Origin of the sequence: Kocuria sp., assembly GCF_030530945.1 — a bacterium.
Classification (GTDB): Bacteria; Actinomycetota; Actinomycetes; order Actinomycetales; family Micrococcaceae; genus Kocuria.
In genome coordinates, this window is the sequence record NZ_JAUMTZ010000005.1 from 56,676 (window position 1) to 97,673 (window position 40,998).

Consider the following 40,998-nt stretch of genomic DNA (forward strand, 5'->3'; position numbering starts at 1 on the left):
GGGTGTCGTCCTGGTGGTCGCCGGGGACATCTTCCACGCCCCCACGGCCGCCTCCGTGAGCAACCTGTGGAACCAGGGCTTCGCACCCCAGGGCGTGCTGGTGCTCGTGGTCGTGATGACAGGCGTGGTGTTCTCCTTCTCCGCCATCGAGATCGTGGGCGTCTCCGCGGGTGAGGCCAAGGACCCGGAGAAGTCCATGCCCAAGGCCATCAACTCCGTGGTGCTGCGCATCGCCATCTTCTACATCGGCTCCATCCTGGTGCTGTCCATGCTGCTGCCCACGGACCAGTACTCCGGGGAGCAGTCCCCGTTCGTGACCGCCCTGTCCTCCCTGAACATCCCGGCGCTCGCGGGCATCATGAACTTCGTGGTGCTCACCGCGGCGGTATCCGGCGTGAACGCCACCCTGTACGCGTGCGTGCGCCTGCTGCGGAACCTGGCCGCCCACGGCCAGGCCCCCGAGGTGATGTCCAAGGTCTCGGACCGCGGTGTGCCCTCCGGCGCGCTGGTCTGCATCTTCGGCTTCGACCTGCTGGGCATCGTGCTGATCTACGCCCTGGGGGCGTCCGACGCGTTCGAGGTGGTGCTCAGCGCCTGCTCGGTGTTCGTGCTCTTCGGGTGGATCTCGATCTTCGTGTCCCACCTGGGCTACCGCCGCCAGGTCTCCCGCGGGCTCCTCCCGGGCGTGCACTTCAAGATGCCCGGTGCGCCCGTGACCAACTGGGTGTGCCTGGTGTTCCTCACGGCGCTGACCCTCTACATCATGTTCGACTTCTCCAACCCGCACTGGTACTACAGCCTGCTGGCCGGCGTGCTGATCCTCGTGGCCACCAACATCGGCTACGAGGTCTCCAGGCGGCACGTGGCGAAGAACGGCCTGCCCGAGCTCACGACCTCCGGCGAGGAGGACCAGGCGGCGGAGACCCCGCAGACCGGGGCGCGCTGAGCGGCGTCGTCCACGGGTGCTCGGGCACGCGGCGCCCCGGCGGCGGCGCCACGCCACGCTCCGGCACGGTCCCCGGAGGTGGCCGCTGCCACTAAGGTGGACCACCGAACGAATCCGTGCGAGCGATGATGGAGAACGCCGTGGACACCGTGAACAACCTGCCGTCCGCCACCGTGGACGAGATCCCCGAGGGCGCTCCCGTGCTGGACGTGCGCGAGCAGGACGAGTGGGACGCCGGGCACATCGAGGGCGCCCAGCACCTGCCGCTGTCGCAGCTGGAGGCGCGCTCCGAGGAGGTCCCGCTGGACCAGGACGTGTACGTGATCTGCCGCTCCGGCGGCCGCTCCCTGCGCGCCACCGCGTACCTCGCGCAGTACGGCTACGACCCCGTGAACGTGCTGGGCGGCATGGGCGCGTGGGCGGACGCCGGCAAGCCCATCGTCTCCGAGACGGGCGAGGCGGCGCGCGTCCTGTGAACGCCGCTGTCTCAGGCGTGGCCCCGGGTCCTGCGGATACCGGGGCACGCCCCCGGCCGGGCCCCGGTCAGGGGCCGGGGGGGCCCTACACGGCGGGGGGCCCGCTGCGGGGGCCGGGGGGCGCGGGGCCCACGCCCCCGTCGGTACGCCTTTCTGGGACCGGAGGGCACATTCACGGAGGCTGCCCTGCTGCGGGTCACGGGGGCCGACGCCGCCGTGCGCACCCCCATGGGCTCGGTGCCCGCCGCTCTGGCCGCCGTCCGTGAGGACCGCGCGGACGCCGCCGTGGTGCCCATCGAGAACTCGGTGGAGGGCGGGGTGACCGCCACCCTGGACGATGTCTCCTTCGGTGCCGAGCTGCGGATCCTGCGCGAGATCGTGGTGCCCATCCGCTTCCTGCTCGTGGCCCCGGAGGGCACCGGTCTGGCGGACGTGCGCACGGTGTCCACCCACACGGTCGCGTGGGCGCAGATCCGCCGCTGGACCGAGGAGAACCTCCCCGGCGTGGGATACGTCCCCGCACCCTCCACGGCGGCGGCCGCGGTGGCCATGCTCGACGGCGCCGGGGGAGTGAGCACCGCGGGCCTCGGCTACGACGCCGCCGTGTGCTCCCCCGCGGTGGCCGAGCAGCACCCGGAGCTGCACGTGCTGGCGGACGACATCGGGGACAACAGGCAGGCCGTCACGCGCTTCGTGCTCGTGGCCCGCCCCGAGGCCCCCACACCCGCGCGCACCGGAGCGGACAAGACCTCGCTCGTGGTCCCCCTGTGGGAGGACCGCCCCGGTGCGCTGCTGGACATCCTGGAGCAGTTCGCCACCCGGGGGGTCAACCTCACCCGGATCGAGTCCCGCCCCACCAAGACCCACCTGGGCCACTACTTCTTCTCCGTGGACATCGACGGGCACATCCAGGACGACCGTGTGGCAGACGCCCTCATGGGCGTGCGCCGGATCTGTCCCCGCACCCGGTTCCTCGGCTCATACCCCCGCGCGGACGAGCGCGTGGTACCCGTGGCGTCGCAGCACAGCGACGCCGCGTTCATCCAGGCCCGTTCGTGGGTCGACAACCTGAAAGGACAGTGACGTCCATGGAGATCGAGGGCTGGAGCCAGACGCTCACAGCGGGCCCCCTGCTGCTCATCGCAGCGGCGGCCATTGCGGTGCTGCTGGTGCTCATCATCAAACTGCGGGTCCACGCGTTCCTGGCCCTGATCATCATCTCGGCCCTCACAGCCTTCGCCACGGGCATCCCCACCGACCAGGTGGTGCCCGTGATGCTCGACGGGTTCGGGAAGACCCTGGCCAGCGTGGCCCTGCTCGTGGGCCTCGGCGCCATGCTCGGGCGGCTGCTCGAAACCTCCGGCGGCGCGCAGGTGCTCGCGGACCGGCTGATCCGCGCGTTCGGGGAGAAGCGGGCGCCCCTGGCGCTCGGCGTGGCCTCGCTGCTGTTCGGCTTCCCCATCTTCTTCGACGCCGGCCTGGTGGTCATGCTGCCCGTGGTCTTCTCGGTCGCACGCCGGCTCGGCGGCAGCGTGCTCACGTACGCCCTGCCGGCCGTGGGCGCCTTCTCCGTGATGCACGTGTTCCTCCCGCCCCACCCGGGACCGGTCACCGCCGCCACGTTCTTCGAGGCGAACGTGGGCTACATCATCCTGGTGGGCCTGATCTGCGCGATCCCCGCGTGGTACGTCTCCTCCTACCTGTTCGGCAAGATCGCCGGGCGCCGCATCAACCTCCCCGTGCCCAGCATCCTGGGCCGCGCGGAGGACGTCTCCAACCCGCCGAAGGTGGGCACCGTGGTGGCCATGCTGCTGCTGCCCATGGTGCTGATCTTCCTCAACACCGGCCTGGGCACCCTCGCCAAGTCCGGCGCGGTCTCCGAGGACACCGCGTCCCAAACCTGGTACCAGCTGCTGCGGGCACTCGGTGAGACCCCGATCGCGCTGACGGTCACCCTGGTCATCGCGGCCCTCACCATCGGCCGCGCGCGCGGTCTGAGCGGCAGCGCCATCGAGAAGACCTTCGAGTCCGCCCTCGGCCCCGTGTGCTCGGTCATCCTGATCACCGGTGCCGGTGGCATGTTCGGCGGGGTGCTGCGCACCTCGGGGATCGGCGACGCCCTGGAGAACGTGCTCTCGGACCTGGGGATCCCCGTGATCCTCGCGGGCTTCCTGATCGCCGCCGTGATGCGCGTGGCCCAGGGCTCCGCCACCGTGGCCCTGACCACCGCAGCCGGTCTCGTGGCCCCGGCCGTGCTGGCCGGGAACTACAACGCGGTGCAGCTCGCCGCGATGGTCGTGGCCGTGGCCGCGGGCTCCGTGGTGCTCTCCCACGTGAACGACTCCGGGTTCTGGCTCGTGGGCCGCTTCCTGGACATGGACGTGCGCACCACGTTCAAGACCTGGACCGTGCTGGAGACCATCATCGGCGTGGTGGGCTTCGCGCTCGCCGCCGTCATCTTCGGGCTCGCCGGCGCGTTCTGAGCCACCCGGCTCCCCGACCGGGGGCGCACACCGAACGGCCCGGGTCCCCTGCGCGGGGACCCGGGCCGTTCGCGGTGCGCGGGGCGTGTCAGTCGGCCTGGGAGGGCGGCACCCGCACCTTGAGCGAACGGTGGTCCACGGTGGACTCGAACGCGCTGATGCTGCCCAGCGGGTCCCCGTCCACCTCGCACTCGATGGGCTCGTGGAACTCCACCCGCACGGTCTTGCCGCTGTAGTAGTCGATCACGGGCAGCTCGTGGCGGTGGCGGAAGACGACCTTGCCCACCATCCCGAGCCAGCCCACCACGGAACGCGGCGTCATGACCACGAGGTCCAGGAAGCCGTCGTCCAGCCGGGCCTTGGGGACCAGGACCACGCCGGCGGTGAGCTCACCGCAGTTGCAGACCATCACGGAGCGCACCTGCCGGGCGGTCCAGGGCCCGCCGTCCACGCTGAACCGGGCCCAGCGCGGGCCGTTGAACAGGTGCCGCAGCCCGGCCTCGCCGTACGCGACCCAGCCCACCAGGTCCTTGAGGTCGTCCCGGGTGTCCGCCATGATCTGGGCGTCGAAGCCGGCCCCGCCCATCACGAGGAACCGGTGGTCCTCGGTGCGCCCGTCCGCGGTCTCCAGGTGCATGGCAATGGTGTCGATGGCCTTCTCGGAGCCGAACAGGGCCACGTCCGCCGAGTGGTGCGGATCCGCGAGGTCCGCCTCCAGGTTCCGGGCCAGCAGGTTGCCCGTCCCCAGGGGCACGAGGCCCAGGGGGATGTCCGTTCCGGCCAGGGACTCGCCCACGGCGCGGATGGTGCCGTCCCCACCGGCGGCGAGCACCACGTCCACCCCCATCTCCACAGCCCTGCGGGCCATCGAGAAGCCGGGGTCGTCCGCGGCCGTCTCGAGGATCACGGGGTCGGCCCACCCGGCCTTGCGGCACGCGATGATCACGGCGTCCTGGGCCACGTGCGCGAGCGCCTTGGTGGGATTGACGACGACGGCCACTCGCTGGGGCGTCCATGTGTTGTCACGCACGGGGTCCCTTTCCTGGATCGGTTGAAGGGCGGCTGGAGAGGTCCTCCAGTCTACGGGCGCGGGCTGGGCGCCCCGCGCGGGGGCGCTGCATCGCGCCGCCGGGCATCCGTTGGCTACCCTGGAGGCGTGATCGACATCAACGAGCTGCGCGCCGACCCTGACACCTACCGTGCCTCCCAGGCCGCCCGCGGGGCGGATGCGACCCTCGTGGACGCCATCCTCGAGGCGGACGCTGGCAGGCGCGAGGCGATCACCGAGTTCGAGTCTCTGCGCGCCCAGCAGAACGCGTTCGGCAAGAAGGTTGCCAAGGCCACGGGCGAGGAGAAGCAGCAGCTGCTCGCGCAGGTCAAGCAGCTGGCCGCGGACGTCAAGGCCGCCCAGGCGGCCGCGGACGCCGCGCAGGCCGCCCAGCAGGAGCTCGTGGCGCAGTTCCCCAACCTCATCGTCCCGGGCATCCCGTCCGGCGGCGAGGACGACTTCGTGCAGCTGCGCACCGAGGGCACGCCCCGGGACTTCGCCGCCGAGGGCTTCGAGCCGCGCGACCACCTGGCGCTCGGCGAGCTGCTGGACGGCATCGACATGGAGCGCGGCGCCAAGGTCTCCGGCTCCCGGTTCTACTTCCTCAAGCGGGACGTGGCCCGTCTGGAGACCGCGCTGCTGATGGCCGCGCAGGACCTCGCCCTGGACAACGGCTTCATCCCCATGACCACGCCCAACCTGGTGCGCCCGGCCATCATGAACGGCACGGGCTTCGACGTGGAGCACGACGACGAGATCTACCGCGTGGGCAAGGACGACCTCTACCTCGTGGGTACCTCCGAGGTGGCCCTGGCCGGCTACCACGCGGACGAGATCCTGGACCTCTCCGAGGGCCCGCTGCGCTACGCCGGGTGGTCCTCCTGCTACCGCCGCGAGGCCGGTTCCGCGGGGAAGGACACCCGCGGGATCATCCGTGTCCACCAGTTCAACAAGCTCGAGATGTTCGTCTACTGCCACCCCGAGGACGCCGCCGCCGAGCACGAGCGGCTGCTTGCGTGGGAAGAGCAGATGCTGCGGGCGTGCGGGCTGGCCTACCGGGTGATCGACACCGCCGCCGGGGATCTGGGCACCTCCGCGGCCCGCAAGTTCGACTGCGAGGCGTGGATCCCCACCCAGGGCAGGTACCGCGAGCTGACCTCCACCTCCAACTGCACCACCTACCAGGCCCGCCGCCTCAACATCCGCGAGCGGCTGCCGGAGACCACGGACGCGAACGGCAAGGTCAAGAAGGGCGGCACGCGCGCCGTGGCCACCCTCAACGGCACCCTGGCGACCACCCGCTGGCTCGTGGCCCTGCTCGAGACCCACCAGCAGGCCGACGGCTCCGTGGCCGTGCCCGAGGTCCTGCGCCCCTACATGCGCGGCCAGGAGGTCCTGCGCCCGGTCGCCTGACGGGACCGGAGAGCCCGACGACGCCGCCCGCCCGCCGTGCCCGCGCACGGTGCGCGGGCGGCGTCGTCCGCTGCCTCGCGGACGGGGTTCACCGGCGGTCCATCCGGGGGCCCACCGCCGGTCATGACCGCGTGCTCGTGTGGCACCATGACTCCCATGACTGACTCCCGCGCCGGCACCGACGACCGGCAGACCGACGACCGAAACTCTGACGGCCCCCACACCGTGGACCGGGACCGCGCCGCCACCGAGCGGGCGCAGAATGCCGCGGCCGCCATGGCGCACGTGAAACTCCAGACACCGCGCGGCAGCTCGTGGACCGTGGAACCCGGGGTCTCCTACCTCGTGGCGCTGGACGTGGACGGCACGCTCGTGGACCACGACGGCCGGATGTCCCGGGCCGTGAAGGACACCCTGCGCGCCGTGGTGGCGGCCGGGCACCACGTGGTCATCTCCACGGGCCGGTCCATGGGCGCCACGCTGCCCGTGATCCGGCAGGCGCACGTCGACTCCGGCTTCGCGGTGTGCTCCAACGGCGGCGTGACCCTGCGCCTGGACCCCGAGCTGCCCGAGCACTACGAGGTCACGGACCGTGTGAGCTTCGACCCTGCCCACGCGCTGCGGGCGCTGGCGAGCGGGCTGCCCACCGCCAAGTTCGCGCTGGAGGGCGCGGACGGCCGCTTCTACTCCACCGAGCGCTTCCAGGACGCGTCCTTCGGCATCGAGGCGGTGGGCGTGGACCTCCACGAGCTCGCTGAGATCCCCGCCGTGCGGCTGGTGGTCTACAGCGCCACGGACGCTCCCGGCGACTTCGCGGACGCCATCGAGCGGGCCGGGCTGCACGGTGTGGCCTACTCCGTGGGCTGGTCCTCGTGGCTGGACGTGGCCGCGAACGGCGTCTCCAAGGCCAGCGCCCTGGAGCAGATCCGCCGGCACCTGGACGTGGACCCGGCGCACACCATCGCCATGGGGGACGGGCGCAACGACGTCGAGATGCTGCAGTGGGCCGCCCGCGGGGTGGCCATGGGCCAGGCCCCGGACGAGGTCGCCGGCGTCGCGGACGAGGTCACCACCAGCGTGTACGACGACGGAGCCGCGGCCGTCCTGCGCACCCTGCTCTGAGGACAGGGTGGGGCCCGGCGAGGTCGAGCGGGCCACGGCCCGTGACATCGCATCGAACTGCGATACTGGGACCGTGTTCGTCCTGACCCTGACCCAGCGCGTGGCGGATGCCGCCCGCCCGGACCCTGCCGTGGACCGCGAGGTGTGCCGGCAGCTGAGCGGGCTCCCCGCGCGGGCGCCGTTCCAGCCCACGGGCCCGGGGCTGGTGCGCGGTCTCACCCAGCACGCGGACGCCGCCGTGGACGCCACCATGATCGCGCTGCGGGAGAACCGCTATGCCGTGGGCATCGGCGTGGGGGACGTCTTCCTCACCCGGGTGGACCAGGAGGACGGCCGCGTGGCGGTCACGGCGGAGGGCCCCGGCATGGCCTTCGGGCACCACGCCGCCCAGCACGTCCGCCGTACGGACCGGGTCTCGGTGCGAGTGAGTGCCGCGGACCCGGTGGCCGCGGAGCAGGCGGAGGCGGTGCTCACGCTCGTGGGCCAGGTGGTGGCCGAGCGCAGCGAGGCGGAGTGGCGCGTGGTGGACCTCATGGTCCCCGGCGCCCGGGGTCAGCAGAGGACCGTGGCGCAGCAGCTCGGGATCACGCCCCAGGCCGTCTCCAAGGCCGTGGTGCGCTCGCTGTGGAACGAGGAGTGGCGGGCCCGGCCGGCGGCCGCCACCCTGCTGCGGCTGTGCGAGTCGGCGGAGTCCTTCCAGGGTTGAGCAGCGGGGTGCCCACCGGTGTCACCACCACGTGTCCACCGGGAACCCCGCTGCCGTGAGGTCTGCCTCCAGCAGCGGAAGGCACTCGGCGGGCAGGCGGAGGGAACCGGGGACGTCCCGGGCGTCGAAGTAGCCCGTGAGCCATGTGAAGGCCGGGTGCTCGGCGGAGAGCGCCTCGCACCGCTGCGTGATCTGCGGGATGTCCTCCTCGGTGGCCAAGATCCAGAAGGACTCCAGGTCCGTGAGCTGGAACAGCCCCACCCCGTGGTGCTGAGGTGTCTCCCCGCTCGGATGGGGGTCTTTGTTCGGCATGGGCACGCCGTTTGGCGCAGGCTCCCCGCCCGGTCCGGGTGCCGCGCTCGGGGAGGCGGTCCCGGCGGCGTCGTCCCAGCCCCGGGTCGGGCTGCGCACCCAGCCGCCCGACGCCGCCGGGCCCAGCGCGGGGGCGAGCGGATCGAGTTCCCAGCGCGGGGCGCCGACGAGCCAGTCCGGCGACCGCGGGGGGAACAGCGGCTCCTGACCGGGATCCGGCCAGCGGTCCTGCCAGGTGGCCCAGCTGCCGGCGTGCACGCGGTCCCAGAACCGCTCCGCGCCGAGTTCCACGGACACCTGCGACACGGTGCTGCGCTGCCGGGACCACACCGTGGGCCGTTCGTGGTCGTGGGGGTCAGGGGACTCCGCCGTGAAGGGCCGGTCCGTGATGTCCGGGTGCGCGGAGGGCTCCCGCGCGGGCAGCACGCCCACCGCGGAGAGCAGCACCTGCACGCGCTCCATGAGCGGCGCTGGACCCAGGACCTGGGTGGAGTCCGTGCCGTGGAGCACGTAGACGCGCTCGGCCCCGTGGGGCTGGGGATCGAACACCGTGCTCACCTCCGGGAGGATCGGGACCGGGCGGGATGGGACCGGGTGGATCGGAACTGGTCCCATCCCACCACCGCGCGCCGACACGCATAAGCCCCGCCACGCGACGGGGTCCCCGCCGCCGGGTCGTGCCTCGGCTGCGGGGACCCCGTGGTGGAACGGGTGCGGGACTCAGTCGTCCTGCTCGGCCTCCGCGGCGGAGTCGTACTGGGACTGCTCGAAGCGCTGCTGCGCCTCGACGATGAGACGCTCGGCGGTCTCCTTGCCCTCCCAGCCCTCGCCCTTGACCCACTTGTTGGGCTCCAGGTCCTTGTAGCGCTCGAAGAAGTGCTGGATCTCCTTCTGCAGGAACTCGTTGACGTCCTCCAGGCCCTGGATGTGGTCGTAGCGCTTGTCCGTGGACACGCACAGCACCTTGGCGTCCCCGCCGGCCTCGTCGGTCATGTTGAACACGGCGATGGGTCGGGCCTCCACGATCACGCCGGGCATGATGTCCACGTCCAGGATCAGCAGGGCGTCCAGGGGGTCGCCGTCCTCACCCAGGGTGTCCTCGAAGTAGCCGTAGTGGGTGGGGTACTGCATGGAGGTGAAGAGCACGCGGTCCAGGCGGATGCGGCCGGTCTCGTGGTCGATCTCGTACTTGACGCGAGAGCCGCGGGGGATCTCGATGGTGACGTCCAGCTCCATGGTGAAACTCCTTGGGTCGGGTGATGTGCTGCGGGTGTCTCGTCCACCCGGCACCGTGCACACGCTTCCGCGCGCACGGTCGGATGCACTCACGATAGCGGCCGTGGCCGCCGCGCACCGCACCCGGGGGAGTGGGGAGTGCTCCGTGGCGTGCCTCCGGGGTTCGTTCGCCCGCCCCGCGCTCGTCCGGCGCACGGGGGTGGCGCGCTGTCCCACCGGGCGCGTCCGCCCCGTGGTCCGCGCGGCGGGAGGGGTGGCGCGTTGTGCGTGTCGGACGGGTTCAGGAGGATGGGGCCATGGTGCAGACCCCGTCCTCCCCTCGGCGCCGCACGGCGTGGGCCGTGGTGTGCGCGCTGCTGCTCGCGGCGCTCTGCACGGCCACGGTCCTGGTGGTCCCCGCTGCGGTGGCGGAGATCCGGCCTGCACTGGTGGACCGGGTGCGTCCGGAGGGCACCGTCTCCTCGCCCACCGCCTCCTCGTCCCCGGGTCCCGTGTCCACGGACGGTGTGCGCGAGGCCCTGATCTCCGGGCTCGACGGCGCCCCGGGCACCGCCGCGGCGGCGGTCACTGAGCTCGGGGAGGACACCGTCCTGGCCGGGGACTCCCAGACCCGCGCCATGGTTCCGGCCTCGAACCAGAAGCTGCTGACCGCCCTGAGCCTCGCCGAGCACGTGGGTCCGTACGAGCGCCTCGCCACCACGGTGGTCGCCGGGGAGGACCCCCGTGAGCTGACCCTGGTGGCCGGAGGGGACAGTCTCCTGGCTCCCGGGGCAGGGGACCCCGGTGCCGTGGACGGCCGCGCTGGGCTGGGCACCCTCGCGCAGCGCACCGCCCGGGCCCTGCGGGAGCGCTCGCAGGAGGCGGCGTCGGGTCCGGTCACCGTGGCCGTGGACACGAGCCTGTTCACCGGTCCGGACCGCAACCCGGCGTGGCAGGAGGAGGACCTCGCGAGCGGGGAGATCACCCGGGTCTCGCCCATCGCCCTGTACTCCCACCGCGTGCCCACCGCGGACGGCGGCGACCCCGGGGACCACGGGGACAGGCCGGACGACCCCTCGGCGGCCGCGGCGGAGGCGTTCGTGCAGCGGCTGCAGGAGGAGCTGGGGGGCGCGCAGGTCACGCTCCGGGCGGCCGCACCCGCCCCCCAGGGTGCCGCCGAGCTGGCGCGGGTGGAGTCCGCCCCCGTGCACGAGCAGGCGGCCTACATGCTGGCGCACTCGGACAATTCCCTCGCCGAGACCCTGGCGCGGGTCGCGGCGGTGCGCTCGGGCCGGGAGGGCGGCGTGGCCGGCGTGCGGGACCTGCTGCCCACCACGCTGCGAGATCACGGGGTGGACGTCACCGGGCTGGAGGTGCTGGACGCGAGCGGGATGGCCCCCGGCAACCGCGTCACCCCCGTCACGCTCGCCCAGACGGTGAGCGAACTGGTCACCGAACCGCGCTTCGGACCCTACGGCCAGGGCCTGCCCGTGGCGGGAGGGGCGGGCACCCTGGCCACCCGCTTCGACGACCCCGCCGAGGCTCCGGCCCGGGGGGTCAGCCGCGCCAAGACGGGAACGCTGCTGGACGTCGTCGCCCTGTCCGGGTACGCGCAGCGCGAGGACGGCCGCGTGCTGGCGTACTCCCTGGTGCTCAACGGAGTCAGTGGCCGCACGGACCAGGCCAGGGACCGGGCGGACCGCACCGTGGCCGCGCTCGCCCGCTCCGCGTGAGTGCGTGCCCGCCGGGTCCGGGAAGTTGCCGGTCGCCGCGCCCGCACCGGTCGGGGTCGTGTGGTTGAGTGAGCGCATGAGCACAGAACCGACCCGCCGTTCGCCCGTGGACTGGGGAACCGCCGCGCAGATCGCCGCCAAGGTCACACCTCCGGGGCCCACACCGGCGCCCCGTGAGATGTCCCGGGCCGTGGAGTCGCTGCGCTACTTCGCCCACGAGTCCGTTCACCACGTCCACGCCATCACGCGCCTGGACGCCGCCGAGAACCTGCGGGACTCCACCGTTCTGGTGGTGGACCGCGCGGGGTGGTCCAAGGCGAACACCCAGACGTTCTCCGTGCTGATGCAGCCCGTCTTCGACCGTCTCCGCGCGAAGGACCCCGCCAAGTTCGACGCCGCCCTGCGCGGTGTGGGAGCCACGGCCGCCGCCGCGGAGATGGGCGCCCTGGTGGGCTTCCTCTCCGCCAGGGTGCTGGGCCAGTACGACCCGTACGCGGGTCTGGTCTCGGAACAGGCCGCCCGCTTGCACCCCGGGGGCCGGCTCATGTTCGTGGCGCCCAACGTGCTGTGGACCGAGCGCGAGCTCAACGTGGCGCCCGAGGACTTCCGGCTGTGGGTGTGCCTGCACGAGCAGACGCACCGCGTGCAGTTCGCGGCGGCCCCCTGGCTGCGTGACCACATGCTGGGGCTGATCGCGCAGCTGAGCTCCCTGGACGCCACGGCGTGGCAGCGGATGCGGGCCGCGGGGGCCGCGCTGGTGGGGCGCTCCCAGGGTCCGCGTCCCGATGCCGGGCTGGGACCCGTGACCCACCTGCTCACGGACGCCGAACGGGAGAGCCTCTCGCGCATCACTGCTGTGATGTCCCTGCTGGAGGGCCACGCGAACGCCGTCATGGATGCTGTGGATGCGAGCATCGTGCCGTCCGTGAAGACCATCCGCCGCCGGTTCGACGCCCGCTCCTCCAACCACGGGGCCCTGGACCGCATGGTGCGTTCCCTCATGGGCATGGACGCGAAGATGCGCCAGTACAGCAACGGCCAGAGGTTCGTGGAGCACGTGGTGGAACGCGTGGGGATGGAGCGCTTCAACACCGTGTGGGAGTCCCCGCAGACACTGCCCACCGAGGCGGAGATCCACGATCCCCGGGCGTGGATGGAGCGGGTGCTCGGCTGAGGCGGGCCCCTGCCGGGCAGTCCACCGGATCCGTGTGTCAAGATGGCCCCCGTGAGCTCTGAAAACATCAATCAACAGATCCGGCTGTACGGTCAGCCGTTGTCAGAGCGTTTTGGCGCCGTGGTGGGGGCCTACGGCATTACGCAGCGCAGGCTGGCCCAAGTTCTGGGCCTGTCCGCGCCCATGCTCTCCCAACTCATCAGCGGCAGACGCATCAAGATCGGCAACCCGGCTGTGTATGAACGCCTGGTCATGCTCGAGGACAGCGCGGGAGCCTCGGACAGGGAAGCCGTGCTGACCCGGGTGGAGGCCTCGCAGCCGGTGCTGTCCACCTCCCAGATCCGCACCAGCATCAGCACCGAGACGGACGCGGTGACCGCCCTGGCCTCCGTGGTCCCGGTGGGCGAGCTGGAGCGCGCCCTGGTCATGCTGGGCAGCAGCACGCCCGTGCTGTCCAAGGTGCTGGCCATGGCCGAGGAGTCCGCCCAGCGGACCGCCGCCGCGCAGGGCTGAGTCCGTGCAGCGAGGTCGCAGTGGTCGGCTGAACCCAGTGGTGGCCCGGGCGCGGCGCGCGGTGGCGCGCTCGGTCGAGCCCCTGCTCGCCGGGGCGGGGGAGGAGGGCTCCGGTGCTGCACCCCTCATCCTGGTGGCGTGCAGCGGAGGCGCTGATTCCCTGGCGCTGGCCGCCGCCACCGCCCACCTGCAGCGGCGCGGGAAGGCTCGCGTGGGTGCGGTGGTGGTGGACCACCAGCTGCAGGAGGGCTCCGCCGAGGTGGCGGCCCGCACCGCCTGCCTCCTTCGGGACCTGGGCCTGGACCCCGTGGCCGTGGAGCGCGTGGACGTGCGCCGCGCGGGCACCGGCCCGGAGATGGCCGCCCGCCTCGCCCGCTACGAGGCGCTGCGCTCGGTGGCGCTGCGCACCGGTGCGGTGGCCGTGCTGCTGGGGCACACCCGCGACGACCAGTCGGAGACCGTGCTTCTGGGCCTCACCCGGGGTTCAGGCACGCGGTCCCTGTCCGGCATGCCAGGGCGGCTCGTGCGGGACGGCGTGCGCTACCTGCGCCCCCTGCTCAACGTCACCCGCGCGGAGACGGAGACCGTGTGCGCCGCGGAGGGCCTCGAGCCCTGGCACGACCCCACCAACGGGGACACCGCCCTCACCCGCTCCCGCATCCGCCACGAGGTGCTGCCGTACCTCGAGGCACAGCTGGGCCCGGGGGTGTGTCGGGCCCTCGCCCGCACCGCCTCGGTCCTCGGCGCGGACGCCGACTACCTGGACGAGCAGGCCGCGGCCGCCTACGACGCCGCCCTGGTCGCCCCGTCCGGGAGGGGCGCCGAGCCCCGGAGCGCGCGGGCGGCGTCGTCCTCCGTGGTGCTGGACGGGGCGGCCCTGCAGGAGACCCCCGCGGCGCTGCGGAGACGTGTGCTGGCGCGGGCATGTGTTGCGGCCGGGGGAGAGACTCCCACGTTCGAGCGGCTGGGGGCACTGGAGGACTTCGCCCTGGGACATGGCGCCGCGGGACCCGTGCAGATGGCGGGTAAGGTGACAGCGTGGCGCCACCGCGCGGACGCGGCTCACGCGCGGGGCCGCCTGGAGCTGCGGAGCGGGCGCGCACCGCAGGAGACGACCACCCAGAACAACCCCGGGAGTGCCCAGTGAAGGCCGAACACGTCGCAGACGACCTGAGCAGCATCCTGTTCACCAAGGAACAGATCGCCGAGAAGGTCCGCGAACTCGCCCAGCAGATCGACCGCGACTACCAGGGGCGGGACGTCCTGCTCGTGGGCGTGCTCAAGGGAGCCGTGATGGTCATGGCGGACCTGATGCGCCAGCTCGAGGGCCAGTACCCCATGGACTGGATGGCGGTCTCCTCCTACGGCTCCGGCACCAAGTCCTCCGGCGTGGTGCGAATCCTCAAGGACCTGGACACGGATCTGCACGGCAAGGACGTGCTGATCGTGGAGGACGTGATCGACTCCGGTCTCACGCTGTCCTGGCTGCGCACCAACCTGGAGTCCCGCGGGACGCGCTCCGTGGAGATCTGCACGCTGCTGCGCAAGCCGGACGCCATGAAGACCAGCATCGACGTGCGCTACGTGGGCTGGGACATCCCGAACGAGTTCGTGGTGGGCTACGGGCTGGACTTCGCGGAGCAGTACCGCAACCTGGAGTGCATCGCCACCCTCGCCCCGCACGTGTACGAGTGACCCCCGGGCGGTGCTCCCGCTCCCAGTGAACGCGGGGACGGCACGTGTACCGTGACGTTCTCGTGTGCGCTGAGAAAGAACGTGCGGCGCACCGGACGCCGAGGCGTCATTCGAAGCGATAGATTGTGCCATGCGCGCCACGGTCGTCGTGTCCGTCTCCCGGGTCACCGGGCTGCGGGCCCGCAGGGAGGCCGGCCAGCACGGTGCGTGTCACGTCCACGGGAGGATCAACGGCTTGGCCACGGCAAAAAAACCCACGAGTTTCTTCAAGGGACCAGTCTTCTGGATCCTCTTGGCCATTCTGGTCCTGGTGCCCGTGGGCGCGAGTCTCTTCTCGCCCTCCACGTCCCGTGTGGACACCAACGTGGGCCTGAACCTCCTCCACGACGACAAGGTCACGGAGGCCAAGATCTACGACGGTGAGCAGAAGGTGGAGCTCACCCTCAAGGACGACCTCCAGCAGGGGGACCAGAACCTTGGCAAGGACGTGGAGTTCTACTACGTGGAGCCGCGCGCCGAGGACGTGGTGCACGCCGTCAACGACGCCCACCTGCAGGGCTTCACCGACCAGCCGGTGGAGAACAACTGGTTCCTCTCCCTGGTCCGGTTCCTGCTGCCCTTCCTGATCATCATGGGGATCTTCTGGTTCCTGTTCTCCCGCATGCAGACCGGTGGGCAGGCCATGAAGTTCGGCCGGTCCAAGGCCAAGATGTTCAACAAGGAGAACTCCGAGGTCACTTTCGCGGACGTTGCCGGCGCGGACGAGGCCGTGCAGGAGCTCGACGAGATCAAGCAGTTCCTGGTGGAGCACGACCGCTTCACCGCCGTGGGCGCCAAGGTCCCCAAGGGTGTGCTGCTCTACGGCCCTCCCGGCACCGGCAAGACCCTGCTGGCCAAGGCCGTGGCCGGTGAGGCGGGCGTCCCGTTCTACTCGATCTCCGGCTCGGACTTCGTGGAGATGTTCGTGGGCGTGGGCGCCTCCCGCGTTCGGGACCTGTTCCAGCAGGCCAAGGAGAACGCCCCGGCCATCATCTTCGTGGACGAGATCGACGCCGTGGGCCGCCAGCGCGGCGCCGGCATGGGCGGCGGCAACGACGAGCGCGAGCAGACCCTGAACCAGCTGCTCGTGGAGATGGACGGCTTCGACGCGAACACCAACGTGATCCTGATCGCGGCCACGAACCGCCCGGACGTGCTGGACCCCGCGCTGCTGCGCCCGGGGCGCTTCGACCGGCAGATCGGCGTGGACGCCCCGGACATGAAGGGCCGCGAGCAGATCCTGCGCGTGCACGCCAAGAACAAGCCGCTCGCCCAGAACGTGGACCTCGCCTCGGTGGCCAAGCGCACCCCCGGCTTCACGGGTGCGGAGCTGGCCAACGTGATGAACGAGGCCGCCCTGCTGACCGCCCGTTCCCACGCGCAGCTGATCGACGACCGTGCCGTGGACGAGGCCATCGACCGTGTGATCGCGGGACCCCAGAAGCGTTCCCGCGTGATGAAGGAGCTCGAGCGCAAGGTCACGGCCTACCACGAGGGCGGGCACGCCCTGGTGGCCGCCGCCCTGCGCAACACGGACCCGGTCACCAAGATCACCATCCTGCCGCGCGGACGGGCCCTGGGCTACACCATGGTGATGCCCGTGGACGACAAGTACTCCACCACCCGCAACGAGCTGCTGGACCAGATGGCCTACGCCATGGGCGGGCGCGCCGCGGAGGAGATCGTCTTCCACGACCCCTCCACGGGTGCCTCCAACGACATCCAGAAGGCCACGGACACGGCCCGGAAGATGGTCACCCAGTACGGGATGAGCTCTCGGATCGGCTCCGTGAAGATCGGCGGGGACAACTCGGACCCGTTCGTGGGCCGCGAGATGGGCTCCGGCTCCAAGGAGTACTCGGACCACACCCTGGCGGTCGTGGACGACGAGGTGCGGGTGCTGCTGGAGCAGGCCCACGACGAGGCCCACAGGATCCTCCTGGAGAACCGGGACGTGCTGGACCGGCTGGCCCTGGAGCTGCTGGAGCGCGAGACCCTCAACGAGGCCCAGATCCGGGAGATCTTCCGGGACGTGCGCCAGCGCGACCTGCGTCCCGTGTGGCAGTCGGGCGAGGAGCGCGAGGTCTCGGACGTCCCCCCGGTGGTGACAGCGGCGGAGCGTGAGGAGGCGCGGCGGAAGAACCTGCAGGACCCGGAGAGCATGGCGCCCCAGGACCAGGCCGTGGCCGCGAAGCCCGAGCACCCGCTGGAGGTCCCCGAGCACCAGGACCCGCAGCCCGGTGGCGAGGACCAGACCGGCTCTGTCGGCGGGGACCCCGGTCAGGAACCGGGCGGTGTCCGGCGGGAGAACGACTGAATGACGCCGCCATCTCCTGACGAGCTGCCCGAGCCCGTCTCCGGTTCCTGGGCCGAGCACGCTGCGGACTCCGCCCTGGACCCGGCCATCGACCAGCCACGGATCGCGGCCGCCGTGCGGGAGATCCTGCTGGCGGTGGGGGAGGACCCGGACCGCAACGGGCTGCGGGACACCCCCGCCCGGGTGGCGCGCGCCTACGCAGAGGTCTTCGCGGGCCTGCACGAGGACCCCGCCGAGCTGCTCGCCACGTCCTTCGACATCGGCCACTCCGAGATGGTCCTGGTGCGGGACATCCCCTTCTACTCCACGTGCGAGCACCACCTGGTGCCTTTCCACGGGGTGGCCCACGTGGGCTACATTCCCGGCGCGGAGGGGAAGGTCACGGGCCTGTCCAAGCTCGCGCGGCTCGTGGACCTCTACGCCAAGCGCCCACAGGTCCAGGAGCGGCTCACCACGCAGGTGGTGGAGGCGCTCGAGGAGCACCTGCACCCGGCCGGGGCCATCGTGGTCGTGGAGTGCGAGCACCTGTGCATGTCCATGCGCGGGGTGCGCAAGCCCGGTGCCCGCACGGTCACCTCCGCGGTGCGCGGGCAGCTGCGCAATCCCGCCACCCGGGCGGAGGCCATGAACCTGATCGTCGCGGGGCACAGCCGATGACCGCCCCGCACCACGACGCCGCCCCGCCCTCCGGACCGCTCGCACCTTCGAGTGGGGAGCCGCTCGGGTGGGGCACCTTCGAGGCGCTGCCCACGGGGCGCACCCTGGTGATGGGGATCCTCAACGTGACCCCCGACTCCTTCAGCGACGGGGGCGCCCACGACACCGAGGACGCCGCGATCACCCACGGCCTGCGGCTGGCGGCGCAGGGAGCGGACCTCGTGGACGTGGGCGGGGAGTCCACCCGGCCGCACTCCCAGCGCGTGGCGCCGAGGGAGGAGCAGCGCCGGGTGCTGCCCGTGATCCGGGAGCTGACGCGCCGCGGCGTCGTGGTCAGCGTGGACACGCTCAACCCCGAGACCGCCGAGGCCGCGGTGGACGCCGGCGCGCAGATCGTGAACGACGTCTCCGGCACGAACGTGAGCCCGCGGATGGTCGAGCTCGTGGGCGCCACCGGCGTCCCGTACGTGCTCATGCACTCGCGCGGGACCCCGGAGACCATGACCACGCTCGCCCACTACCGGGACACCGTCGCGGACGTGCTGGGCGAGCTGCTGGGGGTCCGGGAGCGGCTGTACGCGGCCGGTGTGCGGCCCGAGCGGCTGATCCTGGACCCCGGACTGGGCTTCGCCAAGGCCGGGGGACAGGACTGGGAGCTGCTGCGGGCCCTGCCGCTGCTGCGGGAGCAGGGGAACAAGGTCCTGGTGGCCGCGTCCCGCAAGCGCTTCCTGGGATCGCTGCTGGCCCGTGGCGGGGAACCGCGTCCGGTCACGGAGCGGGACACCGCCACCGCCGCCGTCAGCGCGCTGTCCGCGTTCGGGGGAGCGTGGGCCGTGCGCGTGCACGACGTCCCCGCCACCGTGGACGCGGTCGCCACCGCCCACGCCTGGCTGGGCGTCCAACCGCCCCTGCTGCGCCCCCGCGACGACCACGAGGACTGAACCCGCCATGACCGAGACCACCCACCGCGACCGCATCGTCCTCACCGGCCTCGGCGCCGTGGGGTACCACGGCGTCTTCGAGAAGGAGCGTCGCAGCGGGCAGCCGTTCTTCGTGGACCTCGTGCTCCACCTGGACCTGCGCCCGGCCGGCACCACGGACGACCTCCACCTCACGGTGCACTACGGCGAGGTCGCGGAGCTGGTGCGGGAGATCATCATCGGCACCCGGTTCCAGCTCATCGAGGCGCTGGCGGAGGAGCTGGCCCGCACGCTGCTGGAGCGCTTCCCGGCGATCGCGGAGCTGGAGGTCACCGTGCACAAGCCCAAGGCGCCGATCGACGTGACGTTCTCGGACGTGGCGGTGAGCATCTCCCGTGCGCGGGGAGACCGTCCGGGGGGCCTGGACTGATGGCGGCCCGGTGCGTCGTGGCCCTGGGGGCGAACCTCGGGGACCGGCTCGCCGTGCTGCGCGCGGCCGTCCGCGAGCTGGAGGAGACCCCCGGGACCACGGTCACCGCGGTCTCGCCCGTGGTGAGCACCCGGGCCGTGGGCGGGCCGGGGGGCTCACCGGACTACCTCAACGCCGTGGTGCAGCTGTCCACGGAGCTGACGCCGTGGCAGGTGCTGGAAGTGTGCCAGGACATCGAGCGGCGCCACGGCCGCACACGCGAGGTGCGCTGGGGGCCCCGCACCCTGGACCTGGACGTGGTGTGCGTGGAGGGTGTGCGCAGCGCGGACCCGCGGCTGCTCCTGCCCCACCCTCGCGCCCGTGAGCGTGCCTTCGTGCTGCAGCCGTGGGCGCTGATGGACCCCGAGGCCGTGCTGGAGGGGGAGTCCGTGGCGGAGCTGGCACGGACGGCCCCGGATCTCGCGGACCTCACGGTGACCGAGTTTTTGCTGCGACCGGAGGAGGATCCCGCGTGCGCTACCTGAACCTGCTGAGCCTCGTGGCGGTGGCCGCCGTGGCCGCCGCCGTGGGATGGAGCCTGGACCACGCGGTGGGGGGCGGTGTGCAGAGCATGCTGATCCTGCCGTGGGTCAGCCTGCTCGCGGAGCTGGGTGCCGCGGTCGTCGTGGGGTACCTGGGGCTGCGCGTGCGGGCGTACCGCGATCCCGGCAAGGGGGCCGGGCGGCGTCGTGATCCGGCGCGGCGCAAGCCCTACGACCCGGTGTGGGCGGTGGGCACCGCGGCCGCGGCGCAGGCGGTGGCCTACTACGGCGCGCTGTGCGCCGGGTGGCACACGGGGCTGGGCGTGGAGCAGGCGGCGCTGCTCGGGGTGCGCTCCACCCAGGAGCCGCTGTGGCTGTGCGTGGTCCACGTGGTCTCCGGGATCCTCCTGGCGGTGCTGGGGTGGATCGTGGAGCGCTGGTGCCGGCTGCCACCGGACGATCCGGACGCGCAGGGTGGGACCCCCCTCGACGGGCGGTCGGGCCCGTACGCGGGAGGGGAGGGCGGCTATGCGCGAGAGCGCTGACCTCGGCCCGCAGGGGATGCGGTGGCGGCAGGTCTCGCCGCGGTACGTCCCGGTCCGCCTGATCGGCGCGGCCGTGGGCATGCTCGTCTGGGCATGTCTCGCGTGCATCCCGCTGGGGATCACGCTGCTGGGCGGCGGGGACCCGGGCGCGCCGTGGTGGGTGTGGCTGCCCCCCGCCGTGGTGCTCGTGTGGGGCGGGGTGAACCTCGTGCTGGTCCCGCGCCGGGTGCGGGCCATCGGCTACGCGGAGGCGCCCACGGAGCTGTGGCTGCGCAAGGGGCTCTTCTTCCGCACCGTCACGGTGGTTCCCTACGGGCGCATGCAGTACGTGGACATCCGCACGGGACCGCTGCTCCACGCCTTCGGGCTCGCCTCGGTGACCCTGCACACCGCGGCCGCGAACACGGACGCCGTGCTGCCCGGGCTGTCCCGGGTGGAGGCGGACCGGCTGCGGGAGCAGCTCACGGAGCGCGGGGAAGAGCACATGGTGGGCCTGTGACGCGCCGGGACGCCGCACGGGAGGACTCCCCCGGGACGGCTCGGGAGGCCAACGGCGAGTGGCACCGGGTCCACCCCTTCACCCCGTTCGTGCGGAGCTGGCTGCTGCTGGTGGCCCTGGTCTGGGGGATCGCCAACACCTTCCTGGACGACTTCCTCACCGCGCTGCTGCGGCACGAACCCGTGGACGTGGACCTCGGTGGCTCCATCCAGCTGATCGGTGCCGGGCTGGTCGTTGCCGTGCTGTGCGGGGTGCTGGGCGTGCTGGTGGGCCTGGGGCTGCTCTCGTGGTGGTTCATCCGCTACCAGATCACGGACGAGCACGTGCGCTTCCGCAGCGGCTGGCTCTTCCGCACGCAGCGCCAGGCCAGGCTGGACCGGGTGCAGGGCATCGACATCGAGCGCCGCTTCCTGCCCCGCGTCCTGGGGCTCGCGTCCCTGAAGTTCGACGTGGCCGACGGCGGCACCAGCGTCCTGGAGCTGTCCTACCTGGGCCGCGCCCACGCGCTGGAGCTGCGGCGGCAGCTTCTCGCCGCGGCCCACCGGGCCAGCCTGCAGCAGCCGGGGGCGACGCCGCCCGGTCCCGGCCCCGTTCGCGGTGCCGAGGCCGCCGCGTCCCAGCCCGCTGCAGCGGCGCGGTCCACCCGGCCGGCGCCCTGGGCCACGGCGTTCTCCCGGGCGGCGTCCTCCCATGCCGCACCCGCCGGGGACGGAACCGACCCCCTGGACGCCGCGGGCGCCGTCGTGCCCGGCCGGAGCCTCCCCGGCAAACGCGAGGGCGCGGACATCCGGGTGGCGCGCAGACACGGTCTGCTGACCGAGCGGGACGAGGCGCGGCCCGTGCTCACCATCCCGACCCTGCGGGTGCTGCTGGGGCTGGTCTGCTCGCCGCCGACCGTGGTGCTGGCGCTGCTCGCGCTCGCCACGGCGGGGCTGTCCGTGTGGGTCCCGGAGGCCCTGGTGGTGTCGCTGCCCTCGGCGCTGCCGCTGCTGCTGGCCGTGGTGTCCGGGCTGTACTCGCGCCTGGAGCGCAGCTGGGGGTTCACGCTCAGCGAGGTCCCCGCGGGTGTGCGGACCCGGGCGGGTCTGTTCAACGAGCGCTCGTCCACCATTCCCGCGGGGAGGGTGCAGGCGCTGGAGGTCACCGCGCCGCTGCTGTGGCGCCCCTTCGGCGGGCACCGGGTCACGGTGGTCACCGCAGGCAAGAGCGGTGCGGGGGACGGGGAGGGTCTCGGCTCGGTGGTGCTGCCCGTGGGCACGTGGGCGGACGTGGCTCAGGTCCTGGCCCTGGTGCTGCCGCTGGAGGCGGCCCCCGTGGAGCTCGTGCGCGAGGGTCTCACGGGGTTCGGAGACGCGGGGAGCTTCACCACGAGTCCCCGGCGCGCCCGCTGGCTGGACCCGCTCACGTGGCGGCGCACGGGCTTCGCGATGGACCACGCCGTGCTGGTGCTTCGAGGGGGTCGCCTGGGCCGCCACGCCAGTGTGCTCCCGCACCACAAGACGCAGTCCACGGCTCTCGCGCAGGGCCCGGTGGAGCGACGGCTCGGCCTGTGCGGTTTCACGGCGCACGTGACGCCCGGGTCCGTGACCACCACCGTGGAGCACCTGGACGTCGAGCGGGCCCGTGAGCTGCAGCGGCGCCACACGGACGCAGCCCGTCTCGCCCGGGAGCGCGTGAGCGCCGGCGGTGCAGGCATGCCCGGCTCCGTGGGCTCCGCAGCCACGGACCCGGGCTTCCCCGGGAGAGCCCCGTGGGCACCACGGCCCACCCCCGGTGCGTGAGACCGTGCGCTAGCCTGTGCGTGCCGTCGTCCCCCGCAAGGAGTCTCCCGTGTCCCAGTCCAGTCACCGTCCCGGCCGTCTCGGCGTGGGTGTCGTCAGCGCCGGGAAGGTGGGCGCGGTCCTGGGCGCGGCACTGCGCGCGGCGGGCCACGCCGTGGTGGGCGTGCACGCGTCGTCGCCGGAGAGCCGCGAGCGCGCGGACGCGCTGCTGCCGGACGTGCCCGTGCTGGACGTCCCGACCATCGTGGAGCGCAGCGAGCTCGTGCTGCTGGCCGTGCCGGACGACCAGCTGCCGGCGCTGGTGAGCGGGCTCGCCGCCACAGGGGCGTGGCAGCCCGGCCAGCTCGTAGTGCACACGGCGGGGCGCTACGGCACGGACGTGCTGGAGCCGGTGCGCGCCGCGGGGGCCATCGGCCTGGCGGTGCACCCGGCCATGACATTCACGGGGCTGAGCGTGGACCTGCAGCGGCTCGTGGACTGCTGCTTCGGCGTCACCGCCCCGGCACCCGTGCTCCCCATCGCCCAGGCCCTCGTGGTGGAGATGGGCGCGGAGCCCGTGGTGGTCGCGGAGGCGGACCGCCCGCTGTACCACGTGGCACTCGCCCACGGCTCCAACCACGTGATGACGCTGCTGGGCGAGTCCATGCAGCTGCTCGGGGAGATCGGTGTGGAGCACCCCGACCGAGTCCTGGGGCCGCTGGTGCGCGCCACGGTGGACAACGCGCTGGCCTCCGGGGAGTCCGCCCTCACCGGCCCGGTGGCCCGCGGGGACGTCTCCACGGTCGCCGCGCACGTGGCGGCGCTGCGGGAGCTCGCCGGGCGGGATCACCGCTCCGCCCCCACCCTCTCCTCCCAGGCGGTCACCGGCTCCCCGGACGACGCCGCCGCGCCCGGACCGCGCCCCGCGGCACCGGAGCAGGACATGGGGGAGCAGCTGCTGAGCGCGTATCGCGCGCTGGGGCGGCAGACGGCGCGGCGCGCGGCGGCGTCGGGCAGACTGGACGGGACGACGTACCGCGCGGTCGTGGCCGCGCTCGAGGAGGGGGAGTGACCGTGACGGGACCCGTGGTGTGCACCACCGTGGCCGGGATCCGGGAGGAGATCGCCGCCCGTGTGGCGCGCGGAGCCGCGAGCGTGGGGCTGCTGCCCACCATGGGTGCGCTGCACAGCGGGCACCTGGAGATCGCGCGGCGCACGCGCGCCGAGAACGAGCTGGCGGTCGTCTCCGTGTTCGTGAACCCGCTGCAGTTCGGCCCCGGCGAGGACTACGAGAGCTACCCGCGGCGGCTGGACGAGGACGTCGCGCTGCTGGCTCAGGAGGGTGTGGACCTCGTCTTCGCTCCGGAGACCCGGGAGATGTACCCGGACGGGCGGCCCGTGGTGTCCGTGACCGCGGGCGCGGCGGGGACCGTCCTGGAGGGCGCCACCCGGCCCGGGCACTTCGACGGCGCCCTGACCGTGGTCAACAAGCTCCTCACCATCATGGCCCCCGGCCCGGGCACCCCGTTCCGGGCCTACTTCGGGGAGAAGGACGCCCAGCAGCTGCTCCTGATGCAGCGGATGGTCCGTGACCTCGACCACCGCGTGGAGATCCGCCCCGTGCCCATCGTGCGCTCCCTGGAGGGGCTCGCGCTGTCCTCCCGCAACCAGTACCTCACCCCGGAGCAGGCGGAGCACGCGCTCGTGCTGAACCGCACGCTGCGCGCACTGGCGGCGGGGGAGCTCACGCTGGACCAGGCACGACGCCGCGTGAGCGCGGAAGCCGGGGTCCGCCTGGACTACCTCGTGACGGTGGACCCGCGGGACCTCTCCCTCGTGGATCCCACGCCCGGGACCCTGGCGCTCGTGGCCGCGTGGGTGGGGTCCACCCGGTTGATCGACAACATGCGCATCTGAGCGCGGGCGGTATCCTGGTCGACTGTGACCGAGCAGCCTGAGACCACCGTTCCCGCCGATCCCGCCAGCACCGATCCGGAGCTGAGCGCGAGCGAGCTCAACGACCAGATGTCGGTGCGCGCCGCCAAGCGGCAGGCCGCCGCCGAGGCCGGCATGGAGCCGTACCCGGTGGGCGTGGGGCGCACCACCACCCTCGCGCGGGTGCGCGAGGACTTCGGCCACCTCGAGCCCGGTGAGGAGACCGAGCACACGGTCACCGTCGCCGGGCGCGTGGTGCACGTGCGCAACACGGGCAAGCTGTGCTTCGGGACCCTGCAGGAGGGGGACGGCACCCGGCTGCAGGTCATGCTCTCCAGGGCGAACGTGGGGGACGAGCCCCTCGCGCAGTGGAAGGCGCTCGTGGACCTCGGGGACTTCGTGGCCGTCACCGGACGGGTCATCAGCTCCCGCCGCGGGGAGCTCTCCGTCATGGCGGACTCCTGGACCCTCGCGTCCAAGGCGCTGCGCCCGCTGCCCACCATGCACAAGGAGCTCAACGAGGAGACCCGGGTGCGCCAGCGCTACCTGGACCTCCTCGTGCGCCAGGAGGCCCGTGACGTGGTTCTCACCCGCTCCCTGATCACCCGCACCGTGCGCCGGGTCATGGAGGAGCAGGGCTACGTGGAGATCGAGACGCCCATGCTGCAGCTGGTGCACGGCGGTGCTGCGGCCAGGCCGTTCGAGACCCATCTGAACGCCTTCGACCAGGACATGACCCTGCGCATCGCCACGGAGCTGTACCTCAAGCGCGCCGTGGTGGGGGGCATCGACCGGGTCTTCGAGCTCGGACGGGTCTTCCGCAACGAGGGCGTGGACTCCTCCCACAGCCCGGAATTCACCACGCTCGAGGCCTACGAGGCGTACGCCGACCAATTCGTCATGGCGCAGCGCATTCAGGAGATCATCCAGGAATGCGCGCGGGTGCTCGGCGTGGACGGCGTGGACACACCCCAGGGCCGCATTGAATTGTTCGGGGAATGGGAGTGGGTGGCCGTGTACCCGGGTCTTTCCGAGGCCGTGGGGCAGGAGATCACACCGGAAACCCCGGCGGCGCGGCTGCGGGAGATCGCCGCGCAGCGCGAGATTCCCGTGAATCCCGCGTGGGACGCTCAGAAACTCGTGATGGAGCTCTTCGAGGAGATCGTGGAGCCCACCCTGATCCAGCCCACCTTCGTCTACGACTACCCGCCGGCCGCCCAGCCGCTGGCCCGCCCGCACCGCAGCGAGCCCGGGCTCATCGAGGCGTGGGACCTGATCATCGGCGGCATGGAGCGGGGCACGGCCTTCTCGGAGCTGGTGGACCCCGTGATCCAGCGGGAACGGCTCGTGGCCCAGTCGCGGCTGGCCGCGGCCGGGGACGACGAGGCCATGCAGCTGGACGAGGACTTCCTGCGCGCCCTGGAGCACGGCGCACCGCCCATGGGTGGTCTCGGTCTTGGACTGGACCGGCTCATCATGCTGTTCACGAACCTGGGGATCCGGGAGACCATTCTGTTCCCGCTCATGAAACCTGAGTGATCCCGCCGCGGGATCCCCCGCACAGAAATCATTCAGTCCCGGAAAGGATCACCAACACCATGGAATATCTGGCCGTCTTTGCGCCCTCGGTGGGCGTGGGTGTGGTGTTCTACCTGGTCATGCGCTGGTTGCTGCGGGGGGACCGCACGGAGCGCAGCGCGCAGAAGCATGCCCAGGAGGATGCCGAGCAGTGGTACCGCGCCGTGAGTGAGCGCGAGGGAGAGAATTCGCCCTTCGGGCACGAGGAGGAAAACCCGCGGGCGCAGCGGGGACTGGGTCTGCGCGGCAGCATTCCCATTCGTAATTCTCCCGAAGAGCGCAACGACCGATAAACCGCCGTGATGACATTTCGCCGGTCTCGTGCAATGATGGCTATCGTCATTCCGCGACAGCGATCGCTTCCGCGCGGCGTTTTCCTTTTCCCACCGGCGTGGCACACGATGTTTACGGGAAAACGGAACGCCACCGCGGGAAACACCACTGCGCGCCACAGCACAGTGCGAATGCGCTCACACGAACAATTGATCGACGCAGCCCTTTGGGCGTTTGGAGGAGCTGACCATGGCTCAGACCGTGAAAATCATTCTGGAGGACGACATCGACGGCGGCGAGGCCAACGAGACGGTGCGTTTCGGGCTCGACGGCGGCCAGTACGAGATCGACCTGAGCACGGAGAACGCCACCAAGCTGCGCGACGCGCTGCGCCCGTACGTCTCAGCCGGTCGTCGCGCCACCGCGAAGAACACCCGCAGCACCGCCACCACCACGCGTCCCAGCCGTTCCGGCAACCCCGAGACGCCCAAGATCCGCGCGTGGGCCAAGGAGCAGGGCCTGCCGGTCTCGGACCGGGGCCGCATCCACCAGGACATCCAGGACAAGTACTACGCCGCCCACAACGGCTGAGTCCTCACGCACCGGCATCCCGGTGCTGCCCCGCGCGCGGCACCGAACCGGGCAGACCGGAGGCGCCGCGGGTGGGGTGAGGTCTCCCGGTGGGGTGACTGCCTCGCCCCCGGTGAGCCACGACGGCCGGAACGCGTCCCCAGGGACGTGTTCCGGCCGTCGTCGTACGTGCCGGTGGGGTGCGCCGCAGGAGCCCCGGGAGGGGCCTTGGGCGGTGGCGCAGGGGGCGATTGCGCTGAGGGCTGGACACCGTGCGCCAGTGGCGAACAGTGCCCATGGCCCCGCGCCAGGTGCCTAGCATCGTGGGCAGAGATCAATGAAGGAGTATCCATGTTCGAACGCTTCACCGACCGTGCCCGCCGGGTGGTCGTGCTGGCCCAGGAAGAGGCCAGGATGCTCAACCACAACTACATCGGCACCGAGCACCTGCTGCTCGGGCTGATCCACGAGGGCGAGGGAGTGGCCGCCAAGGCCCTCGAGTCCCTCGGCATCACCCTCAGCGCGGCCCGCGAGCAGGTCCAGGACATCATCGGACCGGGCCAGCAGGCCCCCTCGGGCCACATCCCGTTCACGCCCCGTGCCAAGAAGGTGCTCGAGCACTCGCTGCGCGAGGCCCTGCAGCTGGGGCACAACTACATCGGCACCGAGCACATCCTGCTGGGCATCATCCGCGCCGGCGAGGGCGTGGCCTCCCAGGTGCTCGTCAAGCTCGGAGCGGATCCCGCGAAGGTCCGCGCCACGGTCCTGGAGCTGATCTCCGGGTACCAGTCGGGCAGCTCCGGCGGCGAGAAGGAGGCCGCGGGTGTCGGCTCCGGCGGTCGCGCCGAGGGCACCCCGGCCGGCTCCGCCGTGCTGGACCAGTTCGGGCGCAACCTCACCGCGGCCGCCCGCGAGTCCAAGCTGGATCCGGTGATCGGGCGCTACCGCGAGATGGAGCGCGTCATGCAGGTCCTCTCGCGACGCACCAAGAACAACCCCGTGCTGATCGGCGAGCCCGGTGTGGGCAAGACCGCCGTGGTGGAGGGCCTGGCCCAGGCCATCGTGCGCGGCGACGTCCCGGAGACCCTGAAGGACAAGCAGCTCTACACGCTGGACCTCGGCTCGCTCGTGGCTGGCTCCCGCTACCGCGGCGACTTCGAGGAGCGCCTGAAGAAGGTGCTCAAGGAGATCCGTACCCGCGGGGACATCATCCTGTTCATCGACGAGATCCACACCCTGGTGGGTGCGGGTGCCGCCGAGGGTGCCATCGACGCCGCCTCGATCCTCAAGCCCATGCTGGCCCGTGGTGAGCTGCAGACCATCGGTGCCACCACCCTGGACGAGTACCGCAAGCACATCGAGAAGGACGCCGCCCTGGAGCGGCGCTTCCAGCCCATCCAGGTGGACGAGCCCTCCGAGGCCCACGCCGTGGAGATCCTCAAGGGGCTGCGGGACAAGTACGAGGCGCACCACCGCGTGTCCATCTCGGACGACGCACTCGAGGCCGCCGTGAACATGTCCGCCCGCTACGTCTCGGACCGGTTCCTGCCGGACAAGGCCATCGACCTGATCGACGAGGCCGGCGCCCGGCTGCGCATCAAGCGCATGACGGCCCCGCCGGAGATCAAGGCCCTGGACGAGCGCATCTCCGAGACCAAGACCGCCAAGGAAGCGGCGATCGAGGGCCAGGACTACGAGAAGGCCGCCTCCCTGCGCGACACCGAGCAGAAGCTCATCGCGGAGCGGGACGAGAAGGACAGGGCCTGGCGCGAGGGGGACGACCAGATCTCCGAGGTCACCCCCGAGGTCATCTCCGAGGTCCTCTCGGCCTCCACGGGCGTGCCCGTGTACAAGATCTCCGAGGAGGAGTCCGGGCGGCTGCTGCACATGGAGGACGAGCTGCACAAGCGCGTCATCGGGCAGAACGAGGCCATCAAGGCCCTGTCCCGCTCCATCCGTCGCACCCGTGCGGGTCTGAAGGATCCCCGCCGTCCCGGTGGCTCGTTCATCTTCGCCGGGCCCACCGGCGTGGGCAAGACCGAGCTGGCCAAGGCGCTCGCGGAGTTCCTCTTCGGCGACGAGGACGCCCTCATCACCCTGGACATGTCCGAGTACCAGGAGAAGCACACCGTCTCGCGGCTCTTCGGTGCCCCTCCCGGGTACGTGGGCTACGAGGAGGGCGGCCAGCTGACCGAGAAGGTCCGCCGCAAGCCGTTCTCCGTGGTGCTCTTCGACGAGGTCGAGAAGGCGCACCAGGACCTGTTCAACTCCCTGCTGCAGATCCTGGAGGACGGTCGTCTGACCGACTCCCAGGGGCGCGTGGTGGACTTCAAGAACACGGTGATCATCATGACCACCAACCTGGGCACCCGTGACATCTCCCGCACGGTTCCCGTGGGCTTCCAGGCCAGCGGGGACGCCGCCACCTCCTACGACCGGATGCAGGCCAAGGTGCAGGAGGAGCTCAAGGAGCACTTCCGCCCCGAGTTCCTCAACCGCGTGGACGAGATCATCGTGTTCCCGCAGCTGAGCGAGAGCGAGATCGTCCAGATCGTGGACCTGTTCGTGGCCCGGCTGCAGCAGCGGCTGCGCGAGCAGGACATGTCGATCACGCTCACGGACGCCGCCAAGGCGCTCGTGGCCAAGAAGGGCTACGACCCCGCCATGGGTGCCCGCCCGCTGCGCCGCACCATGCAGCGGGAGATCGAGGACCAGCTCTCGGAGCGCATCCTGTTCGGTGAGATCGCCTCCGGCGAGAAGATCACCGTGGGTGTCGAGGGTGAGGGTGACGACGCCACCTTCACGTTCTCCTCCACGCCCATGTCCGAGCTGTCCGACGAGGAGATCCGGGAGATCGAGAACACCCCCACCCTCTCGGAGAGCAACGACAGCCAGTCCGGCAAGGACGTCCCCCGCTCACCGCACACCGGCGGTGACACCGGGGGCGGAGCGGCCCAGGCGCAGGCCTGAGACCTGCGGTGAGGCCCTTGCGACGGTGAGGGCCTCTTACGGGTGACGAGCGGGCGGCATCGTCCACCACAGCGGTGGGCGACGCCGCCCGCTCGCGTACCCGGGGCCCGGCCGGCCCCGCGTACAGTCGGGGGCATGGCTGAGATCCGCATCCGTCCCGCGAGGACGTCCGACGTGCCCGGCATCAAGGAGCTCGTGGCACCCATGGCCGCCGAGCGCATCCTGATCACCAAGGACACGGTCACCTACTTCGAGAGCATCCAGGAGTTCGTGGTCGCGGAGGACGAGTCCGGTGCCCTGGTGGGGTGCGGGGCCCTGCACGTGATGTGGGAGGACCTCGCGGAGGTGCGCACGCTGGCCACCTCTCCCGCGGCCCGCGGGCACGGTGTGGGCGGGCGGATGCTGCGCGAGCTGCTGGAGCGGGCCGGGCGGCTCGGGGTGGGCCGGGTCTTCTGCCTCACGTTCGAGGTGGGTTTCTTCGCCGCCCACGGCTTCGAGGTCATGGCGAACCAGGAGACCATTCCCGCCGAGGTCTTCGCGGAGCTGCTGCGCTCGCACGACGAGGGCGTGGCGGAGTTCCTGGACCTTGCACGGGTGAAGCCGAACACGCTGGGCAACACCCGCATGATCCGGACCCTCAGCCCGGCAGACTGACCCCGTCCCGGCCCTCGGCCGCGAGCCCGTCCAGCACCAGGCCGGTCAGGGCCCGCTCGCGCTGCTCGAGCGGCGCGCTCAGGCGCCACAGCGCGGTGAGCCGCTCGACCACCACCTCCGGCGGGGCCGCGTGCTCCGTGGCCAGCTGCTCGGAGCTGGCGGCGTCCGCGAGCAGCAGGGGCTTCGCCACGGGCTCCTCCGCCGCGCGCAGCACCGCCATGATGGCGCCCCGCACCTGCCGGTCCGTGCCGTGCCAGGCCTGGGCGCGGGGAACCTCCTCGGCGGGTGGGCTGCCGGCGGCCACCCACGCGCACTCGTGCGCCACGGGGCACTCCTCGCACCTCGGGGCGCGAGCCGTGCAGACGAGTGCCCCCAGCTCCATCACGGCCTGGTTCCAGGCCACGGACTCCGCCACGTCCGCGGGAAGCACGGCGTCCGCGAGCCGTGTCTCCGCCGCGGTCAGGGAGCGCCCGGGCAGCGCACGTCCCGAGAACAGCCGGGCCTCCACGCGGCGGATGTTGGTGTCCACCACCGTGTGGCGCTGGCCGAACGCGAAGACCGCCACGGCGGCCGCCGTGTACGTCCCGATCCCGGGCAGGGCCAGCAGCTGGGCATGGTCCTCGGGGACCACACCGTGGTGCTCGTCCCGGATGCGCTGAGCCGCCGCGTGCAACCGCAGCGCCCGCCGGGGATAGCCGAGCCGGTCCCACGCGCGCACCACGTCCGCCGGCGCCGCCGCGGCCAGGTCCCCCGGATGCGGCCACCGCTGCATCCAGCGCCGCCACACCGGCAGAACCCGCACCACGGGTGTCTGCTGCAGCATGATCTCGCTGACCAGCACGCCCCACGGGGAGCGGTCCGCGGCTCGCCACGGCAGGACGCGGGAGTGGTTCCCGTACCACGCCACCACGGCGTGGCGGATGCCGGGCAGCGCCCGCGGGTCCAGGGCTTCAGGTGCTTCGGCGTTCGGCTTCATCACCGTCCACGGTAGCCTGGAGACCATGGCTTCCCACGGTTCCGAGCACCACGATCCCCCCACGTCCACCACCGGGGGCGGGGGCTCGGAGGCCAGGCTTCCCGCGCACGTCTACCGGCGACGCCGCCTGGTGGCGCTCGCGGTCATCGCCCTCCTCCTGCTGCTGCTCGTGGTGGGTGTGGTCCGGGGCGTGCGGGCCGTGACCGGTTCCGGCGGACAGGACACCGCGCAGGACGCGGCCGCCCAGCGTCCGGCAGCCACGGCCCAGGCCACCGCCGACCCGGAGCAGAAGTTCGCGGACTTCACGCCGCGGCCCGATCCCTCCGGCTCGGCATCCTCCTCCGCCCCGGGGACCCCCAGCCCGAGCAGCACGGCCGTCCCGGCGTGCGGGGCTGACCTCTCGGTCACCGCCTCCACGGACAAGGAGACCTACGCCGCGAAGGAGCAGCCGGTCCTGACCATGACGCTGCAGAACACGGGCAACCACCCGTGCACCGTGGACGCCGGCACCAGCAAGATGGTGTTCACGGTGGTCTCCGGCTCGGACACCGTCTTCGACTCCCGCCACTGCGCCGCCGGGGGCGACGACCGCAAGCTCACCCTGGACGCCGGGGCGAAGGAGACGGCCAGGCTGAGCTGGAACCGCACCCGCACCGCGCAGGGCTGCCCCGCGGGACAGGCCGAGGCCGCGGCGGGGTACTACAAGCTCACCGCCACCCTGGGGGACACCACGAGCGCTCCCGCCGCATTCGTGCTGCAGTGACCCGCTCCGGGAGCCGGGCGACCTCACATGAAGCGGTCCAGCAGGCTGGTCTCCGCCATGCGCGAGAGGGACTCCCGGACCGTGCGCGCGCGCTGCTCGCCGATGCCGTCCACGGACATGAGGTCCTCCAGGTTCGCGGCCATGAGGGACTGCAGGCCGTCGAACTGGGAGACGAGCCGCTTGGCCACCGCTCCGGGCATGGACTTGATGCCCTCCAGCAGCCGGTAGCCGTGGGGGTGCAGGTCCGTCTCCAGGGTGGCCTGCGCTCCGGTGAGACCGGCGGCCACCGCCACCCGCTGCAGGTCCACGAGCTCGGCGGGGGAGAGCTCCGCGAGCTGGTCCAGTGACCCCTCGACCACCTCCGGTGCGGTGGCCTCCGGGAGGTAGTCGCGCAGCACCACATCCGGTCCGGGTCCCGTGCCCGCGGTGAGCTCCTCCAGCTGCAGGGAGATCAGCCGGCCGTCCGAGCCGAGCTCCAGGACGTACCAGGCGATCTCCTCGGAGATCCGGCGGACCATCTCCATGCGCTGCAGGGTCAGGGCCACGTCCCGGACGGTGACGGCCGCCTCGATCTCCAGCGCGGAGAGGCTTCCCAGCACCTGCTCCAGCCGGTTGCTGTAGTGCTCCAGGGTCTGCAGGGCCTGGTTGGCGCGGGCCATGATGGCCTGCGAGCCCTCGATCGCGTAGCGGTACTCGTCCTTGTAGATGGTGATCACGCTCATGGACGCGCTCACCGAGATCACGGGCACGCCCGTCTGCTTGGCCGTGCGCTCCGCGGAACGGTGCCGCGTGCCGGACTCCTGCGTGGGGATGCTCGCGTCCGGCATGAGCTGGACCCCGGCCTTGAGGATGCGCGTGGCGTCCTTGTCGCACACGATCGCCCCGTCCATCTTGGCGAGCTCCCGCAGCTTGGTGGGGGTGAAGTCCGTGTGGATGTCGAACCCGCCGGAGCACAGCGACTCCACGGAGCGGTCGACGCCGAGGACGATCAGCGCGCCGGTGCGGCCCCGCAGGATCCGCTCCAGACCGGTGCGCAGCTCTGTGCCGGGGGAGACCCTGGCGAGGGTCTTGCGCAACGCTGCTTCACGAGAGTTCACCACGCCTTCATTCTACGGTCGGGCAGCCGCACCCGGACCGCCCCCAGCAAGGGGGCGCCCGGCGCTGACCAGGGGCGACGTGGGCGCAGGGGCTCCGTGTCCCCCTGCCCCGTGCCCCCCGTGTACCCCTCTCGTGTACCGCCCCGTGCACCGGTCTCGCGCGGGGCAGCGGGCGCGGCGCCTCAGCCCTGGCGCGGGGGAAAGAGCAGCTCCATGGCCTGGTTCACGGTGGTGACCTCCCGGACCGAGAATCCCGGGGGGATCTTCCCCGGGCCGCTGGGGGAGGCTGGGACCACGGCGTGGGTGAAGCCCAGTCGCGCCACCTCCTGGATCCGGCGGTTGATCTCCGGCACGGGGCGCACCTCCCCGGCGAGACCGATCTCCCCGAAGCACACGAGACGCTGGGGCAGGGGTCGGTCCTGGGCCGCGGAGGCCAGAGCCATGCACACCGCGAGGTCCGTGGCGGGCTCGGTGAGCCGCACGCCCCCAACCGTGGAGACGTAGCAGTCCATGGCGGCCAGGGCCACACCGGCCCTGCGCTGCAGGACGGCCAGCAGCATGGCCACGCGGGAGCTGTCCAGGCCGGAGGTGGCTCGCCGGGGCTGGGAGGTGCTGGAGCGGTCCAGCAGCGCCTGGACCTCGGCGAGCAGAGGTCTGCGGCCCTCCACGGTGACGCTCAGGCACGTGCCCGCCACGGGGACGGGGGTGCGGGAGACGAAGAGCCCGGAGGGGTCCGAGACGGAGCGGATGCCGTTCTCCTCCAGGTCGAAGCAGCCCACCTCGTCCGTGGGGCCGAAGCGGTTCTTCACCGCCCGGAGCAGACGGATGCGGGAGTGCTTGTCGCCCTCGAACTGGCACACCACGTCCACCAGGTGCTCCAGCAGCCGCGGCCCCGCGATGGAGCCCTCCTTGGTCACGTGGCCCACCAGCAGCGTGGTCATGTTCCGGGTCTTGGCCGCGTGGATGAGGCTCGCGGTGACCTCCCGCACCTGGCTCACCCCACCCGCGGAGCCCTCGATCTCCGGACTCGCGAGCGTCTGCACGGAGTCCACGATCAGCAGCTCCGGGGACAGGGACTCCACCTGTGCCAGGGCCGCGGAGAGGTCCGACTCCGCCGCCAGGTAGAGGGAGTCGGACAGCGCCCCGATCCGCTCGGCGCGCAGCTTCACCTGCGCCGCAGACTCCTCGCCGCTCACGTACAGCACCGTGCGCGGGGACTCCCCGCCGGCCACCTTGGCGGCGGCGTCCAGCAGCAGGGTGGACTTGCCCACCCCCGGCTCGCCGGCCAGCAGGATCACCGCACCGGGCACCAGCCCGCCGCCCAGCACCCGGTCCAGCTCCTGGACCCGCGTGGGCGTGAACTGCGCCAGGGAGGAGTCGACGGCGCCGATGGGCTGCGCGGGCGAGGTCACCGTGGCGGCGGCCCGGGTCCGCCCGAGCTCACGCTCCGACCCTGTCTCCTGCACGGTGCCCCACGCCTGGCACTCACCGCAGCGCCCCACCCACTTGGCGGTGGTCCACCCGCACTCGGAGCAGCGGTAGGTGGTGGACTGCTTGCGGGTCTTCGTGGCCATGGTGCCCACGCTAGGAGCCCGTTCCGACGCGCATAAGCCGCCCCGGCGGCGTCGTCCGCGGGCTCAGCCGTGACCGAGCGGGGGCAGGTGCGCGGTGGCGGTCTCGTGGGCCACACCCGTGGCCTCCAGCAGGTCCACCACCATGGGCCGTAGCAGCAGGACCAGCGCCTCGCCCTCCATGGTGCGGATGCCCATGGCGGCCGGTTCCAGGCGCCGTGCCACCGAGATCAGCTCGTTGCGGGTCTGGCGCAGGTAGCTCTCCCGGCTCTGCGGGTGGCCCTCGTTGAGGGCGTGGCCCAGGCTCAGGACGGCGTCGGAGAGGTCCGAGAGAGCCTCGGAGAGGGAGGTCACGGCCTCGTCCGCCAGGGTGACCCGGTTGAGTACGGACGCCAGCCGGCGGGCGAAGACCCGCGAGTTGCGCACCGCGAGGTCCAGGTAGCGGATGCTCTCGGAGAGCTCGTCGATCTCGCGCCGGTGCCGCCTGTGGATGGGGGAGGCGTGGACGATCTCCCATGAGCCCTGCAGCCCCGTGCGCACCGAGTCCACGAGCGGCTGGGTCTGGCGGCCCCGCACCAGGGCGTGCCAGGCCAGACGGGAGTCGGTGTCCGCAACGGCGTGGGAGCAGTCCGTGAGCATCTGGGTGAACTCGGTGATGAGCACCCCCAGGTCCTGCCGCGGCTCCCGGCGGGGGTCCTGGGGCAGCACGTAGGCCAGCAGCAGCGCGCACAGGCACCCCACCACGGCGTCCAGCGACCGGCCGAAGACCCCGTCCTGCGAGGGGGGCAGCAGCACCACCAGCACGGACTGCAGGCCCATCTGGGTGGTGAAGATGCCGCCGTTGTCCAGGAACCTGGCCAGCAGCAGGGAGGCCAGCAGCACGACCCCCGCCTGCCACTCGCCCGGGCCCAGGAGGTGGATCAGGGTGTCTCCCATGATGATGCCGAGGGTGCAGCCGAGCGAGACCTCCAGGACCCGCCGGTACCGCAGCCCGCCCTTCGCGTAGCCCAGGGAGACCAAGGCGGCGGTGGCCGCGAAGATCGGCCCGTGGTGACCCAGCAGCCGTTCTGCGATGACGTAGGCCACCACGGCGGCCACGGTCATCTGCACCGCCTGGAAGAAGCCCGCGCTCATCCGGGTCCAGCCCGTGCGCGCCCGGCGTGCCACGAGCCCGCGGACGCGGCGCAGCCGGGAGCGGGGCTGATCTGCTTCCGTGGGCGCCATGAGGCCATCCTAGGCGGGGCGGGGGGACGGGTTCGCACGGGCGCGAGCCGCCTCCGCGGTGCTCCCCGTGCACCCGGTGCGCGGGGCGCGACACCGAGGTTGTTCATCGGCCGTTCACCTTCCCGGGCGACTCTGGAAACGTCCGGTGGTTAGCGTCGGCGCCGGGCGCGCTGCGAGTGCAGCGACCACGGACGCCGTGTCGCGGCGTCTCCGCTACACGCCGGAATCGCCGGTCCATGCTCTCGAAGGAGAAACAGTGAAGGTTTCGCACGTCGGCCGCTCGGCCGCAGTCCTCGTCATCGGTGCCCTCGCTCTGACCGCTTGCGGTTCCGACAACGCCACCGGCAACGGCGGCGGAAGCGGTGGCGGTGAGAGCAGCGGGGTCTCCGGCACGCTCACCGGCATCGGCGCCTCGTCGCAGCAGGCCGCGATGACCGCTTGGCAGAACGGCTTCCAGTCCTCCAACAGCGGGGCCACCATCCAGTACTCCCCGGACGGATCCGGTGCGGGCCGCAAGGCGTTCCTGGCCGGCGGCGCGAACTTCGCGGGCTCGGACGCGTACCTCGCCGACAAGGAGCTCCCGGACGCCAAGAAGCAGTGCGGTGACGGCGGCGCCATGGACCTGCCCGTGTACGTCTCCCCGATCTCCGTGGCGTTCAACCTGCCCGGCATCGACTCCCTGAACCTGGACGCGCCCACCATCGCCAAGATCTTCAAGGGTGAGATCAAGAAGTGGGATGCGGACGAGATCAAGAAGCAGAACCCGGACGCCGATCTCCCCAGCACCGCCATCACCGTGGTGCACCGCAGCGACGACTCCGGCACCACCGAGAACTTCACCGACTACCTGAGCAAGGCGGCGCCGAAGGACTGGACCGACGAGGCGGACCAGGCCTGGCCCTCCAAGTACGCCGGTGAGAACAACAAGGGCACCTCCGGCGTGGTCTCCACCACCTCCGGCACCGAGGGCGCGGTGACCTACGCGGACTCCTCCGCCGTGGGTGACCTGGGCACCGCCGCCATCAAGGTGGGGGACGAGTACGTCAAGCACTCCCCGGAAGCCGCCGCCAAGGCTGTGGAGGTCTCCTCGCAGGTCAAGGGCCGCAGCGAGCACGACCTCGCGATCGATATCGCCCGCGACACCAAGGAGGCCGGCGCCTACCCGCTGGTGCTGATCTCCTACCACATCGTGTGCTCCCAGTACGACAAGAAGGAGACCGCGGACCTCGTCAAGGCCTTCGAGTCCTACGTGATCTCCGAGGACGGGCAGAAGACCGCCGCGGACTCCGCCGGCTCCGCCCCGCTCTCCCAGTCCCTGCGGGACAAGGCCAAGGCCGCGGTGGACACCATCTCCGCCAAGGGCTGACCCGGTTCCCCACCGGTGACGGCGGCGTCGGCGCATCCACTGCGTCGACGCCGCCACCACGCCGACGTCCGATCCGTCCCGCCGCGTTCAGGGCTGGACGGCGGCCCGCCCGGCACCCACCCCACCTGATCGAAGGGACTGCTCCATGTCCACCACCGTCAGCACCCGCAAACGGGCCACCGCGTCCACGGCGGCCGGTCGTGCGGGTGACTCCATCTTCTCGGGCCTCAGCCTGGCCGCGGGCATCCTGATCTTCGCGGTCCTCGCGGCCGTGGCGATCTTCCTGCTGCTCCAGGCCCTGCCCACCTTCACCGCGGCGCCCGCGGACATCACCGGGGGCAAGGGGTTCTTCACCTACATCTGGCCGCTCGTGGTGGGCACGCTCATCGCCTCGGTCATCGCCCTGCTGATCGCCACGCCCGTGGGGATCCTGGTGGCCCTCTACATCTCCCACTACGCCCCGGCTAGGGTCTCGAAGCCCGTGGGGTACGTGATCGACCTGCTCGCCGCGATCCCCTCCGTGATCTACGGCGCATGGGGCGCCACGGTGCTGGCCCCGGCGCTCGTGCCGCTGTTCACCTGGCTGAGCGAGCACCTGGGATTCATCCCGATCTTCTCCGGCCCGGCCTCCCAGACCGGCAAGACCCTGCTCACCGCCGGCGTGGTGCTCGCCATCATGATCCTGCCGATCATCACCTCCATGTCCCGCGAGATCTTCACCCAGACCCCCAAGCTACACGAGGAGGCCGCGCTGGCACTGGGGGCCACGCGCTGGGAGATGGTCCGGATGTCCGTGCTGCCGTTCGCACGGCCGGGCATCATCTCCTCGATCATGCTCGCCCTGGGGCGCGCGCTCGGTGAGACCATGGCCGTGGCCCTGGTGCTCTCCTCGGGGCCGATGATCGCCTCCCTCATCAAGTCCGGGAACCAGACCATCGCCGCGGAGATCGCCCTGAACTTCCCGGAGGCCTACGGTCTGCGGCTCTCCGAGCTGATCGCCGCCGGTCTCGTGCTGTTCCTCATCACCCTGGTGGTCAACATGATCGCGCGCGCCATCATCGCCCGCTACAAGGAATTCTCGGGGGCCAACTGATGTCCACGTCCACGAACACTCCCGGGGTCTCCCCGGTCCGACAGTCCAAGCTCACCCGTGGGCAGCGGCCCAAGTGGCTGATCCCCGTGATCGGGGTCGTCGCGATCGTGGCTGGTGCCGCGCTCTCGGCGCTGCTCGGCTTCAGCATCGCCCTGTGGGCCCTGTTCGCAGCCGTCATCTTCCTGGTGGTGGGCCCGCTCGCGGTCACACTCGTCGAGGGCAGGCGTGCCGGGGCCGACTCGCTCATGACCTTCCTGGTCTACGCCGCCTTCGTGCTCGCCGTGATCCCGCTGGTCTCGGTGCTGTGGACCGTGCTCGCGAAGGGCATCCCCGGGATGACCTCCAGCATGCTGCTCACCTCCATGAACGGGGTCACCGGTTTCCAGGACAACAAGGCCCACGGCTCCTCGGAGGTCATGGGCGGCGCGTACCACGCGATCGTGGGTACCGTCTCCATCACGTTCTGGGCCACCATCATGTCCGTCCCCATCGGACTGCTCACCGCCATCTACCTGGTGGAGTACTCCCGCGGGGGCTGGCTGGGCAAGGTCATCACGTTCTTCGTGGACGTGATGACCGGCATCCCCTCCATCGTGGCGGGCCTGTTCGCCGCGGCGCTGTTCGGGATGATCCTGGGCCCGTCCACCCGCACCGGCTTCGTGGCCGCCGTGGCCCTGACCGTCCTGATGATCCCCACGGTGGTCAAGAACACGGAGGAGATGCTGCGGATCGTTCCCAACGAGCTGCGGGAGGCCTCCTACGCGCTGGGCGTGCGCAAGTGGCGGACCATCCTGAAGGTGGTGATCCCCACGGCCATCTCCGGCATCGCGTCCGGCGTGACCCTGGCGATCGCGCGCGTGATCGGTGAGACCGCGCCCCTGCTCGTCACCGCGGGCTTTGCCACGGCCATCAACTGGAACTCGTTCTCCGGGTGGATGACCACCCTGCCCACGTTCATCTACTACCAGATCATGAACCCCACGTCTCCCACGAACCCCGACCCCTCCCTGCAGCGGGCCTGGGCGGCGGCGCTGGTGCTCATCATCATCGTGATGCTGCTCAACCTCGTGGCGCGCCTGATCGCCAGGGCGTTCGCGCCCAAGACCGCCGGCCGCTGAGCGCCCACCGACCCACCTGATCGAAGGAATGACAACCATGTCGAAACGCATCGACGTCGAACACCTCAACGTCTACTACGGTGATTTCCTGGCGGTCCAGGACGTCAGCATGAACATCGAGCCGCGGTCCGTGACCGCCTTCATCGGCCCCTCCGGCTGCGGCAAGTCCACGTTCCTGCGCACGTTGAACCGCATGCACGAGGTGATCCCGGGCGCGTACGCGGAGGGCAAGGTCCTCCTGGACGGGGACGACCTCTACGGCAAGGGCGTGGACCCGGTGACGGTGCGCTCCATGGTGGGCATGGTGTTCCAGCGCCCCAACCCGTTCCCCACCATGTCCATCCGGGACAACGTCCTGGCCGGTGTGAAGCTGAACAACAAGCGGATCTCCGGTAGCGAGGCCGATGACCTCGTGGAGAGCTCGCTGCGCGGTGCCAACCTGTGGAACGAGGTCAAGGACCGGCTCAACAAGCCCGGGTCGGGGCTCTCCGGCGGTCAGCAGCAGCGGCTGTGCATCGCCCGCGCCATCGCGGTCAAGCCGGACGTGATCCTCATGGACGAGCCGTGCTCGGCGCTGGACCCCATCTCCACCCTGGCCATCGAGGACCTGATCAACGAGATCAAGACCGACTACACGGTCGTGATCGTCACGCACAACATGCAGCAGGCGTCCCGCGTCTCGGACAAGACCGCCTTCTTCAACATCGAGGGCACCGGCAAGCCCGGGCGCCTGATCGAGTACTCGCCCACCTCGGAGATCTTCAACACTCCGCAGAAGAAGGAGACCGAGGACTACGTCTCCGGCCGCTTCGGCTGATCCGCCACCCGGCTCTCCCACGGACCGAGGCCGGCGCCGCATCCACGATGCCGCGCCGGCCTCGCGCCGTCTCAGGGATCACGACGACGCCGCCGCCGCCGACCGGGTCTCAGACCCCGGGAGCCGGGACCAGGGGGGAGGCGGCCAGGAAGAGGGTCGCGGACACCAGGGCGCAGACGGGGACGGTGAGCACCCACGTGAGCAGCACCCGCACCAGGGTGGTGTGGTACACGGTGCGGAAGCGCTGTGCGGACCCCGCGCCGAGGATGGCGGCGGTGCTCGCGTGGGAGCTGGAGAGGGGGATGGGGGAGAGGAAGCCGCCCACGAAGAGCATGGTTCCGGCAACCGTCTGCGCCACCGCGCCGCGCAGCGGGTCCAGGGAGACCACGCGGGTGGACAGGGTGTAGGAGATCCGCCAGCCGCCCAGCAGGGTGCCGAGGCCGAGGCACCCGCCCACCAGCACGGACAG

Annotated in this window: 40 protein-coding genes (1 of these 40 cut by a window edge); 32 read left to right on the forward strand and 8 right to left on the reverse strand. The window is 71.7% G+C overall.

Features of this window, described 5'->3' with window-relative positions; all coding sequences use genetic code 11:
* The 4 genes from Q4A22_RS06595 to Q4A22_RS06610 form a co-directional block, all read left to right on the forward strand.
* A protein-coding gene (locus Q4A22_RS06595; protein ID WP_303177943.1) for an amino acid permease crosses the window boundary here: on the forward strand, positions 1 to 946 show its 3' portion. It extends 548 nt beyond the left edge of the window; only the last 946 of its 1,494 coding nucleotides appear in the window; the start codon falls outside the window, past its left edge; the stop codon is at positions 944 to 946.
* A 125-nt stretch (positions 947 to 1,071) separates the two neighbouring features.
* Positions 1,072 to 1,422, forward strand: coding sequence for a rhodanese-like domain-containing protein (locus tag Q4A22_RS06600; RefSeq protein ID WP_303177944.1), 351 nt, complete (start codon positions 1,072 to 1,074; stop codon positions 1,420 to 1,422).
* A 153-nt stretch (positions 1,423 to 1,575) separates the two neighbouring features.
* The gene (pheA, locus tag Q4A22_RS06605; protein WP_303178065.1) at positions 1,576 to 2,505 is read left to right on the forward strand and encodes a prephenate dehydratase; all 930 of its coding nucleotides are present in this window, start codon (positions 1,576 to 1,578) and stop codon (positions 2,503 to 2,505) included.
* A gap of 5 nt (positions 2,506 to 2,510) precedes the next feature.
* Positions 2,511 to 3,905, forward strand: a complete 1,395-nt coding sequence (locus tag Q4A22_RS06610) for a GntP family permease (RefSeq protein ID WP_303177945.1) — start codon at positions 2,511 to 2,513, stop codon at positions 3,903 to 3,905.
* Positions 3,906 to 3,993: 88 nt separating this feature from the next.
* Here Q4A22_RS06610 and Q4A22_RS06615 read toward each other — a convergent pair whose 3' ends face one another.
* Positions 3,994 to 4,935 carry a diacylglycerol kinase family protein gene (locus tag Q4A22_RS06615; RefSeq protein ID WP_303177946.1) on the reverse strand — a complete coding sequence of 314 codons (942 nt, stop codon included), beginning with the start codon at positions 4,933 to 4,935 and terminating at the stop codon, positions 3,994 to 3,996.
* A 126-nt stretch (positions 4,936 to 5,061) separates the two neighbouring features.
* On the opposite strand from Q4A22_RS06615, the gene serS reads away from it, so the two are divergent.
* The 3 genes from serS to Q4A22_RS06630 all read left to right on the forward strand — a co-directional run bounded on the left by serS (position 5,062) and on the right by Q4A22_RS06630 (position 8,194).
* Positions 5,062 to 6,366, forward strand: coding sequence for a serine--tRNA ligase (serS, locus tag Q4A22_RS06620; protein ID WP_303177947.1), 1,305 nt, complete (start codon positions 5,062 to 5,064; stop codon positions 6,364 to 6,366).
* Positions 6,367 to 6,522: 156 nt separating this feature from the next.
* On the forward strand, positions 6,523 to 7,488 hold the full coding sequence (locus tag Q4A22_RS06625; RefSeq protein ID WP_303177948.1) for an HAD family hydrolase: 966 nt from the start codon (positions 6,523 to 6,525) through the stop codon (positions 7,486 to 7,488).
* A gap of 73 nt (positions 7,489 to 7,561) precedes the next feature.
* Entirely contained in the window at positions 7,562 to 8,194 is a 633-nt protein-coding gene (locus Q4A22_RS06630; protein WP_303177949.1) for a hypothetical protein, read from the forward strand.
* A gap of 21 nt (positions 8,195 to 8,215) precedes the next feature.
* Here Q4A22_RS06630 and Q4A22_RS06635 read toward each other — a convergent pair whose 3' ends face one another.
* Both Q4A22_RS06635 and Q4A22_RS06640 read right to left on the reverse strand, forming a co-directional pair.
* A complete protein-coding gene (locus Q4A22_RS06635) occupies positions 8,216 to 9,064 on the reverse strand; it encodes a hypothetical protein (protein WP_303177950.1) in 849 nt (282 codons plus the stop codon).
* A gap of 162 nt (positions 9,065 to 9,226) precedes the next feature.
* Positions 9,227 to 9,742: an inorganic diphosphatase gene (locus tag Q4A22_RS06640; RefSeq protein WP_303177951.1), complete on the reverse strand. Its 516-nt coding sequence runs from the start codon at positions 9,740 to 9,742 to the stop codon at positions 9,227 to 9,229.
* 296 nt (positions 9,743 to 10,038) lie between these two features.
* Between Q4A22_RS06640 and dacB the strand changes: the two genes are divergently transcribed.
* The 20 genes from dacB to Q4A22_RS06740 all read left to right on the forward strand — a co-directional run bounded on the left by dacB (position 10,039) and on the right by Q4A22_RS06740 (position 30,504).
* On the forward strand, positions 10,039 to 11,454 hold the full coding sequence (dacB, locus tag Q4A22_RS06645; protein WP_303177952.1) for a D-alanyl-D-alanine carboxypeptidase/D-alanyl-D-alanine-endopeptidase: 1,416 nt from the start codon (positions 10,039 to 10,041) through the stop codon (positions 11,452 to 11,454).
* Between the two features lie 76 nt (positions 11,455 to 11,530).
* Complete coding sequence (locus Q4A22_RS06650; RefSeq protein ID WP_303177953.1) at positions 11,531 to 12,628, forward strand: zinc-dependent metalloprotease; 1,098 nt, start codon at positions 11,531 to 11,533, stop codon at positions 12,626 to 12,628.
* Positions 12,629 to 12,670: 42 nt separating this feature from the next.
* On the forward strand, positions 12,671 to 13,141 hold the full coding sequence (locus tag Q4A22_RS06655) for a DNA-binding protein (RefSeq protein ID WP_303177955.1): 471 nt from the start codon (positions 12,671 to 12,673) through the stop codon (positions 13,139 to 13,141).
* Between the two features lie 4 nt (positions 13,142 to 13,145).
* Entirely contained in the window at positions 13,146 to 14,288 is a 1,143-nt protein-coding gene (gene tilS / locus Q4A22_RS06660) for a tRNA lysidine(34) synthetase TilS (protein WP_303177957.1), read from the forward strand.
* Complete coding sequence (gene hpt / locus Q4A22_RS06665; protein ID WP_303177959.1) at positions 14,285 to 14,836, forward strand: hypoxanthine phosphoribosyltransferase; 552 nt, start codon at positions 14,285 to 14,287, stop codon at positions 14,834 to 14,836. Before tilS ends, hpt begins: the two co-directional genes overlap by 4 nt.
* Positions 14,837 to 15,071: 235 nt before the next feature.
* A complete protein-coding gene (gene ftsH / locus Q4A22_RS06670; RefSeq protein WP_303178067.1) occupies positions 15,072 to 17,192 on the forward strand; it encodes an ATP-dependent zinc metalloprotease FtsH in 2,121 nt (706 codons plus the stop codon).
* Positions 17,193 to 17,849, forward strand: a complete 657-nt coding sequence (gene folE, locus Q4A22_RS06675) for a GTP cyclohydrolase I FolE (protein ID WP_303177961.1) — start codon at positions 17,193 to 17,195, stop codon at positions 17,847 to 17,849.
* Entirely contained in the window at positions 17,846 to 18,790 is a 945-nt protein-coding gene (folP, locus tag Q4A22_RS06680) for a dihydropteroate synthase (RefSeq protein ID WP_303177963.1), read from the forward strand. The genes folE and folP overlap by 4 nt, the downstream gene beginning before the upstream one ends.
* A 7-nt stretch (positions 18,791 to 18,797) precedes the next feature.
* Entirely contained in the window at positions 18,798 to 19,199 is a 402-nt protein-coding gene (gene folB / locus Q4A22_RS06685) for a dihydroneopterin aldolase (RefSeq protein ID WP_303177964.1), read from the forward strand.
* Entirely contained in the window at positions 19,199 to 19,723 is a 525-nt protein-coding gene (gene folK, locus Q4A22_RS06690; RefSeq protein ID WP_303177965.1) for a 2-amino-4-hydroxy-6-hydroxymethyldihydropteridine diphosphokinase, read from the forward strand. Before folB ends, folK begins: the two co-directional genes overlap by 1 nt.
* Positions 19,711 to 20,265: a DUF3180 domain-containing protein gene (locus Q4A22_RS06695; RefSeq protein WP_303177966.1), complete on the forward strand. Its 555-nt coding sequence runs from the start codon at positions 19,711 to 19,713 to the stop codon at positions 20,263 to 20,265. The genes folK and Q4A22_RS06695 overlap by 13 nt, the downstream gene beginning before the upstream one ends.
* Entirely contained in the window at positions 20,249 to 20,764 is a 516-nt protein-coding gene (locus tag Q4A22_RS06700) for a PH domain-containing protein (RefSeq protein ID WP_303177967.1), read from the forward strand. The genes Q4A22_RS06695 and Q4A22_RS06700 overlap by 17 nt, the downstream gene beginning before the upstream one ends.
* Complete coding sequence (locus Q4A22_RS06705) at positions 20,761 to 22,545, forward strand: PH domain-containing protein (RefSeq protein WP_303177968.1); 1,785 nt, start codon at positions 20,761 to 20,763, stop codon at positions 22,543 to 22,545. The genes Q4A22_RS06700 and Q4A22_RS06705 overlap by 4 nt, the downstream gene beginning before the upstream one ends.
* 49 nt (positions 22,546 to 22,594) lie before the next feature.
* A complete protein-coding gene (locus Q4A22_RS06710) occupies positions 22,595 to 23,596 on the forward strand; it encodes a Rossmann-like and DUF2520 domain-containing protein (RefSeq protein ID WP_303177970.1) in 1,002 nt (333 codons plus the stop codon).
* A complete protein-coding gene (gene panC, locus Q4A22_RS06715) occupies positions 23,593 to 24,441 on the forward strand; it encodes a pantoate--beta-alanine ligase (protein WP_303177972.1) in 849 nt (282 codons plus the stop codon). The genes Q4A22_RS06710 and panC overlap by 4 nt, the downstream gene beginning before the upstream one ends.
* 24 nt (positions 24,442 to 24,465) lie before the next feature.
* Positions 24,466 to 25,998 (forward strand): lysine--tRNA ligase, encoded by a 1,533-nt coding sequence (lysS, locus tag Q4A22_RS06720; RefSeq protein ID WP_303177974.1) that lies wholly within the window; start codon positions 24,466 to 24,468, stop codon positions 25,996 to 25,998.
* Positions 25,999 to 26,057: 59 nt separating this feature from the next.
* Entirely contained in the window at positions 26,058 to 26,330 is a 273-nt protein-coding gene (locus Q4A22_RS06725) for a hypothetical protein (protein ID WP_303177976.1), read from the forward strand.
* 229 nt (positions 26,331 to 26,559) lie between these two features.
* Positions 26,560 to 26,901: an Lsr2 family protein gene (locus Q4A22_RS06730; protein WP_303177978.1), complete on the forward strand. Its 342-nt coding sequence runs from the start codon at positions 26,560 to 26,562 to the stop codon at positions 26,899 to 26,901.
* A gap of 330 nt (positions 26,902 to 27,231) precedes the next feature.
* Positions 27,232 to 29,850, forward strand: a complete 2,619-nt coding sequence (locus tag Q4A22_RS06735) for an ATP-dependent Clp protease ATP-binding subunit (RefSeq protein ID WP_303177980.1) — start codon at positions 27,232 to 27,234, stop codon at positions 29,848 to 29,850.
* A gap of 135 nt (positions 29,851 to 29,985) precedes the next feature.
* Complete coding sequence (locus Q4A22_RS06740; RefSeq protein ID WP_303177982.1) at positions 29,986 to 30,504, forward strand: amino-acid N-acetyltransferase; 519 nt, start codon at positions 29,986 to 29,988, stop codon at positions 30,502 to 30,504.
* Here the strand turns inward: Q4A22_RS06740 and Q4A22_RS06745 are convergent.
* Positions 30,488 to 31,480, reverse strand: coding sequence for an A/G-specific adenine glycosylase (locus Q4A22_RS06745; RefSeq protein ID WP_303177984.1), 993 nt, complete (start codon positions 31,478 to 31,480; stop codon positions 30,488 to 30,490). The two genes, Q4A22_RS06740 and Q4A22_RS06745, sit on opposite strands and share 17 nt — an antisense overlap.
* A gap of 25 nt (positions 31,481 to 31,505) precedes the next feature.
* On the opposite strand from Q4A22_RS06745, the gene Q4A22_RS06750 reads away from it, so the two are divergent.
* A complete protein-coding gene (locus tag Q4A22_RS06750) occupies positions 31,506 to 32,243 on the forward strand; it encodes a hypothetical protein (protein ID WP_303177986.1) in 738 nt (245 codons plus the stop codon).
* A gap of 23 nt (positions 32,244 to 32,266) precedes the next feature.
* Here Q4A22_RS06750 and disA read toward each other — a convergent pair whose 3' ends face one another.
* The 3 genes from disA to Q4A22_RS06765 all read right to left on the reverse strand — a co-directional run bounded on the left by disA (position 32,267) and on the right by Q4A22_RS06765 (position 36,135).
* Positions 32,267 to 33,343: a DNA integrity scanning diadenylate cyclase DisA gene (gene disA, locus Q4A22_RS06755; RefSeq protein ID WP_303177988.1), complete on the reverse strand. Its 1,077-nt coding sequence runs from the start codon at positions 33,341 to 33,343 to the stop codon at positions 32,267 to 32,269.
* Positions 33,344 to 33,522: 179 nt separating this feature from the next.
* A complete protein-coding gene (radA, locus tag Q4A22_RS06760; RefSeq protein WP_303177990.1) occupies positions 33,523 to 34,914 on the reverse strand; it encodes a DNA repair protein RadA in 1,392 nt (463 codons plus the stop codon).
* Between the two features lie 63 nt (positions 34,915 to 34,977).
* Positions 34,978 to 36,135, reverse strand: coding sequence for an aromatic acid exporter family protein (locus Q4A22_RS06765; RefSeq protein ID WP_303177992.1), 1,158 nt, complete (start codon positions 36,133 to 36,135; stop codon positions 34,978 to 34,980).
* Between the two features lie 256 nt (positions 36,136 to 36,391).
* Here Q4A22_RS06765 and pstS point away from each other — a divergent pair, with 256 nt between their 5' ends.
* The 4 genes from pstS (at position 36,392) to pstB (ending at position 40,529) form a co-directional block, all read left to right on the forward strand.
* Positions 36,392 to 37,501: a phosphate ABC transporter substrate-binding protein PstS gene (gene pstS, locus Q4A22_RS06770; RefSeq protein WP_303177994.1), complete on the forward strand. Its 1,110-nt coding sequence runs from the start codon at positions 36,392 to 36,394 to the stop codon at positions 37,499 to 37,501.
* A gap of 145 nt (positions 37,502 to 37,646) precedes the next feature.
* Positions 37,647 to 38,594 (forward strand): phosphate ABC transporter permease subunit PstC, encoded by a 948-nt coding sequence (pstC, locus tag Q4A22_RS06775; protein WP_303177997.1) that lies wholly within the window; start codon positions 37,647 to 37,649, stop codon positions 38,592 to 38,594.
* Complete coding sequence (gene pstA / locus Q4A22_RS06780; protein WP_303177999.1) at positions 38,594 to 39,712, forward strand: phosphate ABC transporter permease PstA; 1,119 nt, start codon at positions 38,594 to 38,596, stop codon at positions 39,710 to 39,712. Before pstC ends, pstA begins: the two co-directional genes overlap by 1 nt.
* A gap of 37 nt (positions 39,713 to 39,749) precedes the next feature.
* Complete coding sequence (gene pstB, locus Q4A22_RS06785) at positions 39,750 to 40,529, forward strand: phosphate ABC transporter ATP-binding protein PstB (RefSeq protein ID WP_303178001.1); 780 nt, start codon at positions 39,750 to 39,752, stop codon at positions 40,527 to 40,529.
* Positions 40,530 to 40,638: 109 nt separating this feature from the next.
* Here pstB and Q4A22_RS06790 read toward each other — a convergent pair.
* Positions 40,639 to 40,998, reverse strand: a 360-nt coding sequence (locus Q4A22_RS06790; protein ID WP_303178003.1) for an inorganic phosphate transporter, incomplete at its 5' end; no start/stop codon positions are given.

Excerpts from the sequence above, each read along its gene's own strand:
- Q4A22_RS06600 (WP_303177944.1), top strand. The coding sequence starts at position 1,072 with ATGATGGAGAACGCCGTGGACACCGTGAACAACCTGCCGTCCGCCACC.
- Q4A22_RS06610 (WP_303177945.1), top strand. The coding sequence starts at position 2,511 with ATGGAGATCGAGGGCTGGAGCCAGACGCTCACAGCGGGCCCCCTGCTG.
- Q4A22_RS06625 (WP_303177948.1), top strand. The coding sequence starts at position 6,523 with ATGACTGACTCCCGCGCCGGCACCGACGACCGGCAGACCGACGACCGA.
- Q4A22_RS06640 (WP_303177951.1), bottom strand. The coding sequence starts at position 9,742 with ATGGAGCTGGACGTCACCATCGAGATCCCCCGCGGCTCTCGCGTCAAG.
- dacB (WP_303177952.1), top strand. The coding sequence starts at position 10,039 with ATGGTGCAGACCCCGTCCTCCCCTCGGCGCCGCACGGCGTGGGCCGTG.
- Q4A22_RS06650 (WP_303177953.1), top strand. The coding sequence starts at position 11,531 with ATGAGCACAGAACCGACCCGCCGTTCGCCCGTGGACTGGGGAACCGCC.
- Q4A22_RS06655 (WP_303177955.1), top strand. The coding sequence starts at position 12,671 with ATGGCCCCCGTGAGCTCTGAAAACATCAATCAACAGATCCGGCTGTAC.
- folE (WP_303177961.1), top strand. The coding sequence starts at position 17,193 with ATGACGCCGCCATCTCCTGACGAGCTGCCCGAGCCCGTCTCCGGTTCC.
- folP (WP_303177963.1), top strand. The coding sequence starts at position 17,846 with ATGACCGCCCCGCACCACGACGCCGCCCCGCCCTCCGGACCGCTCGCA.
- folB (WP_303177964.1), top strand. The coding sequence starts at position 18,798 with ATGACCGAGACCACCCACCGCGACCGCATCGTCCTCACCGGCCTCGGC.
- folK (WP_303177965.1), top strand. The coding sequence starts at position 19,199 with ATGGCGGCCCGGTGCGTCGTGGCCCTGGGGGCGAACCTCGGGGACCGG.
- Q4A22_RS06700 (WP_303177967.1), top strand. The coding sequence starts at position 20,249 with ATGCGCGAGAGCGCTGACCTCGGCCCGCAGGGGATGCGGTGGCGGCAG.
- Q4A22_RS06725 (WP_303177976.1), top strand. The coding sequence starts at position 26,058 with ATGGAATATCTGGCCGTCTTTGCGCCCTCGGTGGGCGTGGGTGTGGTG.
- Q4A22_RS06730 (WP_303177978.1), top strand. The coding sequence starts at position 26,560 with ATGGCTCAGACCGTGAAAATCATTCTGGAGGACGACATCGACGGCGGC.
- Q4A22_RS06735 (WP_303177980.1), top strand. The coding sequence starts at position 27,232 with ATGTTCGAACGCTTCACCGACCGTGCCCGCCGGGTGGTCGTGCTGGCC.
- Q4A22_RS06740 (WP_303177982.1), top strand. The coding sequence starts at position 29,986 with ATGGCTGAGATCCGCATCCGTCCCGCGAGGACGTCCGACGTGCCCGGC.
- Q4A22_RS06745 (WP_303177984.1), bottom strand. The coding sequence starts at position 31,480 with ATGAAGCCGAACGCCGAAGCACCTGAAGCCCTGGACCCGCGGGCGCTG.
- Q4A22_RS06750 (WP_303177986.1), top strand. The coding sequence starts at position 31,506 with ATGGCTTCCCACGGTTCCGAGCACCACGATCCCCCCACGTCCACCACC.
- radA (WP_303177990.1), bottom strand. The coding sequence starts at position 34,914 with ATGGCCACGAAGACCCGCAAGCAGTCCACCACCTACCGCTGCTCCGAG.
- Q4A22_RS06765 (WP_303177992.1), bottom strand. The coding sequence starts at position 36,135 with ATGGCGCCCACGGAAGCAGATCAGCCCCGCTCCCGGCTGCGCCGCGTC.
- pstC (WP_303177997.1), top strand. The coding sequence starts at position 37,647 with ATGTCCACCACCGTCAGCACCCGCAAACGGGCCACCGCGTCCACGGCG.
- pstA (WP_303177999.1), top strand. The coding sequence starts at position 38,594 with ATGTCCACGTCCACGAACACTCCCGGGGTCTCCCCGGTCCGACAGTCC.
- pstB (WP_303178001.1), top strand. The coding sequence starts at position 39,750 with ATGTCGAAACGCATCGACGTCGAACACCTCAACGTCTACTACGGTGAT.